This window comes from Verrucomicrobiia bacterium (genome assembly GCA_035946615.1).
In the GTDB taxonomy this organism is placed as follows: Bacteria; Verrucomicrobiota; Verrucomicrobiia; order Limisphaerales; family UBA8199; genus DASYZB01.
Genome location: DASYZB010000055.1, coordinates 1 through 57,671 on the forward strand (window position 1 = coordinate 1; position 57,671 = coordinate 57,671).

Genomic DNA, 57,671 nt, shown 5'->3' on the forward strand with positions numbered 1-57,671 from the left:
TTGTGCAGAATAATCCCGCTGGTGTCCGCATAATTGAAATGCTCCATCTGCACGTTTCCGCAGGCAGGACAATTCAGCTCATCGTGATCGTCTTTCTCAGATGTGAAGATTTCTTTGTTCACGGCTGCTAATGAGGAAATCGTCGCTTCTGGCGCACATATGCAGCAACCGCTAGGCGCCAGTTGGGATCGCGTCGATGTTCCTGGTATTTTATGCATGCATCACGCGTACTCCGAGAAACTTGTCTTGGCTCAAGGCGACCAGGCCCGATAAAATCGAAGCGGGTAATTGGTCCATCCAGGGTCACTGAAGAAGAAAGGGCTGACCCCTCTCGAGTTCGTAGAAAGGGCGGTCCAGTTGATCAAATCCGTGGAGCTTTCAATGACCGCTTGTTGACCGGGGCTGCCCGCCAGGTTAAAGCCAAACCCGCCCGGCCCAGGCTCAAAATGGCCTTCATTGACCAGAATCGTTAAAGGTTGCTGGAACAGCCAGGTTTCCAGGAACCATCCCGCAGTCCCTTGGTTGAGCACAAACCCGCGCGCGCGAACTGTGGCTCCAGGCGCAAGGGCCGGGGCAGCCAGCACCCAGCCCCCGGAGATGCGCGTGCCGCTTCCCAAATTCAACCAATTCAAGCCATTCGTTGTGGCATCGAAAGAGACGCGCCAGGTTTCGGGCGAGGTGCCCCCACGCATCCAGGCAAGGCCCGCACCGCTCAAGGCAAGGCTTTGCCTAGCCGGGTCTGTCGCGTTCAACCGGCCAATATACGACCGCGGCTGCCCTCCCAGAGACCTGAAGCCTCCGCCAACCAGGGCTTTTCCATCGGGCTGCACAATGATGCATTGAACCGGACCGGCAACGCCCGGGCTAAAAGTCGAGTCCACGCTGCCATCCGGGTTAAGGCGGCCCAGCTCACTAATCCGGCCTGCGAGGCTAAAGAAGCTCCCACCCACCAGGAGCTTTCCGTCTGCCTGCAAGGCGAAGGTGTTGATCATGACATCCGAGCCGGGATTGAACGTCGTGTCGAGAGTGCCATCGGGGTTAAGCCGCCCGATATTGTTCCGGGCCTGTCCGGCAAGCGCTGCGATGTTCCCGCCCAGGATAATCCGGCCATCCGCCTGAATCGCCAAGGCATTAATGCGCCCCGCCACCACGGGATTAAATGTTGCATCGAGACTTCCATCAGCAAACAGACGAGCCAGCCCGGTGCGGGACTGCCCGTTCACCGAGGAGAAGGAGCCTGCTGCCAGAATGCTACCGTCGCTCTGGAGCGCCAGGAAAGACACGGTTCCATTTACTACCGGTGTGAACGAGGCATCAAGAGTCCCATCGCTGTTGAACCTGACGAGGTTGGTCTGGGCCTGTCCGTTGACGGTTTTGAAGAAGCCCCCGACAAGGATACGGCCATCGGCCTGCAAGGCGAGGCAGTCCACCTGTCCGTCGGTGCTGGGATTGAACGAGCTATCCAGCACACCCTGCGGGCTGAGGCGGCAGAGGGTTGCGCGGGATTGGCCATTGAAAGTGGTAAAATAACCTCCAACCAGGATGCTACCGTCCTCCTGAATCGCAATGGATGAGATGAGATTATTTGGTTGGAAACTGAAACTGAGATTTGTGGAACCGAAACCGGCATCTGTGGAACCGTCAGGATTGAATCGGGCCAAATAGCTGTAGTCTGGTAAACCTGACGTAGTAATGACGGCAAGAACCTTGCCATCGTCGGCCACCGCGAGGGCCTGGCCCGTCAATACCTGGGGCAGATGGGGAGCAAAAGAATCAGCGGTTGCCCGTGCCGCCAAAACCAGAACGCCGCTCGAACTGACGACCGCCCCCAACGAGTTGGTTACTACTACATCGTAGCTGCCGATAACTGACGGTCCCGTATTGGATAGCATCAACGAACTCCCGGTTGCCCCGGCCAGATTCGCGCCGTCCTTGCGCCATTGATACGACAGAGCCGGGCTTCCTTCAGCCCCAACGCTGAAAATGGCCGTCGCCCCGGTGCTGACCACGAGGCTGCTCGGTTGCATCGTTATCAGCGGCGGCCCGGCGGTCAGCTCGACAGGCCAACTCGATGCATTTCCATTCCCGCCCACAACGGTGCCGAGCGCGCGAACATTCGCGTTCGCCGGCAGGGCTAAGCCTGTGATTTGCCACCCGCCCGGGACTCGGCTGCCTGCTCCCAGGCTCTGCCAGTTGGCGCCGGCATTCGTCGAAACTTCAAAACTCGCTTGGGAAATCTCGGGAGAGGCGCCACCGCGCAACCAATGGATGGTTGTCGCATCTGAGGCCAGGGACTCGCTGGGGACATCGGGGTTGGTTAGCCGTCCAATATTGGTCCGGCTTTGTCCCGCCAGCTTGCTGAACAATCCGGCGACAATGAGCTTGCCGTCTTGTTGGAGGGCCAGCGCAAAGGTCAGCCCGCTGGCCGCAGTGAAGCTGGGGTCGGCTGTGCCGTCTGTATTGAGACGCGCCAGGTTCGTCAGCGATTGCCCTCCAATAGCCGTGAAAAAGCCGCCTACGATGATCTTGCCATCCGCTTGCAAAGCGAGCGAATAGACGGTTCCGTTGCAAGCCGGGTTGAAACCTGAATCCAGAGAACCATCGGCATTCAAGCGGCCCAGATGGGCTTGGGTTAAGCCGTCCAAATTTGTGAATAAACCGCCGGCCAGGACCTTTCCATCGGCCTGAACGGCCACGGCACAGACCCGGCCACCGACGGTACCCAGGAAGCCGGTGTCCAGGGTCCCGTCGGTTTTCAACCGACATAGTTGGCCGCATGGGGCACCGTTGACCGTTGCAAAATCCCCGCCAAGCACAACCGAGCCATTGGTCTGTAGCGCGATGGACCTCACGCCCCCGTCCAGCGTGGGATTAAAAGAAGCATCCAGAGTCCCATCACCCCCGATTCGCCCAAGAAAGGTCCTGGATTGGCCGTTAATATTGGTGAAAGCTCCTCCAACCAATAAGTTCCCATCCGGCTGGGCGACCAGAGCATTCACAGAGGAATCCGGGCTGGCGTTTAACGAGCTGTCCAGGTTCCCGTCGGCTTTGAGCCGGGCCAGATAGCTGCGAGCTTGGCCGCATATCGATTTAAAGCTCCCGCCCAGCAGAATCATGCCGTCTGCTTGCACGGCGATACAGTTCACCGTGCTTCCGAGGGCATCAAAAGGACTGAAGGTCACGTCCGGTGCTCCATCCGGCCCAACCCGGCCAAGGAAGTACCGTGGCAGCCCCCGCCATTGACGTGAAATTGCCCCCCACCAGGACCTTGCCATCCGGCTGTACTGCCACGGAATACACGACACCCATGGAACCGGTCACTCCAGGATTGAACGAGTCTGGCGTCTGAGAAAAACCGCACGGCACAACGACCGAAGCCACGAGGAAGAGAACCCCGGGCAATTGCGAAACCCGTACAAACGAAAGGCGGCCTCCTAAACTGTTGCGTGTCATGCCACAGTTTGGAGGAACCCCCTTCTATCGTCAATCTTTTTAGCTGCCCCGGCTATGGCTGGACACTCGGGCTGAAAGATGCCATTTTCCAGGTGTGGCTTCGGACAAACTTGAAGAATTGCGCGTACTGCTTCGGTCGTACGGGTCGTGCCTGGTGGCGTATTCGGGCGGCGTCGATTCAGTTTTCCTGGCGTATATGGCGCACAAAGTGCTCGCTGAACGTTCCATCGCCGCCATCGCGGATTCTCCCAGCCTCCCCCGGCGCGAACTCGATGAAGCCCTCGCTTTGGCCGCGCAGTTCGATTTTCCCGTGCGCGTGATTCGCACCCGTGAATTCGAGAACCCCGAATACCTCGCGAACCCCAATAATCGCTGTTATTTCTGCAAACACGAGCTGTTCACCGAACTGGCGCCGCTAGCCAGGGCCGAGAGCTGCGCCGTCATCGCGTATGGTGAAAATGCAAGCGACCTCGGCGATTACCGGCCTGGTGCCCAGGCGGCAGCCGAATTCCAGGTGCGTGCGCCCCTCAAAGAAGCCGGTCTCACCAAAAGTGACATTCGCAAGTTCTCCGCCCAACTCGGCCTCCCAACAGCCGACAAGCCCCAGATGGCTTGTCTTAGTTCCCGCATCCCGTATGGCGAAGCGGTCACGCCGGAAAAGCTTTCGATGATCGAGCGAGCGGAGAATGTTCTGCGTGATTTGGGATTTTACGATGTGCGCGTGCGCCATCACGAGTTGGGGCGAGCAGGGACTGCAACGGGCACTGCCCAGCCAGTGCTGCTTCATCTGGCCCGGATTGAAGTGGGTCCCAACGAATTGGCCAAGTTCCTGGCTGATGGGGTATCGGTAAAAATCACCGAGGCCCTGAAACAAGTGGGTTATGCGCACGTCACACTCGACCTCCAAGGCTACCGCCGCGGCAGCGCCAACGAGGCAATTAGAGGGCCGGGTCCTTCCAAGTAACGACGCTGCCGGAAGGCCCAGTTCCACGAGGCCCGTTACACTCGCAGGAAAATTTTTCGCTGATAAAGAAATCTGACCACGGGAAACATCAAGCCGACAACGGCAATGGCCATGACCAGGTCGCCCCACGGTGCCAGGGCCTTTTGGACCGGGCCTCCAACGACCAATTGCGCGAAATCCGAGAAGCTGATGAGGTGAAAGGCCAGGTAAATGGTGATCGGGTTCATCCCAATCCAGACAAATGGGATGCACCACTTGCGCCATTGCCAGACCTCGATGATTTGATGAAAGGCGCCCAGGAAAAGACAGGCATAACCGCCCGCAACCAGGACGTAGGAAGAAGTCCAAATCTTCTTGATCACGGGAAACTGCGTTCCCCACAAAAATCCAACGCAGACTGCGGCCACCCCGGCGCCAAGCAGCCAGAGCACTTTTTTCTGGTCTGACACGCTGCCGCTCTTGAGGAGCAACCCGGCGAAGACGCCCAGCAGGCACGTCCCGATAGCCGGCAGCGTGCTCAGGATGCCTTCCGGATCATAGGCCCCGTCCCAGCGATGGCCTGGCAGGTAAAGAAAATCAATCTGCTGCGTCAGATTCAGGCCGTCGTCAAAGCGCCCTTTGACCATGTTTGTTGTCGCGAGAAATCGGGTCCGTGTTTCGGGGCTGTCGGGTGTGAGCTGGAGGGCTTCGAGGTGACGAGTTTCGAGATTGAAATCGCGAAGGGGCGCCAAAGCGGTCAGCGCCCAATAACCCAGCAGCAGGCAGGCGCACGTGACGAGCATCCCGCGAAGGCGAAAGCTCATAAAGATGACGCTGGTGAAGAAGTAACACAACGCAATGCGTTGGAGAACCCCCATCCACCGGATTTGATCAAAGCCCTTCGACAACCCGCCATAAACCAGCAGTCCGAACAGGTAAAGAACAACGCTGCGGACCAGCACCCGTTTCAGGGCGCCGGCTTTGCCGCGTTGCTGGACCATGCGGGTGAGGGAGAAGACGATCGACGCCCCCACAATGAAAACGAACAGAGGGAAGATCAGATCATAGAACCGCACACCGACCCAGGGCGAGTGGTCCATTTGGCGGTCCAGGAAGCGCGACAGACCGGAAGGCCAGCCTTTGCGCAGTCCGTGGATGAGCTCTTCGCCCCCGACAATCCAGAACATGTCAAAGCCGCGCAGGGCATCCAGCGACATCAGCCTGCGAGTCGTTGGCGGCGCTTGAGGCGCGGCCTGTACCGGGGTGGCCAGGGCATTGCTCATAACAAGATGAGCCTCACGCGAGTCCTCATATCCAATTAGGGGCCAGCCGGACTACGATTTGGCGCCTGCGCTGCCCAGCGTTGGGGGCTGCCGTTGAGGCTGCCCTACGGGGGTGTCGCGCAAACCGTCCCTCAGTTGCTTGGTGTATTCCCGGCTGAACCATTCGTTAAAGGCCTCTTCCTGCCGGGTCCGGCGCAAAGAAGCCAGATAGGCTGGCAACTGGGTTTGCATTTTTTCCTGGTCGATGGGCAGCTTCTCTTTTACGTAAAGGACCATCGCCCCCTGGCTGGTGAGGATGGGGTTGCTGGCGGTCCCCGGAGGCGTGCTGAAGGCCGCCTGCTTAAGCCTGTCTAAATCTATTAAGTCTTCAACCTCGGGCACTGACCGCGTGCTGATCGAGAAGGAGGGCAACTCGATTGGCTTCAGGCTGGCTGCCGCGCAGAGATTGGTAAAACCTTGCCCGCGCGCCAAACCGTTGGTCAGACTTTGATCAAAGCTGCTGGCCGCCTGCCGCGCGTACTGCACAGCCCGCTCATGACGATAATCTTCCACTACCTTAGGGCGGACTTGGTCCAGCGGGGGTATCTCGTGTGGCAGCCGCTTGTCATAGGCGATGACATACACCCCATCCTCACCAAGCAGCGGACCCGCAAATGGATCGTCCGGCGTCAGATCGAAAGCGGTTTTTGTGAAATCCGCCCCCACGTCCAGGTCCTTGGGCGGCTCTTCGCGTGAAAAGGGCGCCGTCACTTGGACGGTCAATTCGTTGCTCCGGGCCAGCTCCTGCAAATTCTCTGGCCGAACCGGTTTTAAATCAAACAGGACGTTGGCAAAATCGAGGGCTTTCTTGCGCGCGTCGTTCAGGGCCTGGTTATGGAGCAGTTGCTCTTTGATTTTGGCTTTGGATTCCTCAGGGGTTTTGGCCCCGGCGAAATAGTTGCTGCCCATCCGCTGATAATTCTCCTCGATCAGGGAATTGAGATTGGTGCTCAACTGGACTTGGGCCTGGGCCAGGTAATTGCTGACATCAAAGCGGACGTAACGGACCTGGACGCGTTCCGGGATGGCATAATTGGCGACGCGATTGGAATAGTACTGCGCCACCTGTTCGGGCAGCACCGTGATACCAGCCAGGTAATTCGAAGCGTTGAAGAACACGGCCTCCGTCGCCATTTCCTGCGATTGCCTTATATAAAAGGCCTTCGCGTCTTGAGGGGTAATCAGTTCCCCGCTCAACCCAATCGTGCCTATCATTTCCTGGATGCCTACAAAGTGCCGCACAAACCGTTCAAAATCTGCCACAGTCAAACCTTGCCGTTCCAATACCCGGTGGACGAAATCCATCGGCGAGGTGATGCCCAGCGATTCAAAGGGACGCATCAGTTGGCGCGCCATATCCGCCGCCGCGTCTTCTCCGACATGAATCCCCATCTTTTCCTGATTGTTCACCAGGACCAGCCATTTATAGGTCTCCGCCTCTTCATCAAACCCCGAGCGCCTGTCCTCGCCCGGCCAGTGGTGGGTCCTGAGAAAATAGTGCAGAGCGACCTCGGCCTGGGCTTGGCGAAAGTCCTGCTCGCTAATGGCCTGGCCATTGATCGAACCGAGGTTGCCCGCCGAGCGGGTGGTGCCGTTCATTTTCGAGTAGGGCGAGAAAAAAATGACAAAGCTGATCACCGTTATGGTGATAATGACTGCCCACAGCCAGGTCTGATGCTTTCGAATCGTTCCAAACATAAATTCAATCTACTTCAAGAACGAGCAACCTAACCTTCTTTCACAATCGGGGTCAAACGCAAAAGGCGGAGCGGTGAAATAGCCTTTACAAGGACAGACCGCTTTGACACGCTGCAAGCCATGTTGAAGAAATTTCTGGTGTTGGCTGGCGTCCCGCTGTTGCTGGCGGGCTGCACAACCACTTTTACCAATTTGACTCCGCAGCAACAGGTTCGCAACCCGAACAACGTTTATCCGGTCGAGGTGGCGCTGGACACCCGCCAGCAGAGTCTCCGTTGGGAGAGCATTCATCCCCAAATTGTTATGGGCAGCGAATCCTTCCCCATGCGGCCCATCCCCATGATGACCAACCGTTGGGAGGGCCTGGTCTCCGTGCCTGGCGATGCCACCCTGGTCCATTACCATTATAAATTCGATTTCGAATACAATTCCCTGGGCAAACCCAAGCCCGATAGCGCCATCTCGCCCGAATACGCCTTGCAGATACTCCAGCCTTAACCGTAACGATTCAGTTTGAACCGTATCAGAAAACGGAGGCGTGAACAGGAAGCAAAGCTGTGTCTTTCACCCTTGTGGCTGGTCACTGAATGGTGAGGCCCCGTTTATGCCTCCGTTGCCCACAAAAGTGCTTCAAAAATCTCCGGTCCCTCCGTTTCCTCCTGTTTCTTTCTGCATGTTGCCGGCCTCTCCCTGCGGACGGGGAGAGGGCCAGATGTAACTTTCCACCGGCTGGCTCATTGGCTACGCTGGCGAGGTGACATCATCGAAAGCAAAGGCGGTTGAATTCAGCCCGGCTCACTTCCTGAACCGGGAGTTGAGCTGGCTGGAGTTCAACCAGCGTGTGCTCGATGAAGCCTTGGACCCCAATAACCCGCTTCTCGAACGGCTGAAATTCTTCTGCATCGTCAGCTCCAACCTCGATGAGTTCTTCGAGGTCCGTGTTGCCGGCCTCAAACAGCAGATGGAAAGCGACGTCGTCGAGCGAAGCGTGGACGGACTGACCGCCACGGAAACCTTCCGCGCCATTACGCGCCGGGTCCGCCTGATGGTTCACGACCAGTATGATGGCTGGCGAAAGCAGCTCAAGCCCGCCCTGGACGCCAGCGGCATTCGCATCCTGGAACTCGATTCTATCGAGCCCAGCGATGCCCATTGGCTCGAAGAATACTATCTCAATCAGGTCCGCCCGGTGCTGACACCTTTGGCCATCGACCCGGCGCATCCCTTCCCGCAACTGCTCAACAAATCCCTTAACTTGATCGTGCGCCTAGAGATGCCGCGCAGTCAGGAAATACTCAAACACCTGGCCGTTGTCCAAATCCCGCGCATCCTTCCCCGAATGGTCCGGCTCCCTCGAGCCGATGGACGCCGCGATTATGTTTACCTCGGCCGGCTTATTGGCCATCACCTCGCCGATTTGTTTCCCGGCACCAAAATCCTCGGGCACTGGGCTTTCCGCGTCACGCGCAACAGCGAACTCTACATTGACGAGGAGGAGACGGCCAACTTGCTCAAAGCGGTTGAAAACGAGCTGCACAACCGCCGCAAAGGCGATGCCGTCCGGCTAGAGGTGGACCAGGATTGCCCCGCGTATATTCGCGAGGCGCTCCTGAAGACCCTCCGCGTGGGCGAGGAGGACCTTTACCTGATTGATGGGCCGCTTAACCCGACCCTGCTCATGACCCTCTATGAAGGGGACCATTCGCCCGAACTGCGCGACCCGCCCTTTGTGGCCCCTGTCGCCGCCCCGTTGCGGGACCAACCCGATTTATTTGCCGCGATTCGTGAACGGGACATCCTGCTGCATCATCCCTATGAGAACTTCAGCAGCATTGTGGCCTTTCTGGAGCAGGCGGCCTCTGACCCCGACGTGCTGGCTATCAAACAAACCCTCTACCGCACCGGGGGCGACCCCCGGATTATCGGCGCCTTGGAAAACGCGGTGCGCAATGGCAAACAGGTGACAGCGGTGGTGGAGTTGAGGGCGCGCTTTGACGAAGCGAATAACATCCAATGGGCTCGCCAGCTCGAAGAATCAGGGGTGCATGTGGTTTACGGGCTGGTCGGCTATAAGATTCACGCCAAAAGCTGCCTGGTTGTTCGCCGCGAAGGACGCGAAATCCGCCGATACGTGCACCTGGCTACCGGCAATTACAATCCCACTACCGCCCGGCTTTATACCGACCTGGGCCTGCTCACCTGCCGGCCCGATTTCGGTGAAGACACCACCAATTTTTTCAATCTCCTGACGGGCATTTGCCAGTTCCAGCCGATGCGCAAGCTACTCGTCGCCCCTTTCGAATTGCACGAACGCCTGCTCCAATTCATCGAGCGCGAGGCCGAGAACGCCCGTCAGGGCTTGCCGGCCCGGATTGTGGCCAAACTCAACTCGCTGGCCGAGCGCCAGATCATCGAGGCCCTTTACCGCGCGTCCCAGGCAGGCGTCCAAATCGAACTCATCGTCCGGGGTATTTGCTGCCTGCGCCCCAGCATGAGCGGTTTGAGTGAAACAATCACCGTGCGCAGCATTGTGGACCGGTTCCTCGAACACAGCCGGGTTTATTACTTCGAGAACGCCTGCCAACCTCAAGTCTTTATCAGCAGCGCCGATTGGCTCCCGCGCAATTTCTTCCGGCGCCTGGAACTGGCCTTTCCCATCGAAGACGGTGTTCTGCGGGAACGAGTCATCAACGAGGTCCTTGGTGTTTCTTTGAGCGATAATGCCAAAGCCCGGTTCCTGCGGCCAGATGGCTCCTACTGGCGCCCGGCGCTTTCCCCTCCACAAAAGCCGCGGCGCAGCCAATTCGAGTTTATCGCCCTGGCGGGAAGGCCGGGCTTTGCAGAACCGGTTGTGGCTGAACCACGGGATGGAAAAATCAAGCCAATCAAGGTTAGAGTCCGTAGAACCCCAGTTTGACGAGCAGCGGGTTTTTGTGCATCTTGGCGGGGTTTAATAACCACCTCAGCATTGAACTTCCCGTTCGTGCAGACGGTCTCATCAAATGCCTGTGAGCAAAACAACCGGAGAGTCAGCCGCCAATGCCCCTGGACCCCATTTCAACGGGGGCGGCGTCAACGGGCATGGCATGCTCGGGCCCGGGCAAAATCCGCCCGCGTTGCCCCCCAGGACCTTCCGGCACCTGGACCTGACCCTTAAAAAGCAGTGGAAGCGCTATCGCAAAGGCCTCAGGCGCTGTCAGGCGAAGTTCTCTGAGGGAGCCGTCCATGAGTCTCGGGTCGAAACGCGCCGTTTGTTATCCATCCTCGAGTTGCTGGCCCCGTTTCTTGCTGCCGGCCACCTCAAGAAAGCGCGAACGGCCCTCAAGGGACATCTGGATATCTTTGATGATTTGCGCGATACCCAGGTGCAGTTGGCAACAGTCTCAAAGATGAAACGCTCCTTTCCAGCGGCGGAAGAGTTCCACTGTTACCTCGAAAAGCGTGAAGAGCGTTTTACCCACCAGACCCGCAAGGAGGTCAAGCGAATCAAGAGCCGGCGTCTGGGCAAATGGGTCGCCGCCACCCGTGAAGACCTTGGGCGTTGGCAACAGCACCATCCAGCAAGCGACCCAAATCTGATTCTTCAGCGCGCGGTTGCTCGTGCCTTTATCCACACCAAGGAATTAGAGGAACGCATCACACGCGAGGATACCGAGACCATCCATCGCACCCGCGTGGCCTTCAAGAGATTCCGCTACATGATCGAGATGCTGGCCCATTATTTGCCTTCGGCTAACGACAAGCTCCTGGCCGCCATGCACCGCTACCAAACCATGATGGGTGAAATTCAGGATGCTGAAATGCTCCTGCGCGCCTGGGACAGATTCGCCGCCAAGACACAGACGGTGCCCGGGGCGCGCGCATTTCGGCTCGATCTGCTGCGCCGCCGCCGGTGGCTCATCCGGGTTTATTTGGCTGCTTCCGGCCAACTCCTGGACTTTTGGCACGTTGCGCCGGCTCCCGGCAAGCCACACTGTGCTGCTGCCGGCGCCCCTGAAGGAACCCCCAGGCCGGCGGAGTTGTGCCGGACGGCGGGGCCCCCCCCAGCAACCAGCCCGGAAGGGCTTTGAAATCGCAGGAGTATGAACCTGTACATTTTGCGTCACGGTATCGCTGCAGAAGCCGGCGTCGCTTCAATCCACAAGGATTCCGAGCGGCCTCTGACCGATGAGGGCGAGCGCAAGGTCCGTAAAGTGGCTCGCGCGATGCAGTCTTTGGAAGTTTCTTTGGACTTGATCCTGTCGAGTCCTTACGTGCGCGCGCGCCAGACGGCTGAGATTGTCGCCGACGTGTTTCACGCGCGCAACAAGCTCGAATTAAGCGACGCCCTGACGCCGGGTGGCGATGCCAGAACTGTGATTCGACGCATCGCCGAAGGGGAGCCGGCTCCCAAAGACGTCCTGCTCGCCGGCCACGAACCTTACCTCAGTGAGTTGATCTCCATGCTGCTTTCAGGCAAGAGCGACCTCGCCATCGTGATGAAGAAGGCGGGCTTGTGCAAACTGTCGGCCGAATCGCTTCACTATCGCCGGTGCGCTTCGTTGGAATGGTTGCTGCCCCCAAAGTGGATGACGCTCATCGGGTAAAGAGAAAATGAACGGCGCGCCCCACCGCAGTCCAAGACGCTGCCGCGCCTTCGGGCGCCGGCCGCGCGAAGCGTCGTGGACTGCGCCAACCCTCTGGGGCTTTTAGGGCCGGCCTTGGGTTTGGCATCCGGCTCATGTTCAAAACGCGATCGGCGCCTCACTCCTCGCGGCGCAGATCGAGTGCCTCGTCAATCAACAGGACGGGAATCTGGCCCGTAATGGGGTAAAGCCATTTGCCATCCGCTCGAACCAACCCGCCTTCGAGCCGGCTCTCCACGGCGCGTCCGGCCCGGTTCTTAAGGGTGCCCGAAGCAATCCGCCTGTTCAGAGATTCCAGAAGCGCAGCATCGGCAAGCCGCAGGTCCTGGTGCGTCTCCGGGCAGCAAAGCAGGCTCAGCAATTCGGCAGTGATCACTTCGATCCCTTGATAGCAGGTTCAGTTTCCAATCCCCTAATGGCCGCGGCATAGATTTCCTTCAAAGGAACATTGGCGCGGGCGGCAAGTTGTTTGCACGATTCATATTCCGGCGAGGATTGAACGATTTCTCCATCGAGCCGGCCAATCTTGACGGCTACTGCTCCAAACGGGGTTTGCACCTGAATGTTCTCGCGCGCCAGTTTGCGCCGCTCGGCCATGTAACGCCGCACGCCAAAGCTGGTAGTCTGCCGCAGGACAAGTTCGGTAAACTGGTCTGCGTGGCCCTCAGCGCAAAGGATAGTGAGCAATACACCTGGCCGGTTTTTTTTCATCTGAACGGCAGTGTAAAACGCGTCGAGTGCCCCAGCGCTCAAGACCTGGTCGATCAGATGCCCGAGAATTTCCGAATTAATGTCATCCAGGTTAGTCTCCAGCACGGCCACGGTATCGGCCTGCCAATCATGCACGGACCCTGTCAATGCCGCCTCACCCAGAACCGCCCGCAACACATTCGGACGCATTTTATTCTCACGGCTGCCCAGGCCAAAGCCAATCTTTTCAGCCACCAGGCCCTGCATTGGGCCGAACCGCTCGACCAATTCCGCCAGCAAGGCCGCCCCCGTGGGGGTGACTAACTCATGCGGCTCGTTGCACTGCGACAGGGCAATTCCGCGCGCCCCCAGAATCGCCAAGGTGGCCGGGGCTGGTATCGGAAAACGCCCGTGAGCGCAATCGACCCAGCCGCTGCCCTCAGTGACAGGGCTGGCCAGCAGCCGCGGTTTGCCCAGCAGTTCCAGGCCTATGCAGGCCCCGACAATATCGACAATCGAATCCACCGCCCCGACTTCATGGAAGTGGACCTGCTCGGGGGGGAGTCCGTGAATTTTTCCTTCGGCCACCGCGATGCGTTGGAAGACAGCCGTTGATTTCTCTTTGACCCATTGAGAAAGGCCGCTTCGGGCGATGAGTTGTTTGATTTGCCCGAACGAGCGGCTCTCGTCGTGAGAGTGGTCATGTCCATGGGCATGTTTTGGGTCGTGACTGTGGGAATGGGAGTGTTCATGCCCCTCGTGGGCGTGGTCATGCTCATGGTCATGGCCGGCATCGAGGTGCACGTCGAATTTCACCCCTTCAATGCTTCCTTTGTGGGCGCGGGCAAAATGAAGATGGTAGCCGTCCAGCTTCAATTTGTTCAGCTCGCGCTCGAATTGTTCACGGTCCAGTCCCAGGTCAAGCAGGGCGCCAATGAACATATCGCCGCTGATTCCACTGAAAAGGTCCAGGTAAAGAGTCTTCATTCGGCTTGCTGCGCCGCCAGGGCGTTAATCTGACTGGCGGCATAACCGGCTCCAAAGCCGTTATCAATATTGACGACCGTCATGCCGCTGGCGCAACTATTGAGCATCCCCAGCAAGGCGGCCAGGCCGCCGAAGCTGGCGCCGTAGCCCACACTCGTAGGCACGGCGATGATCGGCTTATTTACCAGGCCGGCCACCACGCTCGGCAGCGCCCCCTCCATACCCGCCGCGACGATGACTACATTGGCGCTCTGGATTTGCTCGAGCCGGCCAAAGAGACGATGAACCCCAGCAACCCCCACATCCGTCACGCGTTCAACAAGATTGCCCATGATGTCCGCCGTGACGGCGGCCTCTTCCGCCACTGGCAAATCGCTCGTGCCGGCGCAGACCACGGCGATTATCCCGGGCCGTTTGGGCAGGGGCTGCGCGTCAATCGTCAGGCACCGCGCGGTTTCGTGATGCACAGTGTTCTTGAATTGTCTCCGCAACGCCCGCGCGTGGTCTGCATTGACCCGCGTCACCAGAACCCGTTCCCCGTTCTCGATCAGTTTGCCAGCAATGCGCAACACCTGTTCAGGCGATTTGCCCGCGCCGAAGATCACCTCGGGAAATCCGCGCCGTAAACCACGGTGCATATCGACCTGGGCAAACCCCAGGTCGGCGATGGGAGGCGCTTGAAAGGCCTGCAGCACCTTCGAGCGGCTGACGCCGCCTGCCCGAAATTGCTCCAACAGCCTGATTGCTTCGGTTGTGGTCACAGCGCGCACCATGCCACAGCCAGGCGCGGCGGTCACGCCTGAAAATGGCCCGCGCTCAGCGCAGCCGATAAAAGCGGCTGCTCTGAGTCGTGCCATCCTGGAAGGGCATCGTTGCGCTGTTAGTCGTCAAGGGAACCCAGTTGGTATCGCTGAGGGCGTTTTTATATTCAACAACGTAGGTGGCGCTGGTCCCGCCTTGGGGAATAAAACTCAGCAAGTTCGAATTGATTGTGAGCTGAGAAATAGCGGTTTGGCCCGGCTGCAACACGGTGAGGGTTGCGCCAATGCTATTGGTGGAGCCAAAGATATTGGTCACCAAAACACTGTAGGTCCCGGCTTCAAACACCAGCACATCACCGATGATATACGAACTGGATGTGGCGCCGGAAATGTTATTAGTCCCATTAAAGTGCCATTGATAACCCAAAGGCGCGGAGCCGAAAGCGCTGACTGTAAAAACCGCGCTGTTTCCAGCCACAACGCTTTGGTTAGCAGGCTGGATGGCGATTCCAGGAAGCAGATTCAGGGCCGCTGGCGCGCTGGTCACCGCCCCATAAAGGTTCGTGATGACGACCTGGTAGCTGCCCATATTTGCCGGTTGCGCATTGGCTACCGTGAGGGCACTGGCGGTGGCTTGGGCCAGGGCCGCCCCGTTAAAGAACCATTGGTATCGGAGCGTCGAATTGGTATCCCCGGTCGCGCTGACCATAAAGACCGCCGAGCGGCCCGGGGCAACGGTTTGATCGCTGGGCTGAGAGAGAATTGAAGGACGAAACCGCACAAAAACATTGGTGCTGGTAGAAAGGCCGAACGGATTGCTGACCTGGACCGCATAAGGCCCCGCATTGACGCTCGACACGTTCGTAACGGTAAAACTGGATTGGGTTGCCGAGGCAATAGCGATCCCGGCCAGGAGCCATTGATAGCTCAAAGGCGGAGCGCCGGAAGCAGTGACGCTGAACGTCGCGTTGGATGATGGGTCGGCGGGGGCATCGACGGGCTGCTGGAAAATGGCCGGCGGCCCTGAGAGTTCAAACTCGTACGCGCCGATATCGCCCTTACCATCGACAGGCCGCGGAACGCCGCGCTGGTCGGTGGCCGGGAGGTCCCCTCCGGGAGGGATGCGGTTCAGAGCCGGGCTGCCCGGCAAGAGGGCCATGCTGAGAGTGGGGCCGCCATTGTTGGTCAGAGAACCCAATCGCGGATTGGCGTTCAGGAAATCAGTGCTACCCAGGGCTAGACTCGCATCCGAGCTCAGGTTATAGCCGCCGTCCATGATCAGGCCATACCCGTTGCCGCCCGGTTGGTTGGTCGAGAGCAGGGAGTTCTTTAGGATGAACGTGCCGCCCCCGCCGGCAACGCCCCCGCCATTAGCGCCGCCTGGATTGCCGTCTGACCCGTTGAACGCGCCACTCCCCGCCACCCCGTTGGTCCCGCCCAGCGCCGCGCAGTTCGCAATCGTGCAGTTGACCACGGTGATTGTGCCCGCCCCATAAATGCCGCCACCATTGGCGTTGCCGCCATTGCCGCCGTCTCCGCCTTGAGCCAGAGAACCGCCACCGACGCCGCCGTTGCCCCCAGTCCCCCCCACGATGCTGTCGCTATAAAAGGTGCAGTTGGTCACTGCGGCAAAAAAGATGCTGCACAGACCGCCACCGGAGGCGTTAGCCCCATTCTGGCCTGGGTCACCCACGCCATTGGCTTGCGTACCGCCTGCCGCACTGTTGCCCCCTTGAGCCGTGTTGTCCGAAAAAGTGCTGTTATAGACCACAAATGGCTGAGAGCTGAAAATGCCCCCGCCGGCTGCAGAACCTCCTGCGGCGCCGTTCCCATTAATGCCGGCAAAGACACCATTGCCGGCGGCGCCGCCCGCGCCGCCACTGCCGCCAGTGGCTGAGTTGCCGGAGATGGTGGAGTTAACCAGTTTGAAATCCCCTCGATTGCAAACCGCACCGCCGTAAGCAGCCCCGCCATTGGCGCCATCTCCTCCATTGCCACCCACACCCAATTCGCCACTGCTGTCGCCGCCATTGCCGCCCGCCCCGCCCCTACCGCCGCTGGCGGTGTTGGTGGCCAATGTGCAATTGAGCAGCACCAGGGAACCTAAGTTATAGATCGCGCCACCCTGGCCGGTGACGCCGGCGGTGCCGTTGCCCCCAGCGCTCCCGGCACTTGAATTCGTAACCCCATTGGCGCCCGCGACGCCGTTTAGGCCCTGAGCGCTGTTCCCGGTAAACGTACAATTGCTCGCCAGCAAACTCCCCCCCAACTGGATGTACACACCCCCGCCATCGGCGCCGAACCCGGATGCCAATGTTACGCCAAACAGTTTCAAACTCCCAACCACGTTGAAGATCGGCACTAGGTTCCCGCCACTTAAGGTGACGGTATGTCCATTGCCGTCCAGGGTAATGTTCTGCGCGATGGTGATAGGACGAATCAGTGTGATAGAGCAATCCTCAGCAAAAGTAACCACGCCACCGGTTGCCAGCGCCGTTCGCAGGGCGTCTTCACTACAAGTTGTAACGGTGCTATCGGCCCTGGCTGCGGCCCCGCAAAACAGCAGCGCAAGGGCCAGCAGCTCAATAAAGCAGCTTAGGTTCAGCCGGAACCATGCATTGAGGTTCTCGGCGAGCGCGCCCGCCCCGGGCGCTATTCGGCGCGCCTCGCGCCGAACAGGGTGGCGGACAACCCAACCAAAGGGTGCAGCCGTGCGTACGCCCTTGCCGACGCCGAGGGCGGCACCGGCGGGGCACGAGGTGGGCGCGCTCCCCATTTCAACTGCGTCATTGCGGCATGGAGCCTGCCACCCAACCGAAGAAGAGCGCCAGAGGCCTGGCGCAGTCCACGACGCTGGCGCGCTGTCCAGGGCCGTCCTGCTTCGGTGGGGAATTGGACTGCGGGACCATGCGCGAACCGTTCGCGATTTGCCGCGACATTTCATGAGGGCCTTGGGTTGAGGTTTACAAGATCGTAAGCGGCCAGGGTTGTCCGCCAGGGCTTTGATGTGCCGTTTAGGGCGAACGTTCAAATTCCTTATTAACCTGCTTTAACCGTTTAGCCTCTTCAAGCTGGATTTCCTTCTCGGTCTGGCGCACGGCGGGCATCTTGTCCTTCTCGGCTTTGGCTGTCAGGGCGGCCACTTCCGGTGTCGGCAGGACCGTGGGCCGTATCAGAACGATGAGTTCGGTCCTCTGTTCCTCCGCCGAGGACGATCGAAACAAATATCCCAGCAAGGGAATGTCCTTCAGGAAGGGCATGCCAGAATTGTTGGCGTTTTTGGTCGTTTCAATCAACCCGCCCAGCATGATCGTATCGCGGTCGCGCACGGCCACCTTGGCTGCAGCGTCCTTCGAGCTGGTGATCGGCACGTCGCCCACGTTCTGGATGGTGACATTGCCTTCGAAGCTGTCGATCTTGGTGTGGATATCCATGACCACTAGGCCATCGGGATTGATCAGTGGAGTCACTTCCAGTGTCACCCCGATCTGGAGTTGCTGGATCGAGGCATAACCCCCGAAGGCCCCGCCCCCATAATAGCTCGAAACAGGATAGGGCCGGTCTTCCCCGATGAACAGGGTGGCCGGCACGGCATGGGAAGTCTGGATACGTGGGCGCTGCAGGATTTTTGCTTTGGTGCTGCTGGCCAACGCTGTGATCGAGGCATCCAGGTCGTTGCCCAAGTGGGCCAAATAGCTGAAGCCGCCCGGCACGCTGCCCGCCAGGTTGGTGGCGCCGCTTGCCAAAAAGCTGCTGCCCGAAAGCAGATTGTTATTATTCAGCGCGCCAATCCCGCTAAAATAGTTGCCCGGATGCGACGGCGAGGTCTGCAGGTAACTGACCCCGAGGTTGCTTGAATCATCTAAAGAGACTTGGATGATGACTGCCTCGATTAAAACCTGCGCCAGCACGATGTCCAATTTGGCAACCACGTCTTTGATCATCTTCATGTCCTCGCGCGAGGCGAAGATGAGCAACGAATTGGTGCGTTGATCCGCAATGATCTTGGTCTGGCCCAGCACCTGGATTTCCCCGGCGGTGGAAGCCTTCTTAATGATATTCTGCAGCCGTTGAGTGAAACTGGTGCCGACACCCGCGCGCTGGGCGGGAGCCGCTTGCATGGGAATGACCTCGCCGTAGGGGGTCATGGTCCCAGGCATGCCCCCGCCGTAACCACCTACGCCGCCATATCCACCCACGCCCCCATAACCACCCATGCCCCCTGCACCGCCGTAACCGCCTGCCCCCATTCCGGCATGGTATCCACCGCCCGCCTGGCCCCCTGCGCTTGCGCCCACAGTCGTGGTGCCTCCGCCGGCACTAATGCTGTTGAGAGCGCTGGCCATATCGGTAGCGAGGGCGTATTTGATCGGGATGACTTCCGAGATGTATTCCGATGGCACGGCCACATCGATTTCTTTTACCATTTCCAACATCCGTTTGACGTTCTCAGTGTAATCCCGCAGCACCAGGATTTGGCTGCTATCGATGGGCAGAATCGCATTGGGAATCTTGGCCAAGGGCTGCAAGACCTGCACCACCTCGCTGGGCTTGGCGTATTTCAACTGCACCACGTGCGTGATGTACTGGCCGATGTCAGGCAATTGTTCGGGCGTTTGTTTGTTCCATGCCGCCCCAGCCGAACCGGCCTCAGCCATCGGAACCGCTTTGACGAATTTGTCCCCGATGTTGATCATCGAAATCCCATTGAGGGCCAGCACCGCGTCAAAGGCTTCAATGGCCTCGCTCCTGGTTAAAGGGGTTTGCGTGCGCAATGTAATGGTTGGAGCGGGGAGCGTCGTGGGACGCAACACGGTGCGCCCGACCAGCTCGGCATAAACCTCCAGGACCTGGTTCAGGTCTGTGGCAGGAAAACTAATTGTCCCGGCCGGGATTGTTTCCTGCGGAGGGCCGTTGGTGCTGCGGGGAGATGGCCGGGCCACAATCTGGTCTCCGGGCGCAATCGTGGCGCGCGGAGGCGCGACGTTGGTGGGCGCTGCCGTAGCGGGCACGTTGGGGACTACAATGCTGTTGCTGCTGAGGGTGGGCACAGGGCGCAAGGTGGTGCGTGGAGTAATGGCTGGCGCCGAGGGCGCAGCAGCGGGGGGGACAACAGGCGGAACCCGGATTGGGGGCGCCACCTGAGCCGGTTGAACCCCTACGCCATTGTTGCTTCCGTCAAGAGCTCTGAGCAAGGCCTGCTCGATGAGCGTTTGGTTGCTGAGCGTCTCGCCCGTGGGCGGCGGTGAAAAGCTTTCTTGCGCCTGGACCTGGCCGCACAAAGCCAGGCAACAGAGAGAGAGGAGGGTAGTCTTCACTTTATTTTGGGAGGTTTGTTTGGCGGCCGGCCCGAAGCGCTCGAGAAGGAGGGTGGCGATGGCCCACGCGCCCCAGGTGTGTGGGGGCCGCTGGGAGTTCGGCCGGGTTTTGCTGTGGTGGTTTTCTGGTAACTGGCTACCAACGTGACGCTGCCCATCAACTGCTGGCGCGGGGCATCCGGACGCAAGTTCAGGTCGCGCACGCGGATTTGGGAATTGCCGGAGCCGAGATTATAAAGGAAATTGACTAGCTGCTCTTCCCCCGCCTGCACGCCAATGCTTTGGCTCTTCTCAATAAAAAACTGGTTGGTGGTGGTTTTGGTGGTCGAGTTGGAAGTGGGATGGACCCCGCTTTGGCCGGCCTGCATTTGGACCGTGTTGGCGAATTGAAACCCTTGTTCCTCAGCCGGCACATCGGAACCCTCGGAAGCCAGCTCCCGAATACCGCGCATATACGCGTTGGTCTGGGCGATTTCGGCCTCGAACTTGGCTATCTTTAGCTCCGCCTCCTCGTGCCGCGCCTGCATCACGCTCAAATCCGAGAAATGCGGGAATACGAACAACAAGTTCAGCACGATAAACAGCAACGCCCCTGCAGCGACAACGACCCGCTTCTCGAATGGGCGCAAGTTGTTCCAATATTCGTTCATTGCGCCTCCGCTCGTTTAAGCTCCAATCTCAGGCTCCAGGCCGCAATCGAGCCCTGGTCCCGATACTGGAGGCTGTCGCCTCGGTTGGGATCGAACAACGGCTGGCCATCGACCGTCGCCCGGCGCATGGCGGCCTCGAATTCGAGTAAAGACCGGATTTGGCCCGCCGGTGCGGTGCCGCTCAGGCTGAGCCGGCTGCCTTGATTGAAATTCAGACTGTCGAGAGTCACTTCCGCCGGCAGCAGGCGCGCCGTGGTATTCCAGCAGTCCAGGGCGGCGTACTTGAGGTCCTGCCTCTCTTTAAGGACTTTGAACTTGTCGCGCAGTTGGATGGCGTTGGTATAAGTCGGACCCAGGAGGGCAACCTGTGATTCCACCGCATCGGTGAGGTAAGTGGCGTAAGCGAGCCGGGCCATGAAGACAGCCACATATAAGAGATAAATGGCCGCCACGACAAATAATCCGCGCAGCCAGAGCCGATCGACAAATTGCTGCTGGTAACGCAAAGAGTACTCTTCCGGGAGCAAATTGGCGCGCGGCTCGGCCTGGGCTGAACGCCGGGCGGTCAACGCGGCCAGGTCCATCGAGGCCATCGGCGTGAGCGTGTCAATGGGTTGTTCGAGCCCGGCGCGCAAAGCCGGTTCCCACTCGGCGGCCCCAACGTCGGCGACCAAGTGCCAGCCGGGCGGCGAGGTCAACCACCCTTCCAATTCGCCCGCCCAGGTCATTTGCATCAATTGCTCTTTGAGCGCCGCTGGCCGATTGGCGGCAGGCAGCGTGAGAAAATCGAGGTTTTGGAGCACGCCCCCATACCACCAGGCCACCAGCGCACTGTCCTTGCCTCCAGCCGCTTCGGGATAAATCCACGCCCCATCCTCCGTAATAGCCGTGGTCTGCAACTGATCCAGCAACGGCAACTCGAGGCGGTCAGCCATGTACCCCTGGCCTTCGAGCTTGCCCAGGAACTCCTCGACGATGTTGCGCGCCACAACCGACACGATCACCGTCTGCATGTTCCCGCTGGTATGAGGCAACACGTGAAGGCTCCAGACGATTTGCGCCACAGGCATCGGTGAGAGCTTCTCGAGCTGCAGCTCGACCATCGACAGGGTTTCATTGAAATCGCTCCGGGGAAGCTGCACGACCCGCAGAAAGACATGCTCGGGCGGCAACCAGGCGATATTAAGTTTGCGCTGAAAGAGCGTTCGCCAATCCTTCGCCACGACTTTCGAAGGCAACCGCTCCGCTTCGACGCAAGTCTGCTCCCGGCCCAAAACATACTTGCTGCCGTGAGCATCAAAATGCCATAACCGGCGCGCCTGGGGGCCGACTTCCAGAACGTTGCAGGAGCGGATAGCCGAAGCGGTCGCGCGGCTCGGGACTTTGCCGCTGAATTTCGAGGGCAACGCCGACGTCCCTTGCGCCGGCTTGGGTTTCAGCTTCAGAAAGCGGAAAGCCAAAAGACCCAGCAGGCAAACGGCAATACCCGCAGCGGGATAAAAAGAAGGGTTGCTCTGCCAGCGATGAACCATTTCCAGCAGATGGGATTTGGTATGCGCCGCGCCGGGCGGGGCTGGCGCAGCAACGGCGTTTGTTTTCGCGTTCGCGTTAGTTTTGGTGGCCGCGCCCCTGGGCAGGGGCTTGGCCCGGTTGGTCTTAACCACCGGATGCGCCGTAGCCGCAGCGCCGTTTGTTATAGCCCCAATCCTGCGCGGAAAAGGCACCATCTCACTGGCAGCGCCCGCGCCAAGTAGGGCAAGACCCAGCGCAAGGCTGGCGATTAGCAGGCGCAGCCCCAGGCCGGTCACATTATACCACCCATATCGGCGCCGCTGGCGAATCCTATTAACACACCGCTTTAGTGGGGTGAGGGACGTCCGGGAGGCTTGCGAAACCGTTTCAACGGTTTCCACGGCGTGCGAGAAACCGTTGAAACGGTTTCTAAGGACTTGCCGGCCCCAGACACCCCGCTGAAGCGGGGTCTTAATGAGAGCGCCTGGTGTCGAGCCCTCGGGATTATGAAATGTTTTGGTTGGCTGGGTCATCTTACACCAGCGGAGCCGGCGCCACTGCAAGAAATTCAGAAGACTCTCCATTACACGATAACTCCGATGGCTGCTCAACTCTTCACCCATACCTCGGCTTTGGTATCCTCTATCAAGGCGTCGAGATGCTCTTCGATCTGAGTTACACGCAGCACTTCTTCGATCGTTGTCTGCGCGGCGCGCACTTTGTTCCAGCCATCCGTCCGCAGGGTGCGCATGCCGGCTTCAATGGCCTTTTGAGCGATGGTCGAGGCCGGCGCGCGATTGAGAATCAGCGGACGCAATGCCTCGCTCAGGATGAGCAATTCATAAATCCCCATTCGTCCCTGGTAGCCTAACTGCCGGCATTGTTCGCACCCGGCCCCGCGCCAGAATTTCGCAGTTCCAATCTCGTCCTCGGGAAAACCAATACGGCGCAGGTAGTTGGGTTCGACCTTCTGCTCCTCCTTGCAATGGGCGCAAATCGTGCGGACCAGCCGTTGGGCCATCACCGCTTCAACCGACGAAGCCACCAGGAATGGCTCGATGCCCATATCGATCAAACGCGTAAAGGCGCTTGGCGCATCGTTTGTATGCAGGGTGCTGAACACCAAGTGCCCCGTCAGCGCCGCCCGGATGGCAATCTCAGCCGTCTCCAGGTCGCGAATCTCACCGACCATGATGACGTTGGGGTCCTGCCGCAGGATATGCCGCAAGCCCATCGCGAAGGTCAACCCGATTTCGGGCCGCACCGCAATCTGGTTGATCCCTTTGAGTTCATACTCGACCGGCTCCTCGATCGTGATGATGCGCTTGTGCACCGAATTAATCGTGCTCAAAAACGCATAGAGCGAGGTCGATTTGCCTGAGCCGGTCGGCCCGGTTACCAGGAAAATCCCGTGCGGTTTGATGATGATTTCGCGAATCGCCTGCTCTTCAATCGGGGCAAAACCCAGCTTGTCCAGGCTCAAAAAGATTTTGCCGCGCGTCAGCAACCGCAACGAGACGCTCTCGCCATAGACGGTCGGCACCGTGGAAACGCGGATGTCGATTTCCTCGCCTTTAATCCGCACGTTGATGCGCCCGTCCTGCGGGAGGCGCTTCTCGGAAATGTTCATGCCGGACATGACCTTGATGCGCGAGATGAGGGCTGCCTGAAAACGCTTGAGCTGCGGCGGCATTGGGGTCTGGTGCAGGATGCCGTCAATCCGGTAACGGATGCGCAATTCGTCTTCGGCCGGCTCGAAATGGATGTCGGTCGCCCGGTCTTTAAAGGCCTCCCAGATTACCTGGTTGACAAACTTGATGACGCTGGCTTCCTGATCGGTCTCGGTGATTTCCTTGTCCAGCGGCAGGTCCAAGTCCATCGGGGCTTCTTCCTGGTCGAGTTCGCCCAACGTCTCGGCGCCGACGCCGTAAAAGTTCTTCAAGGCCTTCTCTATCTCGGGTTTAGTGGCCAGCGCGAATTGCACCGAGCCGCGCGCGTCAAATCGCACGGCGTTGAGCATGGCCGTATCGAAAGGATTGCTCACCGCCACCTGGACGGCGCCATCCTGGACCTGGGTGGGCAGCACAGAATATTGAAAGGCCACCTTGGTCGAAATCCGGTTGCGCGCTTCGGCGGGTACCTTGAGCTTGGGCAGGTCCAGGAAAGGCCAGTTCAGGGCTTGGGCGAGCTTCTGCAAGAAAACATCCTCGGCCAGCCCGCTTTCGCGGCAAATAAACCCTAGCAACGTCTCTTGTGAGCCGCTCTCAACGGCCACCTTCCAGGCCTTGGTCCACTCGTCGAATTTCTCGGGAGTGGCCAAGCCCATTTTAGACAAAAACTCTTTTAATGAAATGAATGCCATGGATCACCGACTAATCATTAGTCCTTAATTACACGTCAAAATATGAAAAGTTGCGCAACGGGTCAAAGTATTTAGAGCCCTTTGCGCAGTTCTGGTCTGTCCCGAAGATAAGGCAAGGACTTGCTCTACCAATTGGACCAGTGATTTGGGTAATAAGAATGTTAGTTACTTCGTGGGCTTGGATTCAGTTGAGGGCAGCAATACCAGCCTGCTGTCCGGCGACAGAAATCTCAGCAACAGTCTGACGGCGGGCAGCCGTCTCTTAACGCTGACTACGAACGTGACCCTCGGGTGGACCAAAGAAACTCACTTTGAAAAGGGAAACATTTGCTTTGCAGATGGCAGTGTGGATCAGTTTACAAACGGGCATTTTGGCACAGCCAATGAAGCTCTAGGTCTTGGCACGAATCGCTTGGCTGTCCCGTAATCGGTCTGACATAAGGCTTTTGCAGCCTCTCCATCCCCACCCAGGCGGCTGAACTTTCAAAATACGCAAGGCTTGCCCAGCGCCTGGGCCAAGCGTGTTAGATATTGCTCGCGCGGAATGGTTACCCCGCCTAATTGCGTCGTAATGGGCGTCAGCATTTGGATGTCAAGTAGCGTGAACCCCCGGCCTTCGAGGTGCCGGACCAGGTGGTATAAGGCCACTTTCGAGCCGTTGCTCACCCGGTGGAACATGGATTCTCCGGCAAAAAAGCCGCCCACGGCCACGCCATAAATGCCGCCCGCAAGCTCATCACCCTGCCAGCATTCAACGCTATGAGCATGGCCCGCCTGGTGCAGGCCAGTGTAGGCCTCGAGAAATTCAGCCGTTATCCACGTCCTCCGGCGCCCGGGCCCCGGGGCGGCGCACCCCTCCATCACCTGCCGAAAGGCGCTATCCCGAGTAACCCGAAACCCGCCTTGGCGGACAACCCTGGCCAGGCTGCGCGAAACATGGAACTCTCCCAGCTCGAAAATCGCTCGCGGGTCGGGCGACCACCAACTCACCGGATTGGCTGTCCAGGGGAAAATGCCTGAACGATAGGCCAGCAGCAGCCGTTCCAAGGATAAATCACCCCCAACCGCCACCAGGCCCTCCGCGTCCGCCTCACGCGGATCCGGGAACCTCATCCGTTTGCCGAGGATGACTAAACTCACGTTTCTCCCAGTGCGTGCAGGAAGAACATCTGGTAAGCGCCTGCCATTTCCATTGCCCAAACCTGCGGCCCGCTCTGTTCATTCAAAACGCGCAGCGGTTCTTCGGGCGAGCCCAACAGCACCCAGCTCCCAACCCGGATGTCATTGAGGATTTGCAGGAGCCATTCGATTTCCGAAGCGGAAATGGCCAGCCGCCACCCGGCCTGGTTCTCCGCCCATCGTTTCGGATCGGCCAGCAGGGCTTCCAATAGCTTTTTGTTCTCCGCCCGCTGCTCGGCCAGGGCCTCATCGAGCAGTTGCTGGCTGGACTCGATGTTGGGCATTCGGCCCTTTTTGCTGAGCGGTTGGTGGGCCGAAAAGACCCGCGGGTAGAGCCCGAGCAATCCCAGGAAAAGCGCCCTCTCCCGCTGCCCGAGCTGGAAGAGGAACCTGCCTTTTGCCGTGCGGATGAATTTCACTCGTCGCGCTCCATAGTGGCGTGCAAGGTGTGGCGCTGGAGTTGATGCACATAATGCTCGGCCTTTTCGAGGCTCTCGCGCACCAGCACGCTCTTGCCCTGCTCATGGACCTGCAGCATGTGGAACTCGGCCTTCTTCCGCTGCCAGCCAAACACCTTCTGAAAAACATGAGTCACATAATCCATATAGTTCACCGGGTCATTCCAGCAGATGACCAAGTACCCAGGCTCCAGGCTGGATTTGGATTCATCCTGCTGCTCCTCGATCTTTCCCGGCAATATTTCAGGCGCCGCCGTTTCTGCCATGAACCCAAAATAAAAGTGGCCGCCTTCTTTGTCGAACCCAGAAGTTTGTCCGGTTCAGGCCAAAGACTTATGTTTTGGACTGCGCGCAGCTTGTGATGGGCGAGCAATCAGTCCCCGGCTTGACCAAACCACTCGGCAAAGGCTCCGACAAAGTTTCCGGCAAAGGAAGGCAAAAGGGACCTGCTAAATGTCCAAATTCCCGGCGCGGGAGCGCTCCCGCCGGGACTTTCTCAACAAAATCGCCACAACGTTATTGCCCAAATCCTGCAAATCCGGCAGAGTAAGCCTGTGACGAAAGGCGCTCCGGCGGTTGGAGGTAAAACCTCTGAACATTCCAAGGTGCAAACCGTCCAAGCTGTGTTATCGTTAGGCACTTTGGTTAAGCATTTTTTGAATCATGATTGAACGTTTTGCCCTCAGAATCCTGCTGCTCGTATTGAGTGGCAATTTGTTGTTGCCACTCTACGCCGTCCAGACGGGCGCACCCCAGTCGGAGCCCTCTAAACCCGATGTCGCAGCAGAGGTCCCGGCGACTACTAATGCCGTCTTTCATCCGCTCAAACCAGGCCCTGTGGACGGCCAAATCTCTTACGTCACCGCGCGTTTGCTCGAACGGTACCACTATTTGCGCATGCCCTTCGACACCGCCGTCTCGACCAAGTTCTTTGATAAATACCTCGATATGTTCGACCCGCAACATGTCCATTTCCTCCAGTCCGATTTGGCCGAGTTCGACCATTACCGCACCAACCTCGACCGCCTGACTCTGGGGCACAGCGACGCCCGGCCCGCTGACGAGATATTCAACCGGTTCGTCGAGCGCCTCGGACAACGCGTTGCCTACGTCGATGAGCTGCTTAAAACTGAGAAGTTCACCTTCAATAACGATGAACGAATCCTCATTAACCGCAAAGACCAGCCTTATCCGAAAGACCTCAACGACGCCAAAAAGATTTGGCGCGAAAGGCTCCGGTTCGAGTATCTCCAGGAAGAACTTGGCCGGGCCGATGCTAAGGACAAAGCCACCGCTGCCTCAACCTCCTCAACTCCAAAAACAGCCGAACTCAATAAACCCAAGAAAACCGAGGCCGAGGAGATCGTCGAGACTTTGAGCCATCGGTATCACCGGAATCTGCACACCTTCATTGATTGGGACCACGACGATGTGCTCCAAGTCTATCTGACCACCCTGGCCCATGTCTATGATCCCCATTCAGATTATTTTGGCGGTTCCCAGTTGGACAGTTTTGCCATCGGCATGAACCTGAGCCTGTTCGGCATCGGAGCCGAGCTGATGTCCGAAGACGGCTATTGCACCATCCACCATTTATTGCCCGGCGGGCCAGCGGAGAAGAGCAAAAAGATCAAAGAAAACGACCGCATCATCGCCGTCGCCCAAAGCAATCAGCCTCCCGTCGATGTGGTCGATATGAGCCTCAACAAAGCCGTCCAGCTCATCCGGGGCCCCAAAGGAACCGAGGTGCGTCTGACTATCCTCCCTGCGGGGACCAGAACGGCCGCCCCTAAAACCATCAGCCTGGTGCGGGACGAGATAAAGCTCGAAGATCAGGAAGCCAAAGCCAAGCTCATCGAGATGCCCAACGGCCATGGTGGCGAGGCGCGCCTCGGCGTCATCGATCTGCCTTCTTTTTATGCCAGCTTCGATCCCTCCAATAATCGCGGCAAGACAGAGCCCAAGAGCACCACTGCCGACGTGGCCCGCTTGCTCACCAAGCTCAAGCAGGAAAACGCCAATGGCGTTATCCTCGACCTGCGCCGCAACGGCGGCGGTTCCCTTGAGGAAGCCATCCGCTTGACCGGCTTGTTCATCAAAGAAGGTCCGGTCGTCCAGGTCCGCAACCCCGACGGCAATGTCGAGGAGGACGATGATACCGACCCAACCGAGCTTTATGAGGGGCCGCTCATCGTGCTAACCAGCCGCTTGAGCGCCTCGGCCTCGGAGATTCTGGCGGGGGCCTTGCAGGACTATGGCCGGGCGCTGATCGTTGGGGATAGCTCCACCCATGGCAAAGGCACCGTCCAGAGCGTCCAGCCATTGCGACCTTACATGCGCATCAATTCCAGCCTGCTGACCAATAACCCCGGCGCGCTCAAACTGACCATCAAGAAATTCTATCGGCCCAGCGGCGCCTCCACCCAGTTGAAGGGCGTCGTCTCCGATATCATCCTGCCCTCGCTCTTCAACGAGTCGAAGGACATTGGCGAAACGGCCTTGGATAACCCGCTCCCATGGGACACCATCGACAGCGCGAAGTACGACCATTTCAATATGGTCCAACCCTATCTGCCCGAGTTGCGCCGCCGCTCCAGCGAGCGCGTCGCCAAAGATAAGGAATTTTCTTACATCCGCGAGGATATCGCCCTGTTCAAAAAGCAACAGGCCGACAAGACCATTTCCCTGAACGAAAAAGTCCGGCTCAAGGAAAAAGAAGACGCCATCGCCCGGGAGAAGGCCCGCGATAAAGAGCGCTTGGCCCGCATTGAGCCGAAGGAAACCATTTATGAATTGTCCCTGAAACAGGCGTTGCTGCCCGGCTTGCCCCCGCCATTGGGCAAGACCAACAGCACCCTCGCCAGCCTTTCAGCCACAGGACCGGCCATCCATGGACTCAATACCAATTCCGCCATTGCCGCCATTGCCGCCACCTCGACCGCTCCCATTACCCGGGATGACACCAGCGCCAGCACACCGTTGGATGGCGCCATCGACGAGGAAAAGGCCCCCCCGGTTGACGCAGACCTCGAAGAGTCGGAGCATATCCTGGTGGATTACCTCTCGTTGATGTCCAAGAGCGGCGTTGTGGCCGCCGGCCATACGCCGTGAGTGAGTCTCAAAGAATACAAAGCGAAAAAGCTCAAAGGGGATTGGACCCTTGTGCGCATGCGCTCGCGCGACGAGGAGGCCAAGCCCCAATGGCTGCTCCTCAAAAGCGGCCAGGACCTGCCGTCCTTCTCCAGCCGCGACGAAGACCGCTCTGTCCTGACGGGGCGCTCGATGAAACAAATCGGCGGAGCCCAGCTTTAATATCGATTTTTAATTAGCCCTCTCCCTGCTTTGATCCGGCAAAACGGGGTATTGTCCTAGTTGTCTTACCCGCCCGCCGCCATAGGTTTAGACATCATTTGCAATGAAGGCTCTGGTTCCAAAATCCCGCCTCATCCTGATGACCGCTGACACTGTCGGCGGTGTCTGGACCTATGCCTTGGAACTGGCCCAAGCCCTCGAACAGCATGGAATCCAAATCGCCCTGGCAACAATGGGCCGCCCGTTAAACCGCTCCCAGCGCAAGCAGGCAGCGCGTGCGTCAAATGTCGAGGTCTTCGAAAGCGCTTACAAACTCGAATGGATGCCCGAGCCCTGGGATGACGTCGCCGAGGCCGGCGAATGGCTGCTCGCCCTCGAAGCACGGCTGCGCCCCGACCTGATTCATCTCAACGGCTATGCCCACGCCGCCCTATCCTGGCGCGCGCCCAAACTTGTCGTGGGCCATTCGTGCGTCCTTTCCTGGTGGCAGGCCGTCCATGGTTCGCCGCCGCCTGCTTGTTGGAACCGCTATCGCCTTGCAGTCCTCGCCGGGCTTAAAGCCGCCGACCTTGTGGTCGCCCCTTCGGCAGCCATGTTGCTGATGCTTGAAGAGCACTACGGCAACGTCGCCAAGGGAATCGTCATTCCCAACGGGCGTTCGCTTCCTTTTATCACCCCGCGTCCCAAGGAGAATCTTATCCTGAGCGCTGGCCGGCTCTGGGACGCCGCGAAAAACATTTCGACCCTGGCGTCTGTCGCCGCTGCTCTCTCATGGCCCGTCTATGTGGCTGGGGAGACGAGGTATCCAGCCGGGGCTGCCACTCGCTATGAGAATATCCATGCGTTGGGTCTGTTGAATGGCGAGCAATTGCTCCCTTGGTTTGCCCGCGCCGCCATTTATGCATTGCCAGCGCGCTATGAGCCGTTCGGACTCTCCGTTCTTGAAGCCGCTTTGGCCGGCTGCGCCTTGGTCCTGGGCGATATCCCCAGCTTGCGAGAGATTTGGGGTGATGCGGCAATTTACGTTCCCACTGAAGAACCGGAAGCGCTTGCCGATACATTGCGAGAACTGATTGCCGGACCTGCATGGCGCGGCTACCTCTCTGCCAAAGCCCGCGCCACCGCTGCTCGTTATTCGCCCGAGTTGATGGCTGCCGCTTATCTGCTGGCTTATAACCAATTGCTGCGCCAGGCAAGCCGCCGCCAAGGCCCGCCCAAATTGAACACAGTCCCCCATCCAGGCCGCCGCCGCGAACCTGTGGCTAATGGGCAGAAAATGGTTCTCAGCAGCCTTTGCCCCAGCAGACCCTCAGGGCCGGACCTTTTGTCACCCGCAAAGTTGCGCAATGAAACACGTCTCCGTCCAATGACGCGCCTGCCGGTCTCTCTACGGTGCGCTAATAAGCAAAGAAATGAATCTCAAGCCACAGCTCATTTGGCGCGGGTCACGCACGATTAATTCCCTGCGGACCCGGGGCATCTTCTTGGCGCTTCCCTATCTTGAACGTGAAAGCCCGCTAGTGGGCGAACCCAAGCGCATCACCACCCGTTCAGCCAATCGCCAACCAAACGTGTTAGCGCGCCCGACCCGTAGCGCCGCCCTGAGCGCTACCAAGCGCTTCACGTAAATGCCGGGGCTCCGCCCGTCCCGGACGCAGCAAGCACCAAAGCACCCACGCACCAAGACGCTTCCCGACCCGCTCATCGTCCCTTAGCGGGGGCACTTCAGGCGCGCGGACCTGGACTGCTCACTTCCCGCGCGGTTCAACCACGGCGCTTTTGATAAAGCTCGAAATAAAAAAGTCCGGCAATGACCAGGCAATGGCGGATTTTGCCGCCCGCCACCAGTTCGGGTATCTGACCCACGGGCACCAGGCGCGTCACCAAATCCTCGCCATGATCGAACTGGACCGGGTGAATGCAACGGCAATTGTCGAGCAGCACAGTGAAGCAGCGGTTGCTCATAATGGCCGGGTTGGGGAAGACCTCGCCAATCCGGCGCGGGTTTTCACCCTGGTAACCGGTTTCTTCCCGTAGTTCGCGCGCCGCGGCCTCTTCCGGCGAAGCATCTCCCGCGTCAATCATACCGCCCGGGATTTCCAGTTCAACCGTGCCCGAACCGTGCCGGTACTGCTCGATCATTACCAGGTGCCCTTCGGCCGTAAGGGGGATGACATTCACCCAATTGACGGAATCCAGGACGACAAACTCATGCTCCTGTTGGGTGCGCGGTGAGATGGCGCGCTCCCAGCGCGCTTTGAAAACGCGGAAATCCCCTGCCGGACGCGAACCGATTTTTCGCCAAGGTTCCACCATTTGGATTTGATGCGCTTCAGAGCCCTCGTTCTTTGGCAGCCCAGCCCTGACGCATGAGTTCGAGCAGGTGCGCCAGGGCCTCCTCGTAAGACCGCTCCTTTTGGACCGCCAATTGCCGGGCGCGCTTGTCAAGTTGCCCCGCCATCTCGCCCGACTTATGCGCCGGGCAACCCTGCTTGACCAGAATCGATTCCAGTTCCGTTAAGTCCAAAATAGGATTCGTGCCACTTGATGAAATTCGTCTCATTTCACCGAATCGGACGGGACGACCCGGATGCTCTCGACACCCATGCGTTTATTGGGCCGGTCGGGGGGGTGGGTCGGCGTGGTGGCGATTTTTTCAAGCACATCGTCGCCCTTAATCAATTTGCCAAACGCGGTGTATTGGTGGTCCAGGAAACGGGGGTTGCCATGGCAGATAAAAAATTGGCTGCCTGCAGAATCCGGGTCGCTGGACCTGGCCATGGAAAGAACTCCGCGATCATGATGGCGGTCATTGAACTCTGCTTTGACTTTGTATCCTGGCCCGCCAGTACCCCAATTGGCTTCCTGGCTAGGATCCTTGGTCAGCGGGTCGCCCCCCTGAATCATAAAGCCTTTGATGACTCTGTGAAAACAGGTCCCGTCGTAAAAGCCTTTGTTGGCCAGGGTTTTGAAGTTTTCGACGGTCTTCGGCGCCACATCGGGCCAAAGTTCCGCGACCATTTCCCCCTCAGTCGTTTTTATTACCGCCACTTCCTTCATTTTGTCCTCCTTGGAACCGGGTTTGTTGTTGGTGTCTTCCGCCCAGCCGAGAGCCAGGCCCATGGCCAGGCCGGCGGCACAAATCGATATGAATAATTTCATAATGCCTCAGAATGTCCCATGAGCGCGCCCCGATGTCACGCTCGGATTCTGACCGAATGGCGGAAGGTTTTTCGTCTGGTCTCATTTCGTACTTTGCTCCCGTGGGCGTCTTTCGCATATTGCGCGCATGACCAACGAACCCTTGCTCCACATTGAATTGCCCGGCGTTAAGAAGCTCAAGAGCGGCAAAGTGCGGGACATTTTCGATCTCGGTGACCGCTTATTATTCGTCGCTTCCGACCGGATATCGGCCTTCGACGTTATCATGCCCAATGGGATTCCGCGCAAAGGGGAGGTGCTGACGCAGATTTCCTATTTCTGGTTTGGGCAGACCGAGTCGTTTCAGGCCAACCACCTCGTCTCGCATGCGAACGATCCGTTGCCCTCTGAGCTGCAGCCGTTCGCGTCCAAGCTGGCGCGGCGCAGCATGGTGGTTAAAAAAGCCGCTCCGCTGGCCATCGAATGCGTCGTGCGCGGCTACCTGGCAGGCTCGGGATGGAAAGAATACCGCGAGCATCAGACCGTGTGCGGCATTAAACTGCCCGCCGCCCTGAAGGAATCTTCTGAATTGCCTGAACCGATTTTTACCCCGGCTACAAAGGCCGAGAGCGGCCACGACGAGAACATCTCATTCGAGCGGGCAGCCGGGATTGTGGGAGGGGACATTGCTGAGAAGGTGCGCGCAGCGAGCCTGAAGATTTATAATTCCGCCCGGGATTATGCCCGCAAGCGCGGCATCATCATTGCCGATACGAAATTCGAGTTTGGTCTATTGAATGGGCAACTCATCCTAATCGATGAAGTGCTCACGCCCGATTCCTCGCGGTTCTGGCCTGCCGATCAATACCAAACAGGCAAGAGCCAGCCCAGTTTCGATAAACAATTCGTGCGGGATTACCTCGAAACACTCGATTGGAACAAAACAGCGCCTGGCCCGGTCCTGCCCGCCCAGGTTGTGGCTCGCACCCAGGCCAAATACCTCGACGCATACGAGCGGCTGACAGGCAGGCCGTTGTAGAGTATGCCATAGGTTAGAGGTTTCGGACTGCAAACGCACTCAAGCCAGCCTCGAGGACCCGAGCCAAGCGCCTGGCTGCGCGGCGGCTTTGGCTTTGGAGCAGGAGTAGGCCAGGAATCGCAACTGGCGATTTGAGGATGCCGAGCGCGAGCTTGAAACCATCAAGCCGCTTGTCCTCGGTCATGATTTGGTTGAAATCAAAAGGCAAACTTTTCCGGGCAGGATCGAGGATGACACGCACTGTGGCGCATGGAATGGTTAGCTGACGGCAAATGGCCCAAATGGCATCCGACTCCATTTCCACGGCGTCGGCGCCGGTTTTTTGCCAAAGTGCGCGCTTTTCTTCGGCGGTAATGACAACCCGCTCTTGAGAGACGAACTTGGCCCGCTGGGCCCCGGCCTCTTCAAGGGCTTCATCGAGTTCGTGTAACCCCTCTGTCTGGAACAGCACCGCTCCATGCGGGAGTTTCGGGTTGAGGCCGCCGGCGAACCCGCAGCTCAAGACCAGCTTTGGCCGCGCGCGCGTGAGCGCGGCTCGGACGGTTTTGCGCGCATTCCCGCCGCCCATGCCCGTGAGCAAAATTCGGAGTCCCTGTTTTGTGGCAGGCCAATCCACGCAGAACCGGGCCTCCTGTTTGACGGCGAAACACAGAAGTATTTTGTTTGAAATGGGACTCATTTGATCCCTGCCAGGCGCTCTTTCCAGAGCTGGAACAGCAGGACCGTTGCCCGGACATCGCGCAGGCAGTACTCGGCGATTTCGCGGAAGCGGCTCTCGTCGAGGAGCGTGTTGATATCGCGGCCCGTCACGCCATGGCTCTTGGGTGATTCGATTCCGAAGGCCTTGCAATAAAAATCGAGGTTGAACCGCCGGGCCGCCCCATCGCGCCCGCTGACACCGTAAAAGGTCAGTTGCTCGGCCAGGTCGCAATGCGGCTCGGTTTGGAAACGATAGCCCAGCCAATCTTTGCGCGAGATAGGCACGTTCAGGAGGGCCGAGCGCAAATAAATAAACGGCACATCGAACCCGCGGCCGTTGAAGGTGACGATATGGTCGTAATGTTTGGCCACGTCCCAGAAAGCAGTCAGCAGCTCGATTTCATCCACGCAAGGCACAAATTCAACAGGCCCGGCCTCTTCGGCTGCGTCCTCGTAATCATCCGCCGTGAAGAGCACCTGGCCGCGCGAGGTCTCGGCGTTGAGCATGGCGATGCAGACGACCTGGGCCGTAAAAGGCCAGAGGCTGCATTGCTGCGCAATTTCGAGCCGGCGCGCCGCGCGGGCCGGTTCTTCGGCTATCTTGCCGCACTCGCGGAAGAGGTACTCCTGCTGCGCCTCGTCAAAGCGATCGAGCGGCAGGGCAGAAGTCTCGATATCGAAAACGAGTTTGGCCATTAGGCACCAAACTTATCAAACAGCTTGGCATTGGCCTGCATCAAACGAATGAGGTACTTGGCCTCGAACAAACCAAGCGAACCCGTGTTGGCCCCGGTTTCAGTGAAACGCTCGAGCTTGTCCGAGCCGGAGCAGGCCGAATGCAGCAGGACCGGTTGAGGATGCCAGGAATGGCCTTTCATGGCGCAAGGCGTGGAGTGATCCCCGGTTATGGCGAGCACATCGGGCCTCTTGCGCAGCAGGATGGGCAACGCGGTGTCCAGTTCCTCCACGGCTTTTCGTTTGGCAGCAAAGTTGCCGTCTTCTCCATACATATCGGTATATTTAAAATGGATGAAGAAGTAATCAAAGTTGTCGTACTCGGCCAGGTAACGCTCGAACTGCTCGCCAATCTTTTGCGGACCTTCGAGCTTGGTCATGCCAACCAGTTGGGCCAGGCCCTTGTACATCGGATACACGGCCAGGCAGCAGGCGCGCAAACCGTAGCGGTCCTGGAAGCTCGGGATGAGCGGCTGATGCGCAATGCCCCGCAGCAAAAATCCGTTTGCGGGCCTTTTCTGCGCCAAAATCGGCAAGGCGGCTTCGTAAAAGTCCGCCACCAACTTCGCAGCCTTTTTGGCCTTAAGCGATTTGGGATTGAGCGGCGTAACCTGCGGGATTGGCAAACCTTCGCGATGCGGGTCCGCGTCGCTCAGTGGCCCTTCAAGTCCCTTGCCCCGGAACAACACCACAAACCGGTGGCCTTTGCCTGCCTTAATGATGACCTGGGTATCGCCAATCTTTTTGACGTTCTGAGCCAGTAACGCGCACAACTCTTCGCAAACGGCTGTGTCAATCCGGCCCGCCCGTCGATCGGTGACGATCCCCTTTTGGTCCAGCGTGCAGAAATTAGCGCGCGCCGCCACATCACCGGCCTGCAAATCGAGGCCAAGGCCGAGGGCCTCAATCACCCCGCGCCCGACCTGGAATTCCAGCGGATCATAGCCAAACAAGGCCAGATGGCCTGGGCCGCTGCCCGGAGTGACGCCCGGCGCGACGGGTATCATTCGGCCCTGGGCGGAGTCTTTGCTCAATGCATCCAGGTTAGGGGTGCGCGCGGCCTCCAGTGGTGTCACGTACCCCTGCTCGCGTGTGGCGACATCCCCCACCCCATCCAGCACCACCAGCGCCATCTTCACCTTCATTTTCAACGTCAGTTCCGCATACAATGCATCCAAATTCATAGGTCCTTTTGGTTGTTCCAATAATCATGGCAGCCGCTTTGGCCACCACTCAAGGACAGGGATGATGGCGATAAGCTGGCAGTAGCGTCAACGGCATTCAGGGAAAAATTCCGATTGTCCAGGAAAACTTCGAATTTCAATGGCATGCCCGGAAGGCGGAGGGTGCTGGGGGTGGAGGTTTGTCGCCATTGAGGTTGAGGCCAAAGGAATCGGAGGAGAAAAGAGTCATGGCGGTAAATCGCTTTGCGTTGGCCCGGGGTGTGATGTGATAGGGCACGCCCGGGCGCTGAATGCGCAGTGCTCGTGCCGTGGATGGAATGGGAACCAGGACAGGCGATCAACGTTAACGCCAAATGTAAATTGTTGAGATGTGACCCTTTTGATTTCTGTGAAATAAAGGGTCTCCCGCGCTGCATCCGGGGAGGTTTTAGCCTCCCCGAATGTGGAGACGCTTTATTTCGTCGCCTTTCGGTCCCGCTATCCCTTGGCGGGTTGCTCTCCAGCAGAGCCCGCCTCTGTTTGACTGGACAGCAGCAAGTTAAAACCTCGCACCCCTCGTTTTCAAGTGCCGGCAACAAACGCCCGCTTTAACCTTTGACCCGTAATGAAGAAATGATATGAACTCCCTTGCCTCAGAGTGGCTGGTTTTGAATCGCCCACAAGTGGCTGGTTTTCATTCGCCCGGTGACAAGGTGGGGAATCTCGAATCAGTCAAAAGGGACCATTTTCGACCCGAAGTGGTCCCTTTTAAGCGACCGCCGACAGACGATCATTCGCCCATTATTCGCGGCTCTTCGGAGAGTTATGCCGTAATCTTCGGTATGGCAGGCAGGCTACATTTTGTGGTAGTTCCGCCAATCTATAGGAAGTTGTTTACTGTATGCATGAACCCTAAGCGACCCTAAGCGCCATTCTGTTCTGACCCCGCTCTGCACTCCGATCCTTGCCGCCCTCACTCAGTGGCCAGTCGCTCTTTTCCAAACTGCATAGATCCAGCATATGCTGCCGATCATTCCTAAGATGCCAGAGATGGCAACGCAAAGGGATCTTCTTCTCTTAAGTAATATCCAAGCGGCTAAAAGAACGACTGCAGGACTTACGAATAGGCTCAATATAATAAGCTCTTTAACGGCACTCTTGAGAGACCACGGCGCAATAAGTGGCGCTAGGGAACCTATCAATGCGCAGAGAGAGATGGGCATCAATAACCAATCCTTAATTGAAATATTTCTAGGCTGTTTCATTTGCTGAAGTAATCGATGTATCCTTCGGTGGTACTCCCACCGGTCTCCGAAGCAACTGCTAACGCTGCGTCAAGGAACTTGTCGTCGTTTCCACCAGCGACACCAGCGCCCGCGCCAAGGAGCGCCCCTATAACAATGTTTCGCAGCATTGCGCTTCCATGGGCGCCTCCAAAAACGAGCGCATTGGCCATTCCAGCGGCTGCACCTCCCAGCGCGCCCCACCCTGCGCTTGCCCAGCCCTCGCCGAGCTTAGACATGCCTCCCGGCAGCCCAGATAGTGCTCCAGCGATCGCAGCATTCTTGACCGTTTCGCCGAAAGAGTCTCCGTTAGCCCAGCCATTCATAAGTGCCAGAAGGCCATTGGCAGCACCTGCGATGGCACCAATCCCAGCACCCGCCGGATCGAAGCCACTGCTGATGTAACCGGTCACCGCACCCATCCCCGCGCCGGCAGCTATGACAGCGGCATCTTCCAGCAGGTCCTCAAGTACTTCCCACGAGCGCCCATCCGTGTCGAATCGCGAAAGCGGCGCAAATGCCCCCGATGTCCCCGCGTCAAGCGCGAAGTGGCGTTGACAACCGGGTGGCCGGCGGGGGAAAATGAGATGGTACAGAGCCGGAGCAGTCGCGCTTCCGACTCGTTTAGCAGGGCTTCGCCGGTGACCAGCGGTCGAGGTCTGAGGTTCGCGAGGACAGCACTGGATGTGGGTGGCCCGTGTGTTGAGGCGTTCGGATGAATAGAAGAGAAGGCGCACCTGCCAAGTTGCAAGGCCGCGAACTCCAAGAAGCTGCTGCGGTATCATTTTAACAATAGGTGGCGCCTGCCATGCTATTGGTTGCGGAATTCTATTTCGCAGCCATGTAGGTATATGTAGCCTAATGTAATCTTTGCCTCAGCCACCCACCCAAACTACTCCCATCACCTGCATCCCTACTCCCATTGACTCCCATTGACTCCCATAACGCCCAACCAAAAATGGGAGGCAATGGGACCAATAGGGACCTATTGGGAGGCAATGGGAGTCCCCAGCCCCCCAGCAAATGGAACTCCCGGTTATTAACACCTACTCCCGCCAACTAACGCTTCAATCATTTTGCCTCGAACTGCGCCTGATGACCTTCCTGACCAACCACCTGACCTGAAGTGCGGAGAGCATCGCCGAACTCTATCGGTGTCGGTGGCGCATCGAAGTCTTCTTCCAGCACTTCTTTGCATTGAGATGCTTTGCCCCAGGCCCCGGAGGCCCCGGCGGCCTGGAACTTGAATTTTACAAAATATTCTTTAGTTTAGAAGACGGAACCGGGATGGGGGATAAATTGGGGAGTCTAAAGGAGGATGAGAATCCATATATGAAAGCGCAAACACTCAGGAGTCTGGCTGGGGTTGCGGTTATCTGCTGTCTGGCCGCAGGATGCGCAGTCGAGCGCCACCCGGTGGTCGTGACGCCTTCCGGCGCGGTCGTGGTGCCGAAATCACCGCCGCCAGCAAGGCACGAGGTCCTTCCTTCCCCGCCTGATGAGACGGCGGTTTGGGTGCCTGGCTTTTGGAAATTCCACGCTGACCATTGGTTTTGGATGGACGGACACTGGGAAGAACCGCCGAACCTGCGAACGGCCTGGGTGGACGGCCACTGGCGCCGCACCACTCAAGGCTGGGTCTGGACCCCAGGCCACTGGGACTAAAGGATTGCTGCATCGTCTGCATCGTTTTGTGAACTGACAGCGCCAGCGGCTGCGGTTAGTCTTCGAGGTGATGGTTCTAGCCGCGACCCTCTGGGAACACGCCCACCAGGTGTGGCACATCGCTTTGGCCTGTTTGGCGTTTGTGCTCGCTTGCATTGCCTCGGCACACGCCGTCCTCTACAAACGTGACACCCGCGCGGCCCTGGCTTGGGTCGGCTTCATCTGGGTGGTGCCATTGCTCGGCTCGCTTATTTATTTTATTTTCGGCGTCAACCGCATTCGCCGGCAAGCGGCGCTGCTGCGCGGAGACCTCGAACGCTATCGCGCCCATCCCGGCCAGGCCCAATGCTCCCCCGAAGAACTCCAGCGGCACCTGCCGGCGCACACCGGACACCTCCACCTTCTGGCGCGCATTGTCGATCAAGTGGTCGAGCGGCCATTGTTTCCGGGCAACCGCATCGAGCCGTTAGTCAATGGCGATGAAGCTTACCCCGCGATGCTCGAAGCCATCCGCCAGGCGCAGCGTTCCGTCTCGCTGATGACTTACATTTTCGATCGGGACGAGGCGGGGCTGGCATTTGCCCAGGCCCTGGGCGAAGCGGTGCAACGAGGACTCGAAGTGCGCGTGCTCATCGATGGAATGGGCGCCCGTTATTCCTGGCCATCCATACTCCCCGTTCTCCGGCGCCTGGGCGTAAGGCACGCCACGTTCCTGCCTTCCTTCGCCCCCTGGCACCTGATGTCGATGAACTTGCGGACGCACCGCAAAATTCTGGTAGCCGATGGCCGCGTCGGGTTCACGGGGGGCATTAATATTCGCGTCGGGCACTGTTTGCAGCGGCAGCCGCGCCATCCAGTGCAGGACTTGCATTTTCGCGTGCGGGGGCCGGTTGTCGTGCAATTACAGGAGGCCTTTGCCGATGACTGGAAGTTCATGAGCGGCGAAGCCCTGCGCGGGGAGGCCTGGTTTCCGCTCCCTGAAGAAGCCGGCCCCGTGGTCGCGCGCGGGGTGAGTGACGGCCCGGATGAGGACTTCGAAAAACTGCGGTGGACGCTGTTGGGGGCGCTCTCGATTGCCCGCCATTCAGTGCGGATCGTCACACCGTACTTCCTGCCCGATCCGGCGGTGATTTCAGCCCTCAACCTGGCCGCCATGCGCGGGGTCAAGGTCGATATCCTTTTGCCCGAGTCTTCCAATTTGTTTTTTGTGGATTGGGCTTCGCGCGCGATATGGTGGCAGGTGCTGTCGCATGGATGCCGGATTTGGCTTTCCCCGCCGCCGTTCGATCATTCCAAACTCATGGTGGTCGATGGCGGTTGGGTATTGCTCGGGTCGGCCAACTGGGACGCGCGGAGTCTGCGCCTGAATTTTGAGTATAATCTCGAATGCTATGAAACCGACCTGGCCCGCCGCCTGGATGCCTGGGTAGAAGCCAAGCTCCAAAACGCCCGCTCGGTGACGCTGGCCCAAGTCGATGGACGCCCCTTGCCTATACGACTCCGGGACGGCGTGGCCCGGCTGGCCTCCCCTTATTTGTGACTGGTTGACCTTGATACTCGGGGGCGCTCTGCCAGAATGTCTCCGTGAATTTTAGGGAGAAAATTCTTTCCGGCCTGCCCGCCGCAGGCTCAGCGAAGGCGGCGGACCGTTTCCCGGAATGGCGGGCGGCCTTGCGCGCCAGGGGCAAGCGCCTGGTCGTGACCAATGGCTGCTTCGACCTGCTGCACTTGGGCCACGTGACTTATCTCGAGGACGCCCGCAAGCTCGGTGACGCCCTCCTGGTAGGGCTCAACGGCGACGCTTCCGTACGCACTCTCAAAGGCCCCGGCAGGCCCGTTAATCCCGAGGCCGACCGCGCTGCGGTGGTGGCCGCCCTGGCCAGTGTTGATGGGGTGTTCATCTTTCAGGAACAAACGGCCACCGCTTTTCTCAAACAAGCGCAGCCGGACATTTATGTAAAGGGCGGGGATTACACCCTGGAGACTATCAACCAGGATGAACGCCGCCTGGTTGAGGCTGGGGGCGGCAAGGTCGTGATTCTCCCCGTTGTGCCGGGCCGTTCCACGACCCGGCTGTTGGAGACCCTGGCGAAGCTGTGATGAACAAGATTTGGTCGATTGTGGGCGCGGGAGACAGACGCTCCGAATGGCGGTTGATCAAACTGTGGTAATGAAACTTCCGCGGCGGACCCATAATTGGCGGGAGAAGTACGGCATCGGGTTGGATGTCGGATGCGCGAGCATCAAGGGTGTGGCGATAACACACCAAGGAAAGGTGCTGGCTAGAGTCGCATTGCCCACGCAGGATACCGGCTCGACGCGATGGCGGCTGAACATACGGCGGGCACTCGAACAATTGCAAACAGCGGTCAGGTCTGAGCCGGCCTGGATTGGTTTAGGGGCGCCCGGGCTGCCGGGGCCGGAGCGCCGGTGCATTGACTTTATGCCGGGGCGGCTTCGCGGTATTGAAGGCTTGATTTGGCAGGATTTTTTGAGGGCCAAGTGCGGGGTCCCGGTTTTGAACGATGCGCAAGCGGCTCTCTTGGGCGAGGTGTGGCGCGGGGCGGCCCGCAGGGCGCGCAATGCGCTCCTGCTGACTCTGGGGACGGGGGTGGGGGGCGCAGCATTGGTGGATGGCCGCCTGCTGGGCGGCCATATTGGCCGGGCCGGGCATCTGGGCCATATTTCGCTGAACCCGCATGGCGAGCGCGATGTGGCAAATACTCCCGGCAGCCTGGAAGGGGCGATTGGCGATTGCACCATCGAGGGGCGAAGCCATGGCCGCTTCAAAACCACTGGCGCCCTTGTTGCAGCCGCGCGGGCAGGCGACTCTGAAGCGCGCCGGCTTTGGCTGGAGTCGGTGCGGGCCCTGGCAGCGGGACTTGTCTCGTTGATCAACGTGCTCGACCCCGAGGTCGTGGTGTTGGGAGGCGGCATTGCCAAAGCAGGTCCGGCTCTCTTCCGGCCACTGGGACGGTTTCTCAGCGAATTTGAGTGGCGTCCCGGCGGCGCCAGGGTGATGGTCCGTCCGGCCAGGCTGGGTGATTGGGCCGGAGCGTTTGGCGCGGCATGGAATTCAATGAAATCGAATTGTCTCGAAATAAAATGACAAACCACAAACAACAGCCGGGTCCGGCTGGCGAGTATCTCCGTCTGGCGCATGGTTTGGTGAACGCTGTCGAGGGACAGCTTCCGGAAATCCGGCAGGCAGCGGAATGGTTTGCGCAAAGCATCCTGGCCGGGCGGATGGTGCACGTCTTTGGGGCAGGCCACAGCCGCATCATGGTCGAGGAGATGTGGCCACGGTATGGGTCGTTTCCGGGTTTTAATCCCATCGTCGAGCTCTCATTGAGCTTTCATAACCTGGTGGTCGGCGCCAACGGACAGCGCCAGGCCATGTTTCTGGAAAATGTTTCCGGCCTCGCGGAGCGCATCCTGCGCAATTTCGGGCTCAGCTCGAAGGATTCGGCTCTGGTGATCTCTTCAAGCGGCTGCAATGTCGTGCCGATCGAGATGGCCGAGGCCTTTCGCAAACACGGGCTCAAGGTGGTGGCCATTATCAGCCGGCTTCACTCCGAAGCCAGCCCATCAAAACATTCCGCCGGCAAGAAGCTCCAGGATTTTGCCGATCTGGTGCTCGATACCGGCGCGCCTGCGGGCGATGCCATGGTCCGCGTGCCGGGCCTCGATACGCCGGTCTCACCGGGTTCGACGATAGGCGGTTGTCTGCTGGTCAACGCCATGAAAGCCGAGGTCGCGGCACGATTGACGGCTGCAGGCCAGCCCCCCAAAGTGCTGACGGGCGCGGCGATCGTCGGCGCAAAACGCGCAGCCGAGGTTTTTGAAACAGCCTACGACGAGCATGCGCACCGCATCGCGAGGCTCTATGAGGGGGCTGGCAGGGAGCAAGGATGGAACCCCAGGAGACGCCGTTGAGACCTGGCCGCAAAGGAACGCAAAGAACCCGAAAAACGAAATGAACCACAACCCGCTGCGCACATCTGTTATTGGCAGCTATCCGTTCCCTGGCTGGCTGGAGTTCGCGTCCCAACACCTGGATCAGTTCGGCTCGGCTGATGTTGCCGAGGTTCAGGAGGACGCCGTGATTTGCGCCATTCACGATCAAACGGCAGCCGGCCTGGATGTGATTACCGATGGCGAGCAAACGCGGCTTGATTTCAATCTTTCATTTTATGGGTTCCTGGAGGGCATCGAACTCGAGGGCGCCTCGCCGCGCCGGTTTGGGCCGCCCGCCCATGACCAACGAGGCAAACACCGGGTCACTGACCCATTGCGGGCGCCGCGGGGTCTGGGGGTAGTGGATGAGTTCAGACGTCTCAATCGCCTCTATAATCAGACGCACCATGAGAGCAATGAAGAGCCCACGCTCAAGGCCAGCGTTCCCGGCCCTTACACCTTGAGCGGTCGATTGGAACCCAATAAGCAGTATGCAGATCGCTGGGCGCTCACGGAGGCCCTGCTGCCGATTGTGCGCGGCGAGCTTGAAGCTCTCGTCGCGGCCGGATGCCGTGAGGTCAGCGTGGATGAGCCCTCGATGAGCTGCTATGCCTGCCGGGAAGAGCCAAAACGTTTTGTCGATATATTCAACCGGACGGTCGAGCCGGTGGCGGGCAAGATTCGCCTTTGCACCCATCTCTGTTTCGGGAATTACAAGGCCCGCGCGGTCGGCCCAAGGCGCATTGCCCCGATGTTCCCTGCATTTCTGGATTTTAAATGCGACGAGATGCACCTGGAAATGGCCAGCCGCGAGTTTGCGGAGATCGAATTGATCCGGCCAATCGCGGCGCGCATGGATGTGGCGGTGGGAGTTGTGGATGTGAAAAGCTATTATGTGGAAACGCCCAGCGATGTGGCAGACAGAGTGCGCTTGTGCCTCCGGCACGTCTCCCCCGAGCGGCTCGTGCTGGCCCCCGACTGCGGTCTGAGCCAGACGGCTCGCTGGGCGGCCAAGGCGAAATTGGCCAGCCTGGTTGCCGGCGCCCGGCTGGTGCGCAAGGAGCTTGGGATTTGATTGGCTCGGTGAAAGCCCCGTTCCAGAAAGACGCTGTCTTGCTGGCCGACATCGCCGCTGCGCGCAAGCGTGGGGCGGCGCGGCTCTGGTGGCTTGGTCAGAGCGGGTTTTTGCTGCATACCGAAGGCCGGACGGTCCTGATGGACCCTTACCTGTCAGACTCATTGACCAGGAAGTACGCCGGGACTGACAAGCCGCATGTTCGGATTACAGAACGCGTGATTGCCCCGGAGAAGCTTCAGGCAATTGATGTGATCACCAGCAGCCACAATCATACCGATCATCTGGATGCTGAGACGCTCTTGCCGCTGCTGGAAGTCAACCCAAAGGCCCGGCTGGTGATTCCTCGCGCCAATCGCGGGTTCGTTCTGGAGCGCCTGGCTGGCGCGCAGTATTCCGGGGCTGGCGGAATGCCAATCTCGGAGCGGTTGATCGAGGTCGATGCCGGCCAAACCGCGGCTGCTTGCGGCATCCGAGTCACCGGGATACCGGCCGCGCATAACAGTGTCGAGCGAGACCAGCAGGGCCGTTGCCGATTCCTGGGATTCGTCCTCCAGGCGGGCGGCTTAACTCTCTATCACAGTGGCGACACCCTGTGGCACCAGGGGCTTGTTGCCGCGCTCGAACCGTTCGCGTTGGATGTGGCGCTGGTTCCGATCAATGGAAACAAGCCGGAGCGCCGGGTCGCGGGGAATCTCAACGGTATCGAGGCCGCGCAATTGGCAAAGGAGGTGGGCGCCAGGCTCGCGGTGCCGCACCACTTCGATCTGTTCGCGTTTAACACCGTCTCTGCGGATGAGTTCGAGGCCGAGTGCCGCCGCCTGGGCCAGAACTTTCGCACTCTCAGAAATGGGGAGGGCCTGGACCTATGACGTCAGGCATTCATTGGCAGATTAAGGGTGTAGTTCATGTTAGGGACTCCTCAATATATGAAACTGCGTGTTGCCGGAATCAATTTTGACCACATGCACATGGGCGACTTGTTGCGGATGGCCTTCGAGCATCCCGCCGCCGAGATCGTGGGCATTTGCGACCAGGCCCCTGCTCGCATGCGCGACGCAGTCCGCAATTTTCGAATCCCTGCGGAGCGCGTGTTTCGGGATGTGGAGGATTGCCTCGAAACCGCAAGACCGGACTTGGTCATCCTTTGCCCGGCAACCGCAAAGCATGCGGAATACGTCGAGCGAGTCGCGCCGTATGGGGCGCATTTGCTGGTTGAGAAGCCCTTTGCGGCCAGTGTCGAAGAAGGGGACCGGATGATTGCGGCCGCGCGGAACAATGGCGTTATGCTGGCGATTAACTGGCCCTTGCGTTGGGTGCCGAGCCATTGCACGGCTTATCGGCTCTTGCAGCAAGGCCTCATCGGCCAACTCGAGGAGGTTCATTATTACGATGGCAACCGCGGACCGCTTTGGCACACAGCCGACAAAATCGAGGTGCGCCCGACTCCGGCCAGAAAACGCAAGAGCTGGTTCTACAAAAGAGCCCTGGGAGGCGGTTCATTGCTGGATTACCTCGGCTACGGCACGACTCTAGGCGCGTGGTATCACGGGGGCGCCCGGCCTATCGAGGTCACCGCTGTAACCGATCTGCCCAACGGTCTGGAAGTCGATGAACACAGCATCACCATCGCGCGTTATGCCTGCGGCCTTTCAAAGTTCGAAACGCGCTGGGGGACTTTCACAGACCCTTGGGTTAAACAGCCTCAGCCGAAATGCGGATTTGTGCTCAAGGGAAGCGAAGGGAGCATCAGCAGCTACGATTATGAACCGACCGTGCGGATCCAAACGCGAAAACATCCGCGAGGCAAAGACGTGCCGGTGGACAGACTGAAAGCGCCTTTCCAGAATCCTATTCAATACTTTATCGACTGCATCCGGCTCAACCGCACGCCGGAAGGGCCGCTCTCACCTGAGATTTCCCGAATTGGCCAGGAGATTGTCGATGCGGCCATGCTAAGTTCCAGGCTCAAGAGGACCGTCGCTTTGAGCCAGGCGCCATGAAAAAGCTGCCCAAGCCCAATTATGCCCTGGAAGCCAAGGCTGTGACACGCCGCTTTCCGGCCCCACAGTTGCCTTATCAGCCGGGCCGGCCCAAACAGCGGCACCCCATCGGGCTCATTGGCTGTGGTGGGATTACGGCAAAGCACCTGGATGCCTACCGCGCTGCAGAGTGGGAAGTGGTCGCCCTCTGCGATCGAGTCGAGGCTGCCGCCCGTGCGCGGCGAGACGAGTTTTATCCAAACGCCGTGATTTGCGCCGATTACCGCCGGCTTCTCGAGCGTCCGGATATTGAGGTAGTGGACATCGCGCTGCACCCTGAACCGCGGGTCGCAGCTATCAAGGCAGCCCTCCAAGCTGGCAAACACGTCCTGAGCCAAAAACCTTTCGTTCTGGACCTGGACATCGGGGAACGGTTGGTGCGGTTAGCGCAGGATACGGGGCGCAAATTGGCCGTAAACCAAAACGGGCGTTGGGCGCCCTATGTGAGCTACATCAATCAAATCATTCGCACGGGGCTGATTGGCGAGGTGCAGTCGGTTTCCATGCGGCTCAATTGGGACCATACCTGGATACGGGGCACCCCTTTCGAAGCCATCCATCACGTGGTGCTGTATGACTTTGGCATCCACTGGTTCGACATGTGCTCGCTATTCTTCCGAGGCGCAGCCGCCAAATCCGTCTTTGCGGCGATCGCATACGCGCGGAACCAGGAACTCAAACCGCCGATGCTGGGCGTCGCGACCGTAGTTTTTGATGCCGGAACGGCCAGCCTGAGCTTTGATTCCCACTCGAAGTTCGGACCCGAGGAAGCGTTTGTCATCACAGGCTCTGGTGGGACAATCCGGGCGCGAGGGCCCGTCTGCGCAGCCCACGACATCACCCTCTTTACGAGGCGTGGTGTGGCCAAACCCAAGCTGGAAGGCAAATGGTTCAACGACGGTTTTCGCGGGGCGATGGCCGAGTTGCTCTGTGCTATCGAAGAGGAGAGGGAGCCTTCGAACTCAGCCCGCGAGAACCTGCAAAGCCTGGCCATTTCATTTGCCGCAATGCATTCGGCCAACACGGGCCGCAGCCAAATCCCAGGCCGTGTGCGGCAATTGCGCAACTGAGTTTAACATAGCCTCCGTTTCTGCCCGAGGACCCGCCCGCCAATGGCTTTCATTTCTTCCGCTGTGTAAGTTCGTTGCCGTTAGGACGCTCCCCAGATTCGACCAGTTTGTTTGGCCAGGTGAAGCTATGAATTGGATTTGATAACTCTGCCCGGCGACGGCGCCGACAGCGCGGCGAGTCGGCAGGGGAGAGGGAGAACCATCGGCAGATTAAAGAGGTAGTTCACGTTAGGGACCCCTCAATATCCCTCAAGCGTCGCTGCGCGACGCAAATAAATCGGCGGGCAATTCTCCGTGGGCCAAGGCCCACGGCTACCTTCAGTCATCGCTACGCGATGAGAGGGCCGGGCCAAACCGATTCACGTTCGAGTGGTGCTCGCGGGGAGAGGAATTAATTTAAAATACTTGGACCCAACCGCCGCGGGCTGAAGACCCTCGGACCGGAAGAGCTCAGTCAATTGGTTCAGGAGCTCGCCGGCGCTCAATTGGCCATCGCGATGGTACTCGATGCCCGAGTCCGCTTTTGACGCACGTTTGAGCAGATGCCAGCGGGTCAATCGGCCGTCTGAGAACTCATCGAGCCATTGAGCCGCGCCTTTTTGGGCCGGCAACGGCTCGCGCCCGGTCAATTCCGAGAACATCAGCAGCGCCTTGGACTTATTGTTGGGGTCAACAAACGCGGTCAGTCTTTGGTTAGGTTCCAAGCCCTGGCGCAAGGTGATGGGTTTGTTGCGAGGGCCTGGCCCGGGTTCGTGCATCCAAGCCGAGCTGAGCAGGAAAGCGGATAATACAGCCAGAGCTATCAATCCCACGGCCAAAGTTGCGCCCCGGCGGCCTGTCACTACTGGGCTGTTGCAGAGTGCGAATGACCAATAGGTTCTCATCCGAGCGGGCTTTTGCCCGAGGCTATACTCAGCCCCATAGCAATGAAGGGATGCTGCTGCTGAAAGGCGTGGGCCTGGACGGCGGGGGGCACGGTCGGGGCGGGCGCCTGCGGCGCTTGGGGCGGCGCCACCTGTGGGGCTTTCAAGGAGGGCAGCGCGGCGGTGGGCGCTTTCAGGCTGGGGACTTGGGCTTTAGGGGCCGCCAGAGCCGGGTTGGCGTGGATGGACGAGGACATGAGCACTGAGGCAGTCACTGCGTGGGGCGTCATGCGCGGCAGTGCCGCAGCGCCCGAGGCCGCCCCCGAATCGGCGGGCGCTGAAGGTTGCGACCAGGCTGCTCCTTGAGCGGCCCAGGCCCCGGGGCCGCTAAAATTCGTCTTAGCGGCCGCCGCTCCAGCCGCCGCTTTGTTCGCCGGCGTCGGGCTTTTGACCCAGGCCTGGGCGGCCTTCATAGCATGCACGTCCTCAGCCGGTAATTTGTCGGAAACCTTTTCCGCGCTTTGGGTCGCCCAGTGCACGCCGTCACGGTCGGGCATCCCGTGCGCGAGGGTTTTCACCATGTCATTCCCCAAGTGATGATCCTGCAAGGCCTGCAAATGCTGAGCCGGCGTTTGCTGCGGAGTGAGCAGGGCCTGGGCTGCGGGGCTGAGCTGGGAATGCTGGGCGATCTGCGCCGCCGTGGGCGCAGAAATTTTTGGCAGTTGCGCCGGCACGGGCGGTGCCTGAACAGGTTGGACCTTGGGGACCGGCGGGCTTTGTGGTTTGAAAGGGTTTGTAAAGAATGCCATGGAGGGTTTATTGCCGCTCTATTTTCATGTGGGCATTGATGTGCAGCACGACACGCACGCCCCCCTCGACTGTGTTTTGGGCCAGGCCATCCGCGTCTGCGATGTACTGCAGAGGCGTCGTCTCAAGGCGCAGATCAAAATCCTTTGATTTTTCATCCGGCTTCATGAATTGAACAACGTCGCGCATGACAACCTCGCGGCCTGTGGGGCAACCGATCAAAGCCGAGGCATCCTGCGAGCCCGCCGAATCACCAAGGGTTATCGGATCGTTCTCGTTATTGAACAACGGCAGGATTTTTGTGAACATTTCGCGCGCTACAGCGGAGGCAACATCCGAGTCCTTCTGATCGATGTGCTCTTTCCATTTAACCTCCTTTCGCGATCCGGTGAGCAAATCCAGCATCTCCCCACTCAAATCCTTAACCCAACCGGGACTGACTTTGCCAATTGCGCTGGTGAGAGGAGCCTTTGCCGACGCTGCCAATTGCTTGAGCTGGTCAGGCGTCATGAATTGGAAGATGCCTCCGACCCGCAGCGTGCGATCCTTGGTTGCGATGTTCTGGCCAGGTAACTCGGGTAACTTGGCTGGGTTCTTCTCCATCGCCTCCCCATAACCATTGCGGTCCAATCCGTGTACCTCGACGCGGAGCACACCGTCATCGGGCACGAACTGGGTGAGGCGCGGGTCCGACGAACTGATATCAATGTCTAGCTCTTTCTTGCCTTCCAACGGGGCAAAGAGGAAGCGGCCATTGACCCCGATGTTCATTCGAACATTATCAAAGCCATGGTGAAAGTTGATCGCTTTCCAATCAAAGGTGACCTTCTTGACCAAATCCGCCTGAGTCCCTGTGGGGTCGAACCAGCCGAAGGAGGCACAGAACCCGTACGCAGTCGCGGAGGAATTCACTTTAGATAACTCGACGGTGATCCGGACCTGGCGCTGGCGAGGTTTATTGGGATCGGCGATTTCAAGAAGCTCGAGCTTGGGCTTGAGATTCTGATCGAATTGAATGTCTCCGCCAAAGAATTCGCTGCCGGTTGGCAGGCCGAAGGGCGCCATCTCGAGGTCCATCAGCAACGTAGGGCGCAAAACGACATTGTTAGCCGGGAACTCGGGGGTATGGCCGATAGGCCATTTCAAGTCCACCGGGTCGAATGCTTCCGGCAGGTCCATCACGAAGGTATAGTCCTTGTCATTAAATCTCACTGCGCATTCGGTGTCTTTTTCACCCTGGCCCGCTGTGCCGAAATCCAGGTAGCCGCCCTTTTTGCACGCAAAGAAAAGGAAACGTGTGGCGGGAGTGGCGTGCTCGTTTTCCTGGAATTTGAATCCCTCGTACCGGGCTGCGGCAAAAGCTTTGACCGGGTGAAGTTGAGTCGGCATAAGGCCCTCGTTCTCACCTTTTTTCTCCAAGCTTGTCGTGTGGACGCAGTCATACACCCAGCGTCCACAAGCCCAGAAGTAGTCGCCCGCTGTGGGCCAGAACGGCCACTTGGGATGAAAGAAGGCGCCCGGCAAACGCGGTTGCCCACCCCGATCGCCCGGTAAAACCCCGAAAGCACCCAGGTCAATCAGGCAAGCGATGGAATGAATGCCTCCGCTTCCTACCCTGTCCGGGTGATTAATATCGGTCGCCAGCGATAACTTGTGCGCCTCAGCTTCGTCGATCGCCTCCTCCTCGTCCGGTGTGGCCCTATTTCCAAGCCCCAGCACATAGGCATACCCATCAATTGGCGCGACATCAAATGCCCAGGGATACCAGCGGTTCCACTGAATATACGGTATGGCTCGCATCAATTGAAAGCTGTCCCGCAGCAGTCCTTCGACCTCGCGCTCCACTTCCTTGCCCTCCTTGTTATCAAACTGCGGTCCATAATCTTTTCGGTCCACAGGCACCCAGGCGGGAATCGATTTGATATACTTGCCAAACAGGGCGCCCTCTACGGTATCGCTGATCAGTTTTGCTAGTTTCTTCTCCAAATCCCCTTCTATCTGTTTGGCTTGTTTGCTGAAGGCTCCCAGAATGCCCGTGATAATTTTCGGCAAAAGCTTTCCGATTGGGCCTGTTAATACGCTGACAATGGTATCCACAAGCCCATTGGCCAAAATGTCGGCCAAGGCGTCTGTCTTGAAATCGCTGGGGGCTCGCGCTCCGCAGCGATAACCTTTGCCCGAAGCCGGTTCCCGTTCCTTGTCGAACTGGTCGGATTGGACCCGATGGAACAATTGCTGGTGGTGGTCGTCCCAGGGCTTCTTCTCGTTATCCAAATCTTTTAGCATGAGCAATTCCTGTACTCAGGGCCGCGACTTTGCCGCCCCGGGTTGATCCGCCTTGGCTGGCGCCTTTTTGCCTTCTTCGTCGTCGGGCAAAGTGTCATGGACATCTCGCAACCGCTGCCGCGTGTCCTTATCCAGCACGCCGTCGCCTTTGCCCACCTTCTCGTTCAACTGAAAAACGCGGACCGCCTCCTTCAGGTCATCATCGTTCCACTCGGCGAACTCGCCCGGCCCATAACCCAGGTTATAAAGCCGTTGCTTGGCCGCCAGCTTAACCGTTTCATCGACGGTTATGTTGTCTTTCGTGTTCATTTCCACGAGGTCCCCTGCCTTGAGGGTAAACTTCGAGAACTTGGCTTCGTCCGCTTGGGACTCATTTTGCTTTTCCTGTTTCTGCTCAGGTGTGACCCCTTTCGGGAGCGATTGGGTCACCTCGATTTTGAGTTCCATCGTTGTCTTATCATCAAAAACCGGCAGGCGAATCACGCCTTCGGCGTCGGTTTTGCCCCGAATGGTCGGAGCGGACGGCGTGTCGCCCATCGTGACAACAAACCGCTTATTGGCAAGCGGGTGGTCCTCCTTGCCAGGCAATGGGGGCTGGGTAAGGACGCGAATCACCCATTGTTTGACGATGCCTTCGCAAGGGGAATTGCCCGCAATCCCATGGTAAAAACGGCAAGCAAAGGTCGGCGTTCGGCGCACACCGGGATCCGTTGAACCGGCATTGCCTTGATTATCCTGATCGAAGCCGAACTTCTTATCGACTTCTGCGTCCGCTGCGCGTCGCTTGTCGCCATCCGACCAGAATCGCGCATGGCAGGCTTGGACTGCATCACCCTGGTTTACGTGCGGGCAGGGCCATTTCTTGGGGTCAATATGGCTGCCGGGTTTGAACAAAAAGGCAATCACCCGCCGGTTGATCTCATTGGCGGCGTCGCGGTCTTCTTTGCCTTTCTTCTTATCAGGCTCTGCGTCGAAATCGGCGAGTTTCTTCTTGGATAAAATCAGATTCGGATTGAACTCGCCGCAACCTTGCATATCGCCCTTGCGTTCTGTACCTGCCCCTCGCGCTAGAAAGTCATTGGTTTTATCCAGAGTGAAGGGTGTCTCTTGTCCTTTAGGGTCTTTTCGGACACAGATTTTGTCCATGTATGCCTTGATCAACTCCCGCCGGGTCTGCCCCGCCGGTGGAGGATTATCGGGGCCGTTGACTGCATCCTGCATTTTCTGTGTGATTTCCTTGCCCCAGACGTCGCCGCCGAATCCCTGGTCCATTAACTGTTCCCAGGTCTTCACATCCCGGATAAGCGTTGCGTACACGGCTTTGACTCGCCGCTGGCTCAGGACGCTGTTGTAATCATCGCGCCCGACCGGGTCGGCATGACCGAAGATTGACAGCGGCGGCTTTTCTTTCTCGCCGCTCCCGTCGGGTTGAAGTGATTCGGCCAGCGCATCCCGCATATCGGCCAGCTTGCCAAAGCCCTTTTGGGAGTCCGGGAAGAGCAGGAACGACGAATCAAAGTGAAAATGTTTGTCCGGCAGCGAGACGCACCCGACGACAATCAGCATCTCTTTAATGGTATTGAACGTTTTATCGTCAGGAAAAGATGGCGCGACGTGCCGGGGGAATTCAACCTGAACCGGATGGCTCGCCGCCACAACGTCCTGGCCCAAATCCAGCGAGATGGCCTGTTTTACCGGTTCCTGCTTATCTGGCATACTTTTCCTTATAGCCGCACTATTAGCTGCCGGTTTTCTCACCGACAATTCTCACTCGCATCCGAACTACACCCCGTGTTTCTTTACAAGAACCTTCTGAGTTTTTTCCTCGTCACAAATGCCGGTCACTTTCAAGCCGTCGGCCTTGTGGTCGCACTGGAATTCTTCGACAGCCCAGCGAAATTGATCGGGGTTCGGCGTTTTGCTGAACCCGGCAAAGTATCCGAGGTTATTGAACCGATCCTGTTGTCCCGGGACCTCTTTGACCGGGTCCAACCCGCCTACCACAAGCGCTAAATCCAGGGCCGGGCTGTCTTTGGCTTTCAACTCCACCGTTTCATCCTCTTCGGTAATCTCGATTTCATAAAGGTCTTTTTGGGGGCTAACGTCACTCGGGCCGACAGCAGTTGTTGCTTCTAAAATTCGTTCGATGGGTTTCTCGCTTAAGTTCAGCAGCTTGACCCTCAGGACCAGTTCCTGGGCGCCGGTTTCAAAGAGGTGCTGCTTTTCGGTTGCGGCAGATTCTTCCCTTTTTTCCTTATCCGGGATAAAGACCTTGTCGCCCGGAAACAGGACATTCGGATTCTTACGCTTGTCCTTTAAATCCTGGTTCTCGGGGGCATCCCAAATGGTTTTATAATCGGCGAAACCGTAAGCACGGGCGATCTTGGAAAGATACTCGCCCTGAACGACTGTGTGATACGCGCCCATAATTGATCAAAGCTTCATTTAGGTTTCCACGCCTGTTTTTCCAGCCTGGGGAACGTGACCTTGCACGTCCCCGGGTCAATCCCATCTACCCTCGCAAAACCCTTCTCATCGAGTGTTCCTTCGGCGGCAGTCTTGCCATCGGGCAAGGTCACTTTATAGGCCTCGCCCGGGACCGGCTTGCCCTTTTTGTCCACCAGCTTGATTTCAATCCAGCTTTTCTTGTCTTTGGATGCATCGTCCGACTCTGAACCTTTGTGCGGTTTGGTTTGTGCCGAGCCATACTTTCCAGTCTGAGTTCGCCGTTGCTCCGCTTTAATTCTCTCGACCTCGCCAGGATCGGCCTTGTCGGCCTCCTCGGCTTTTCTCGGCTCTGCCGGTGAGACTGCCGAACCTGCGCTGCCGCTCTTTGGGCTTGGCATACGAGACGTCCGTTTAGTTGATCATGACCACGCCGCCCTTGAGCGTGAGCATGCCGTCGCCTTTCACCGTGGTCATCGGGCTCTTGATGTCGGCGGTGGCCGAAGATTGAATCGTCATCGGCGCGTCGGATTTGAGGTCCATTGTCGCGCTGGCTTCAATTTTAATCAAACCATCCGTCTTGAGGGCAATACCGTCCGCCGCAATGGCGATCGATGAACCTCCTACCTTAATGGTGACGTTGGTCATCCCTTCAATCACCACGTTGTCGGCTTTGAGGTAGTAATCGTTGGTGGTCTGCTCCGAGTGGGCACCCTTGAAAACTTCAATGACATCCCCGCCCACGGTCAGCGAGAGGCTGCCGTCCACGGCTTTAGCTTCTTTGCCGACCACCTTCAGGTGGCGGTCCTTGCCGATCTTTTCCATGTGGTCGGCATCCACGGTCTCGCTGCGGTTGTTCTCGACGTGTTCGACCTGGTCTTTTTTAACGATCAGGTGACGCTCGTTGCCGATAAACTCGTAGGCGTCGTTTTTGATGCGGATGTCCAGGTTCTTTTCGCCATGCATGAACACCTGCTCTTCGCCTTTCTTGTCCTCGAACCGGATTTCATTAAAGCCTTGGCCGCCCTTGCTGGAATTGGATTTGAAGGCAGAAACGGTTTTGAAATCGGGCAGTTTGTAAGGCGTGGCGGTCGTGGCGTTGTAAACCCGGCCCGTCACCAGGGGCCGATCGGGGTCACCTTCGAGGAAATCGACGATAACCTCCTGGCCGACTCGAGGCAGGCTGATGGCGCCCCAGCCTTTGCCCGCTGCGGGCTGGGAAATCCGCAGCCAGCACGACGAATTCTCGTCCACTTTCCCGTAACGGTCCCAATGAAACTGAACTTTGACCCGGCCAAACTCGTCCGTATCGATCTCTTCGCCTTTCTTGCCCACAACCATTGCCGTTTGAGGGCCTTGGACCACAGGCTTGGGGGTGATGCGCGCGGCGCGGAAAGGCTCTGCGGCAGCCATGGCGGTGAACGCGCAGGAGAAAAACTCCTCGCCCTTGCCAGCATTGCCCGATTCGTAGGCGCTGACGTTGGCCTGGTAGGACGCGCCGGTAATCAAGTACTCCCGGTCCTGGTCAGCGCGCGGATGGCCCTTGAGAGTAAATTTGCAGCCCGCTGCAACCCCGCGCACAGTGGCCTGAGCTCGCAGGATTTCGTGCTGCGCCTGCAATTCCTGGATGCGCAGTTTGGCATAGTCCTCGCCATCGCTGCGCACCTCGAACTCTCCAGGAAAATCAAAAATCTCGAATGAAGAGGAAGCATGTTTGCGCGCCACCGTATCATTGACAACAATTGGGGCGGCTGGAGTCTGGAAATAAAAATCGCTCAGCACGTAAGTTCCGGGCTGGACCTCCTGCTCGATGACCCAATCACTGACAGTTTCGGAAGTCTCCTCGTGTTGATGAGCCCGAGGCCGATAATTCATCGAGTCGTAGCCTGGATAGGGCGCGTGAGCCGAGCCCGAATCACCCAAGACCATGTTGTGTTTGCCGTTGTCGTGCTCGAAGAAATAATAAATACCCTCCTGTTCCATCAAACGGCTCACGAAATTGAAATCCGTCTCTCGATACTGAACACAATACTCCCACTCCGTATAAGTCCCCGTCAGGTTGAGCTTGTAGTCCTTGAAACCGTGGGTTTTAAAGACCTCCTCGATGATATCGGGCACTTTTTTCTTTTGAAAAATCCGGCAGTCAGCCGTGCGAGTCAGAAACCAGAGCCACGGCACCAACGTGGCGCGGTATTGGGCATAGTTCACCTGCCCCCTGGGCTGCTGCGAACCCTGGACAAAGCGGCTGACAAAGCCGTTGAAGTAGCGGGTCTTTTTATCCGGCAACTCGAGCCGGACGGTGGCGTTGGTGCCGACAATATCTTCAAATTTGACGCCAGTTTCGGTGCTGGCCAGGTCCACCTCGATCTGGAAGAGCCTCCCCAACTGTTCGCTCATCGAGAAGCGCTCCAGCAAAAGCTTGTCCTCCCCAAGATTGGTGCTAATGGCTAGAAAACGATTCTTTTGTGCAGCGGGCATGACGCTTGTTAGATAGCTGAATCCTGCTTAGATACCCGATTTCTCATGGTTGGGCAACACGATTTGTTCCACCTGGTTCCACCTAATCGAACGCAAAGGCGAAGTTCCCATCCTTGACCTCAGCATGGACGCGCTTGACTTCGCTGCCGGCGGCGAGCCTCGAGAGGAACTCACGGCCGATCTCGGGCAGCATGGTATTGGTGATCATGGCATCGACCATCCGCGCCCCCCGCTCCAATTCCGTGCACCGCTTCCCAATCAACTCGGGCACGCTCTCGTCATAGGTGAAGGGGACCCGGTGATTTTCGCGGACGCGTTTCTCGACGCGCGAGAGATTGAGTTTAATGATCCGCTGGAGCACCTCCTTGCTGATCGGGTAATAGGGCACCACAACCAACCGATTTAACAAGGCATCAGGAAACACTTTGATTAACGGGTTGCGCATCGCTTTTTCCAGGCCCTCGCCGTTGGGCATCAGGTCCGGGTCCTTGCACAGGTTAATGATCACATCCTGCGCTGCGTTGCTGGTCAGGATAATGATGGTGTTCTTGAAATCGATATAACGGCCTTCGGCGTCTTCCATCCAGCCCTTGTCAAATACCTGGAAAAATATCTCGTGGACATCCGGGTGCGCCTTCTCGACCTCATCCAGAAGCACGACGCTATAGGGCCGGCGCCGTACCGCCTCGGTCAGAACACCCCCCTCGCCGTAACCGACGTAGCCCGGAGGGGAGCCCTTCAGGGTGCTCACGGTATGGGCCTCCTGGAACTCACTCATATTGATTGAAATGAGGTTCTGCTCCCCGCCATACAGGGCTTCTGAGAGTGTCAGGGCCGTTTCGGTTTTGCCAGTCCCGCTGGGGCCGACCAGCATGAAAACCCCAATTGGCCGGTTGGGATTGTCGAGCCGGGCGCGGCTGGTTTGAATGCGGCGCGCCACCATTTCGAGTGCATACCGCTGGCCGATGACGCGCCGTTCCAGGATGTCCGCCAGTTTCAGGACCTGCTCGATTTCGTTCTTAACCATGCGGCCCACCGGGATTCCGGTCCAATCGGCCACGACACTGGCGATGGCATTGGCATCGACGCTGGGGAAAATCAGCGGTGACTCGCCTTGGAACTGTTTGAGTTTTGCTTGCAGCCCTTTCAGCTCGGAAAGCATCTGATCGCGTTGTTCGCGCGTAATGGCGTCCTTAGGGTCGGCGGGCTTCATATCATTGGGAGCCGCTTCGATCGTTGAGCCGGCCGCGCGCAGTTTGGCCCTTAAATCGAGAATTTGCGCCACGAGCTCCTTTTCCTCGCCCCAGTGCTTTTCGACTTGCGCCTGATTCTCCTTTTCCTCCTTGAGCGTTTGACTAATCTCCGCCAGCCGCCCCTGATGCTCCATCCCGGCTGCGGTTTCACGGTCCAGAATCCCCTGTTCCGTCTCGAGGGCCTGGATACGGCGCCGGCAATCGTCCAACTCCGGCGGCACCGCATGCTGGCTGACGGCTACCCGGGCGGCTGCCGTATCGATCAAGCTGACGGCCTTATCGGGCAACTGGCGCCCCGCTATATAACGATGCGACAGCTTGACGGCGGCTTCTATGGCCTCATCGAGGACCTGCACTTTATGGTGTTTCTCGAACGGAACCATCACCGCCCGCATCATGC

General features: G+C 58.5%; 50 protein-coding genes (1 of these 50 running past the window's edge). 19 read left to right on the top strand and 31 right to left on the bottom strand.

Translation table 11 applies throughout. The features are described 5' to 3' along the window. Positions 1–251: 251 nt before the first annotated feature. Together VG146_08885 and VG146_08890 are read right to left on the bottom strand one after the other, a co-directional pair. Complete coding sequence (locus tag VG146_08885; protein ID HEV2392462.1) at positions 252–3,182, bottom strand: immunoglobulin domain-containing protein; 2,931 nt, start codon at positions 3,180–3,182, stop codon at positions 252–254. Next, entirely contained in the window at positions 3,163–3,453 is a 291-nt protein-coding gene (locus tag VG146_08890) for a hypothetical protein (GenBank protein HEV2392463.1), read from the bottom strand. Before VG146_08890 ends, VG146_08885 begins: the two co-directional genes overlap by 20 nt. Positions 3,454–3,547: 94 nt before the next feature. On the opposite strand from VG146_08890, the gene larE reads away from it, so the two are divergent. Beyond that, entirely contained in the window at positions 3,548–4,417 is an 870-nt protein-coding gene (larE, locus tag VG146_08895; GenBank protein HEV2392464.1) for an ATP-dependent sacrificial sulfur transferase LarE, read from the top strand. A 35-nt stretch (positions 4,418–4,452) separates the two neighbouring features. Here larE and VG146_08900 read toward each other — a convergent pair whose 3' ends face one another. Further along, positions 4,453–5,679: a DUF5009 domain-containing protein gene (locus tag VG146_08900; GenBank protein HEV2392465.1), complete on the bottom strand. Its 1,227-nt coding sequence runs from the start codon at positions 5,677–5,679 to the stop codon at positions 4,453–4,455. A 51-nt stretch (positions 5,680–5,730) separates the two neighbouring features. Next, entirely contained in the window at positions 5,731–7,416 is a 1,686-nt protein-coding gene (locus VG146_08905) for a SurA N-terminal domain-containing protein (protein HEV2392466.1), read from the bottom strand. A gap of 120 nt (positions 7,417–7,536) precedes the next feature. Between VG146_08905 and VG146_08910 the strand changes: the two genes are divergently transcribed. The 4 genes from VG146_08910 to sixA all read left to right on the top strand — a co-directional run bounded on the left by VG146_08910 (position 7,537) and on the right by sixA (position 12,002). Next, entirely contained in the window at positions 7,537–7,914 is a 378-nt protein-coding gene (locus tag VG146_08910; GenBank protein HEV2392467.1) for a hypothetical protein, read from the top strand. Positions 7,915–8,170: 256 nt separating this feature from the next. Beyond that, positions 8,171–10,333, top strand: a complete 2,163-nt coding sequence (gene ppk1 / locus VG146_08915; protein ID HEV2392468.1) for a polyphosphate kinase 1 — start codon at positions 8,171–8,173, stop codon at positions 10,331–10,333. 85 nt (positions 10,334–10,418) lie between these two features. Further along, the gene (locus VG146_08920; protein HEV2392469.1) at positions 10,419–11,486 is read left to right on the top strand and encodes a CHAD domain-containing protein; all 1,068 of its coding nucleotides are present in this window, start codon (positions 10,419–10,421) and stop codon (positions 11,484–11,486) included. A gap of 12 nt (positions 11,487–11,498) precedes the next feature. Further along, on the top strand, positions 11,499–12,002 hold the full coding sequence (gene sixA / locus VG146_08925; GenBank protein HEV2392470.1) for a phosphohistidine phosphatase SixA: 504 nt from the start codon (positions 11,499–11,501) through the stop codon (positions 12,000–12,002). A gap of 157 nt (positions 12,003–12,159) precedes the next feature. Here the strand turns inward: sixA and VG146_08930 are convergent, their stop codons facing one another. From VG146_08930 to VG146_08970, 9 genes are all read right to left on the bottom strand, one after another. Continuing rightward, positions 12,160–12,417 carry a hypothetical protein gene (locus tag VG146_08930; GenBank protein ID HEV2392471.1) on the bottom strand — a complete coding sequence of 86 codons (258 nt, stop codon included), beginning with the start codon at positions 12,415–12,417 and terminating at the stop codon, positions 12,160–12,162. Next, positions 12,414–13,718 (bottom strand): nickel pincer cofactor biosynthesis protein LarC, encoded by a 1,305-nt coding sequence (larC, locus tag VG146_08935; GenBank protein ID HEV2392472.1) that lies wholly within the window; start codon positions 13,716–13,718, stop codon positions 12,414–12,416. Before larC ends, VG146_08930 begins: the two co-directional genes overlap by 4 nt. Continuing rightward, entirely contained in the window at positions 13,715–14,491 is a 777-nt protein-coding gene (gene larB, locus VG146_08940; protein HEV2392473.1) for a nickel pincer cofactor biosynthesis protein LarB, read from the bottom strand. Before larB ends, larC begins: the two co-directional genes overlap by 4 nt. Positions 14,492–14,534: 43 nt before the next feature. Continuing rightward, positions 14,535–17,255 carry an immunoglobulin domain-containing protein gene (locus VG146_08945; protein HEV2392474.1) on the bottom strand — a complete coding sequence of 907 codons (2,721 nt, stop codon included), beginning with the start codon at positions 17,253–17,255 and terminating at the stop codon, positions 14,535–14,537. Positions 17,256–17,265: 10 nt separating this feature from the next. Further along, positions 17,266–17,418 (bottom strand): hypothetical protein, encoded by a 153-nt coding sequence (locus VG146_08950; protein HEV2392475.1) that lies wholly within the window; start codon positions 17,416–17,418, stop codon positions 17,266–17,268. 75 nt (positions 17,419–17,493) lie between these two features. Then, positions 17,494–19,797: a secretin N-terminal domain-containing protein gene (locus tag VG146_08955; protein ID HEV2392476.1), complete on the bottom strand. Its 2,304-nt coding sequence runs from the start codon at positions 19,795–19,797 to the stop codon at positions 17,494–17,496. Next, positions 19,794–20,447 (bottom strand): hypothetical protein, encoded by a 654-nt coding sequence (locus VG146_08960; protein HEV2392477.1) that lies wholly within the window; start codon positions 20,445–20,447, stop codon positions 19,794–19,796. Before VG146_08960 ends, VG146_08955 begins: the two co-directional genes overlap by 4 nt. Beyond that, on the bottom strand, positions 20,444–22,543 hold the full coding sequence (locus tag VG146_08965; protein HEV2392478.1) for a hypothetical protein: 2,100 nt from the start codon (positions 22,541–22,543) through the stop codon (positions 20,444–20,446). The genes VG146_08960 and VG146_08965 overlap by 4 nt, the downstream gene beginning before the upstream one ends. Positions 22,544–22,566: 23 nt before the next feature. Next, positions 22,567–24,285, bottom strand: coding sequence for an ATPase, T2SS/T4P/T4SS family (locus tag VG146_08970; GenBank protein ID HEV2392479.1), 1,719 nt, complete (start codon positions 24,283–24,285; stop codon positions 22,567–22,569). A 181-nt stretch (positions 24,286–24,466) separates the two neighbouring features. Between VG146_08970 and VG146_08975 the strand changes: the two genes are divergently transcribed. Beyond that, positions 24,467–24,748, top strand: a complete 282-nt coding sequence (locus VG146_08975; protein ID HEV2392480.1) for a hypothetical protein — start codon at positions 24,467–24,469, stop codon at positions 24,746–24,748. Between the two features lie 56 nt (positions 24,749–24,804). Here VG146_08975 and aat read toward each other — a convergent pair whose 3' ends face one another. The 3 genes from aat to VG146_08990 are packed head-to-tail and all read right to left on the bottom strand — an operon-like array spanning position 24,805 to position 26,224. Continuing rightward, complete coding sequence (aat, locus tag VG146_08980) at positions 24,805–25,461, bottom strand: leucyl/phenylalanyl-tRNA--protein transferase (GenBank protein HEV2392481.1); 657 nt, start codon at positions 25,459–25,461, stop codon at positions 24,805–24,807. Next, positions 25,458–25,919: a hypothetical protein gene (locus VG146_08985; protein ID HEV2392482.1), complete on the bottom strand. Its 462-nt coding sequence runs from the start codon at positions 25,917–25,919 to the stop codon at positions 25,458–25,460. Before VG146_08985 ends, aat begins: the two co-directional genes overlap by 4 nt. Then, entirely contained in the window at positions 25,916–26,224 is a 309-nt protein-coding gene (locus tag VG146_08990) for an ATP-dependent Clp protease adaptor ClpS (protein HEV2392483.1), read from the bottom strand. Before VG146_08990 ends, VG146_08985 begins: the two co-directional genes overlap by 4 nt. Positions 26,225–26,621: 397 nt before the next feature. Here VG146_08990 and VG146_08995 point away from each other — a divergent pair, with 397 nt between their 5' ends. The 3 genes from VG146_08995 to VG146_09005 all read left to right on the top strand — a co-directional run bounded on the left by VG146_08995 (position 26,622) and on the right by VG146_09005 (position 30,729). Continuing rightward, the gene (locus VG146_08995; protein HEV2392484.1) at positions 26,622–29,069 is read left to right on the top strand and encodes a carboxy terminal-processing peptidase; all 2,448 of its coding nucleotides are present in this window, start codon (positions 26,622–26,624) and stop codon (positions 29,067–29,069) included. Continuing rightward, positions 29,070–29,270 carry a hypothetical protein gene (locus tag VG146_09000; GenBank protein ID HEV2392485.1) on the top strand — a complete coding sequence of 67 codons (201 nt, stop codon included), beginning with the start codon at positions 29,070–29,072 and terminating at the stop codon, positions 29,268–29,270. Positions 29,271–29,373: 103 nt separating this feature from the next. Further along, a complete protein-coding gene (locus VG146_09005) occupies positions 29,374–30,729 on the top strand; it encodes a glycosyltransferase family 4 protein (GenBank protein HEV2392486.1) in 1,356 nt (451 codons plus the stop codon). A 305-nt stretch (positions 30,730–31,034) separates the two neighbouring features. Here VG146_09005 and VG146_09010 read toward each other — a convergent pair whose 3' ends face one another. Genes VG146_09010 through VG146_09020 form a run of 3 tightly spaced genes read right to left on the bottom strand, consistent with a single transcriptional unit; the run spans position 31,035 to position 32,330 of the window. Further along, positions 31,035–31,586 (bottom strand): NUDIX hydrolase, encoded by a 552-nt coding sequence (locus VG146_09010; GenBank protein ID HEV2392487.1) that lies wholly within the window; start codon positions 31,584–31,586, stop codon positions 31,035–31,037. Positions 31,587–31,602: 16 nt separating this feature from the next. Further along, on the bottom strand, positions 31,603–31,833 hold the full coding sequence (locus tag VG146_09015) for a hypothetical protein (protein ID HEV2392488.1): 231 nt from the start codon (positions 31,831–31,833) through the stop codon (positions 31,603–31,605). Beyond that, a complete protein-coding gene (locus VG146_09020) occupies positions 31,830–32,330 on the bottom strand; it encodes a peptidylprolyl isomerase (protein HEV2392489.1) in 501 nt (166 codons plus the stop codon). Before VG146_09020 ends, VG146_09015 begins: the two co-directional genes overlap by 4 nt. 229 nt (positions 32,331–32,559) lie before the next feature. Here VG146_09020 and VG146_09025 point away from each other — a divergent pair, with 229 nt between their 5' ends. Next, a complete protein-coding gene (locus VG146_09025; protein HEV2392490.1) occupies positions 32,560–33,450 on the top strand; it encodes a phosphoribosylaminoimidazolesuccinocarboxamide synthase in 891 nt (296 codons plus the stop codon). A gap of 13 nt (positions 33,451–33,463) precedes the next feature. Here VG146_09025 and VG146_09030 read toward each other — a convergent pair whose 3' ends face one another. The 4 genes from VG146_09030 to VG146_09045 form a co-directional block, all read right to left on the bottom strand. Continuing rightward, positions 33,464–34,129: a hypothetical protein gene (locus VG146_09030; protein HEV2392491.1), complete on the bottom strand. Its 666-nt coding sequence runs from the start codon at positions 34,127–34,129 to the stop codon at positions 33,464–33,466. Further along, positions 34,126–34,845 carry a ribonuclease H-like domain-containing protein gene (locus VG146_09035; GenBank protein ID HEV2392492.1) on the bottom strand — a complete coding sequence of 240 codons (720 nt, stop codon included), beginning with the start codon at positions 34,843–34,845 and terminating at the stop codon, positions 34,126–34,128. Before VG146_09035 ends, VG146_09030 begins: the two co-directional genes overlap by 4 nt. After that, positions 34,845–36,068 (bottom strand): 2,3-bisphosphoglycerate-independent phosphoglycerate mutase, encoded by a 1,224-nt coding sequence (locus tag VG146_09040; GenBank protein HEV2392493.1) that lies wholly within the window; start codon positions 36,066–36,068, stop codon positions 34,845–34,847. Before VG146_09040 ends, VG146_09035 begins: the two co-directional genes overlap by 1 nt. A 1,240-nt stretch (positions 36,069–37,308) precedes the next feature. Next, complete coding sequence (locus VG146_09045) at positions 37,309–37,752, bottom strand: hypothetical protein (GenBank protein HEV2392494.1); 444 nt, start codon at positions 37,750–37,752, stop codon at positions 37,309–37,311. A 910-nt stretch (positions 37,753–38,662) separates the two neighbouring features. On the opposite strand from VG146_09045, the gene VG146_09050 reads away from it, so the two are divergent. The 9 genes from VG146_09050 (at position 38,663) to VG146_09090 (ending at position 47,139) form a co-directional block, all read left to right on the top strand. Next, entirely contained in the window at positions 38,663–38,995 is a 333-nt protein-coding gene (locus VG146_09050; GenBank protein ID HEV2392495.1) for a hypothetical protein, read from the top strand. Between the two features lie 70 nt (positions 38,996–39,065). After that, a complete protein-coding gene (locus VG146_09055) occupies positions 39,066–40,535 on the top strand; it encodes a phospholipase D-like domain-containing protein (protein ID HEV2392496.1) in 1,470 nt (489 codons plus the stop codon). 131 nt (positions 40,536–40,666) lie between these two features. Then, positions 40,667–41,095 (top strand): D-glycero-beta-D-manno-heptose 1-phosphate adenylyltransferase, encoded by a 429-nt coding sequence (gene rfaE2, locus VG146_09060; GenBank protein HEV2392497.1) that lies wholly within the window; start codon positions 40,667–40,669, stop codon positions 41,093–41,095. A 70-nt stretch (positions 41,096–41,165) separates the two neighbouring features. Then, positions 41,166–42,104 carry an ROK family protein gene (locus VG146_09065; GenBank protein ID HEV2392498.1) on the top strand — a complete coding sequence of 313 codons (939 nt, stop codon included), beginning with the start codon at positions 41,166–41,168 and terminating at the stop codon, positions 42,102–42,104. After that, positions 42,101–42,931 (top strand): SIS domain-containing protein, encoded by an 831-nt coding sequence (locus VG146_09070; GenBank protein HEV2392499.1) that lies wholly within the window; start codon positions 42,101–42,103, stop codon positions 42,929–42,931. Before VG146_09065 ends, VG146_09070 begins: the two co-directional genes overlap by 4 nt. A gap of 40 nt (positions 42,932–42,971) precedes the next feature. Continuing rightward, positions 42,972–44,027 carry a methionine synthase gene (locus VG146_09075; protein HEV2392500.1) on the top strand — a complete coding sequence of 352 codons (1,056 nt, stop codon included), beginning with the start codon at positions 42,972–42,974 and terminating at the stop codon, positions 44,025–44,027. Between the two features lie 8 nt (positions 44,028–44,035). After that, positions 44,036–44,899: an MBL fold metallo-hydrolase gene (locus tag VG146_09080; GenBank protein HEV2392501.1), complete on the top strand. Its 864-nt coding sequence runs from the start codon at positions 44,036–44,038 to the stop codon at positions 44,897–44,899. A gap of 57 nt (positions 44,900–44,956) precedes the next feature. Beyond that, entirely contained in the window at positions 44,957–46,030 is a 1,074-nt protein-coding gene (locus VG146_09085) for a Gfo/Idh/MocA family oxidoreductase (GenBank protein ID HEV2392502.1), read from the top strand. After that, positions 46,027–47,139 (top strand): Gfo/Idh/MocA family oxidoreductase, encoded by a 1,113-nt coding sequence (locus VG146_09090; GenBank protein HEV2392503.1) that lies wholly within the window; start codon positions 46,027–46,029, stop codon positions 47,137–47,139. The genes VG146_09085 and VG146_09090 overlap by 4 nt, the downstream gene beginning before the upstream one ends. A gap of 359 nt (positions 47,140–47,498) precedes the next feature. Here VG146_09090 and VG146_09095 read toward each other — a convergent pair whose 3' ends face one another. From VG146_09095 to tssH, 8 genes are all read right to left on the bottom strand, one after another. Continuing rightward, positions 47,499–48,023: a hypothetical protein gene (locus tag VG146_09095; GenBank protein ID HEV2392504.1), complete on the bottom strand. Its 525-nt coding sequence runs from the start codon at positions 48,021–48,023 to the stop codon at positions 47,499–47,501. After that, the gene (locus tag VG146_09100; GenBank protein ID HEV2392505.1) at positions 48,020–48,811 is read right to left on the bottom strand and encodes a hypothetical protein; all 792 of its coding nucleotides are present in this window, start codon (positions 48,809–48,811) and stop codon (positions 48,020–48,022) included. Before VG146_09100 ends, VG146_09095 begins: the two co-directional genes overlap by 4 nt. A 7-nt stretch (positions 48,812–48,818) precedes the next feature. Beyond that, a complete protein-coding gene (locus tag VG146_09105) occupies positions 48,819–51,095 on the bottom strand; it encodes a hypothetical protein (protein ID HEV2392506.1) in 2,277 nt (758 codons plus the stop codon). Positions 51,096–51,110: 15 nt separating this feature from the next. Then, entirely contained in the window at positions 51,111–52,811 is a 1,701-nt protein-coding gene (locus VG146_09110; GenBank protein ID HEV2392507.1) for a peptidoglycan-binding protein, read from the bottom strand. A gap of 66 nt (positions 52,812–52,877) precedes the next feature. Continuing rightward, positions 52,878–53,522 (bottom strand): LysM peptidoglycan-binding domain-containing protein, encoded by a 645-nt coding sequence (locus VG146_09115; GenBank protein HEV2392508.1) that lies wholly within the window; start codon positions 53,520–53,522, stop codon positions 52,878–52,880. 14 nt (positions 53,523–53,536) lie between these two features. Further along, the gene (locus VG146_09120; GenBank protein ID HEV2392509.1) at positions 53,537–53,941 is read right to left on the bottom strand and encodes a carboxypeptidase-like regulatory domain-containing protein; all 405 of its coding nucleotides are present in this window, start codon (positions 53,939–53,941) and stop codon (positions 53,537–53,539) included. Positions 53,942–53,954: 13 nt separating this feature from the next. Continuing rightward, on the bottom strand, positions 53,955–56,018 hold the full coding sequence (gene tssI / locus VG146_09125; protein HEV2392510.1) for a type VI secretion system tip protein TssI/VgrG: 2,064 nt from the start codon (positions 56,016–56,018) through the stop codon (positions 53,955–53,957). A gap of 82 nt (positions 56,019–56,100) precedes the next feature. Continuing rightward, a protein-coding gene (gene tssH, locus VG146_09130; GenBank protein ID HEV2392511.1) for a type VI secretion system ATPase TssH crosses the window boundary here: on the bottom strand, positions 56,101–57,671 show its 3' portion. 1,135 nt of this gene lie beyond the right edge of the window; 1,571 of the gene's 2,706 nt are visible here — the last part of the coding sequence; the start codon falls outside the window, past its right edge; the stop codon is at positions 56,101–56,103.

What these genes read in the sequence shown, in the direction of transcription:
- VG146_08890 (HEV2392463.1), bottom strand. Translation starts at nt 3,453, where the DNA reads ATGACACGCAACAGTTTAGGAGGCCGCCTTTCGTTTGTACGGGTTTCG.
- VG146_08900 (HEV2392465.1), bottom strand. Translation starts at nt 5,679, where the DNA reads ATGAGCAATGCCCTGGCCACCCCGGTACAGGCCGCGCCTCAAGCGCCG.
- VG146_08905 (HEV2392466.1), bottom strand. Translation starts at nt 7,416, where the DNA reads ATGTTTGGAACGATTCGAAAGCATCAGACCTGGCTGTGGGCAGTCATT.
- VG146_08910 (HEV2392467.1), top strand. Translation starts at nt 7,537, where the DNA reads ATGTTGAAGAAATTTCTGGTGTTGGCTGGCGTCCCGCTGTTGCTGGCG.
- VG146_08920 (HEV2392469.1), top strand. Translation starts at nt 10,419, where the DNA reads ATGCCTGTGAGCAAAACAACCGGAGAGTCAGCCGCCAATGCCCCTGGA.
- sixA (HEV2392470.1), top strand. Translation starts at nt 11,499, where the DNA reads ATGAACCTGTACATTTTGCGTCACGGTATCGCTGCAGAAGCCGGCGTC.
- larC (HEV2392472.1), bottom strand. Translation starts at nt 13,718, where the DNA reads ATGAAGACTCTTTACCTGGACCTTTTCAGTGGAATCAGCGGCGATATG.
- larB (HEV2392473.1), bottom strand. Translation starts at nt 14,491, where the DNA reads ATGGTGCGCGCTGTGACCACAACCGAAGCAATCAGGCTGTTGGAGCAA.
- VG146_08945 (HEV2392474.1), bottom strand. Translation starts at nt 17,255, where the DNA reads ATGGGGAGCGCGCCCACCTCGTGCCCCGCCGGTGCCGCCCTCGGCGTC.
- VG146_08950 (HEV2392475.1), bottom strand. Translation starts at nt 17,418, where the DNA reads ATGTCGCGGCAAATCGCGAACGGTTCGCGCATGGTCCCGCAGTCCAAT.
- VG146_08960 (HEV2392477.1), bottom strand. Translation starts at nt 20,447, where the DNA reads ATGAACGAATATTGGAACAACTTGCGCCCATTCGAGAAGCGGGTCGTT.
- VG146_08965 (HEV2392478.1), bottom strand. Translation starts at nt 22,543, where the DNA reads ATGGAGAGTCTTCTGAATTTCTTGCAGTGGCGCCGGCTCCGCTGGTGT.
- VG146_08970 (HEV2392479.1), bottom strand. Translation starts at nt 24,285, where the DNA reads ATGGGCTTGGCCACTCCCGAGAAATTCGACGAGTGGACCAAGGCCTGG.
- VG146_08990 (HEV2392483.1), bottom strand. Translation starts at nt 26,224, where the DNA reads ATGGCAGAAACGGCGGCGCCTGAAATATTGCCGGGAAAGATCGAGGAG.
- VG146_08995 (HEV2392484.1), top strand. Translation starts at nt 26,622, where the DNA reads ATGATTGAACGTTTTGCCCTCAGAATCCTGCTGCTCGTATTGAGTGGC.
- VG146_09005 (HEV2392486.1), top strand. Translation starts at nt 29,374, where the DNA reads ATGAAGGCTCTGGTTCCAAAATCCCGCCTCATCCTGATGACCGCTGAC.
- VG146_09010 (HEV2392487.1), bottom strand. Translation starts at nt 31,586, where the DNA reads ATGGTGGAACCTTGGCGAAAAATCGGTTCGCGTCCGGCAGGGGATTTC.
- VG146_09015 (HEV2392488.1), bottom strand. Translation starts at nt 31,833, where the DNA reads ATGAGACGAATTTCATCAAGTGGCACGAATCCTATTTTGGACTTAACG.
- VG146_09020 (HEV2392489.1), bottom strand. Translation starts at nt 32,330, where the DNA reads ATGAAGGAAGTGGCGGTAATAAAAACGACTGAGGGGGAAATGGTCGCG.
- VG146_09025 (HEV2392490.1), top strand. Translation starts at nt 32,560, where the DNA reads ATGACCAACGAACCCTTGCTCCACATTGAATTGCCCGGCGTTAAGAAG.
- VG146_09030 (HEV2392491.1), bottom strand. Translation starts at nt 34,129, where the DNA reads ATGAGTCCCATTTCAAACAAAATACTTCTGTGTTTCGCCGTCAAACAG.
- VG146_09035 (HEV2392492.1), bottom strand. Translation starts at nt 34,845, where the DNA reads ATGGCCAAACTCGTTTTCGATATCGAGACTTCTGCCCTGCCGCTCGAT.
- VG146_09040 (HEV2392493.1), bottom strand. Translation starts at nt 36,068, where the DNA reads ATGAATTTGGATGCATTGTATGCGGAACTGACGTTGAAAATGAAGGTG.
- VG146_09045 (HEV2392494.1), bottom strand. Translation starts at nt 37,752, where the DNA reads ATGGGTGCGGTGACCGGTTACATCAGCAGTGGCTTCGATCCGGCGGGT.
- VG146_09050 (HEV2392495.1), top strand. Translation starts at nt 38,663, where the DNA reads ATGAAAGCGCAAACACTCAGGAGTCTGGCTGGGGTTGCGGTTATCTGC.
- VG146_09055 (HEV2392496.1), top strand. Translation starts at nt 39,066, where the DNA reads ATGGTTCTAGCCGCGACCCTCTGGGAACACGCCCACCAGGTGTGGCAC.
- VG146_09065 (HEV2392498.1), top strand. Translation starts at nt 41,166, where the DNA reads ATGAAACTTCCGCGGCGGACCCATAATTGGCGGGAGAAGTACGGCATC.
- VG146_09070 (HEV2392499.1), top strand. Translation starts at nt 42,101, where the DNA reads ATGACAAACCACAAACAACAGCCGGGTCCGGCTGGCGAGTATCTCCGT.
- VG146_09075 (HEV2392500.1), top strand. Translation starts at nt 42,972, where the DNA reads ATGAACCACAACCCGCTGCGCACATCTGTTATTGGCAGCTATCCGTTC.
- VG146_09085 (HEV2392502.1), top strand. Translation starts at nt 44,957, where the DNA reads ATGAAACTGCGTGTTGCCGGAATCAATTTTGACCACATGCACATGGGC.
- VG146_09090 (HEV2392503.1), top strand. Translation starts at nt 46,027, where the DNA reads ATGAAAAAGCTGCCCAAGCCCAATTATGCCCTGGAAGCCAAGGCTGTG.
- VG146_09095 (HEV2392504.1), bottom strand. Translation starts at nt 48,023, where the DNA reads ATGAGAACCTATTGGTCATTCGCACTCTGCAACAGCCCAGTAGTGACA.
- VG146_09100 (HEV2392505.1), bottom strand. Translation starts at nt 48,811, where the DNA reads ATGGCATTCTTTACAAACCCTTTCAAACCACAAAGCCCGCCGGTCCCC.
- VG146_09105 (HEV2392506.1), bottom strand. Translation starts at nt 51,095, where the DNA reads ATGCTAAAAGATTTGGATAACGAGAAGAAGCCCTGGGACGACCACCAC.
- VG146_09110 (HEV2392507.1), bottom strand. Translation starts at nt 52,811, where the DNA reads ATGCCAGATAAGCAGGAACCGGTAAAACAGGCCATCTCGCTGGATTTG.
- VG146_09115 (HEV2392508.1), bottom strand. Translation starts at nt 53,522, where the DNA reads ATGGGCGCGTATCACACAGTCGTTCAGGGCGAGTATCTTTCCAAGATC.
- VG146_09120 (HEV2392509.1), bottom strand. Translation starts at nt 53,941, where the DNA reads ATGCCAAGCCCAAAGAGCGGCAGCGCAGGTTCGGCAGTCTCACCGGCA.
- tssI (HEV2392510.1), bottom strand. Translation starts at nt 56,018, where the DNA reads ATGCCCGCTGCACAAAAGAATCGTTTTCTAGCCATTAGCACCAATCTT.